The sequence below is a fragment of the Paraburkholderia bryophila genome, assembly GCF_003269035.1.
GTDB classification, from domain to species: domain Bacteria; phylum Pseudomonadota; class Gammaproteobacteria; order Burkholderiales; family Burkholderiaceae; genus Paraburkholderia; species Paraburkholderia bryophila.
Genome location: NZ_QLTK01000004.1, coordinates 339,736 through 387,477, shown reverse-complemented (window position 1 = coordinate 387,477; position 47,742 = coordinate 339,736). Strand labels below are relative to the sequence as shown.

Genomic DNA, 47,742 nt, shown 5'->3' with positions numbered 1-47,742 from the left:
CCTGATTCCCAAACACGAGCGTCGTTTCACGGGCTTCGATGAGCGCATCATCGCCATGTACGCACGCGGCATGAGCGTGCGCGAGATCCAGGCGTTTCTGGCCGAAAGCTATGGCACCGAGGTCTCACCCGACTTCATCAGCTCGGTCACTGACGAAGTGATGGCTGAAACGCTTGCCTGGCAAAGCCGCCCACTCGAGCCGATGTACCCGGTGGTGTTCTTCGACGCACTACGCGTAAAGATCCGTGGCGACGGCGTGGTGAGCAACAAGGCCGTCTATCTGGCGCTGGGTATCCAGGCCGACGGCCAGCGCGATGTGCTTGGCCTGTGGATTGAGCAGACCGAGGGCGCGAAGTTCTGGCTCAAGGTGTTCAATGACCTCAAGACCCGCGGCTGCCAGGACATCCTGATCGCCGTGGTCGACGGACTGAAAGGACTGGCCGAGGCGATTGGCGCGGCCTACCCCCGCACGACGGTGCAGACCTGCATCGTGCATCTGATCCGCAACAGTCTGGAGTACGCCAGCCACAAGGACCGCAAGAGCGTCGCCACCGCGCTGCGGCCGATCTATGCAGCCGCGAGCGAACAGGCGGCACAGCAGGCCCTGCAGGACTTCGCCGAAGGGCCATGGGGAACGAAGTATCCGACCATCGTGCAATCCTGGCAGCGTGCCTGGGAGCACGTCACGCCGTTCTTCGTGTTTCCTGCGGAGATACGCCGGGTCGTGTACACCACCAACGCCATTGAGAGTCTGAACATGCAACTGCGCAAGATCATCAAGACCCGAGGCCACTTCCCCAACGACGAGGCCGCCATCAAGCTGCTGTGGCTGGCGCTACGTAACGTGCTGGCCAAGTCTGTGAGAGCTGCATTCGACTGGAAAGCGGCGATGAACCAGTTTGCTATCCTGTTTGGCGAGCGCTTCACGCTCGCACGTGGCTAGAAATCTTTAAACCGCCTCGCACACAAAAATGCGGACAGGTTCCTGCTAAGTGGGGGCCTTGCGCAGTCGCGGTAGTGGCTCATCTGGAATCTGTGCTCTCGCACACTCCGCGTTCGTGACTCAGCCGTCATTCTTCCGGCGGCGCTGCGCGCGCCGCGGCGGTCGTTCACGCACTGCCCCTGCTAAGCGGGTTTCTTGCGCAGTCGCGGTAGTGGCTCATCTGGAATCCGGGTTCTCGCGCATTCCGCGTTCGTGACACAGCAGTCATTCCTCCGGCGGCGTTGCGCGCGCCGTGGCGGTCGTTCACGCACTGCCCCTGCTAAGCGGGTTTCGCGTGCAGTCGCGGTGGTGGCTCATCTGGAATCCGGGTTCTCGCGCATTCCGCGCTCGTGACACAGCAGTCATTCTTCCAGCGGCGCTTCGCGCGCCGTCGCGGTTGTGACACAGCAGTCATTCTTCCGGCAACGCTGCGCGCGCCGCAGCGCTTGTTCACATGCTGCAATCTCTGGAGCGGATGCCTGCCGCTGCGTTGGCGGAGCAACTGAAAACCGCGCTCTCGTTGGCACGACGTCGCCGATAGGCAATCAATTCGCCCCGTCTCGGACGTCCCGCAGTCATCGCCAAACTTGCTCAATCAAGTCCATTTAACGCTCGGGTTTGCTCCTCATCCCGCACGCCGTTTTCGTATGCCGATGTTCATTCAAATGCCTCGAAGTTCGCGGCACATGCCCTTTCCCGTGAACTAACGCCTGGGAAATTTCAGAACGTGGCGCCGCGGGATGCATTTAGCCCGGGCAGGCAATCACTGCCGGCGCGATACGTTTTAGACTTGGTTTCGCCGTCGATACATCGACGGACAGGCTTGGCGGCCTGCAAACAGAACATCACCCGTGCTTCTGCGCAAGCAGACGTGCGATAGCTTCTGCGCGTCTCAATTCGAGGGCGGGCCGTGGCAAGGAGACCTTCTGGGTCTGCCGGTGATGGTGTTCGACCGGGCTGCCAACCTTGTTACTGTGCCCGCTCACCACTTTTGCAAGCGCGTGTCGGGCGATCCAGGTCAGCAATTGGAGATCGCATATGAGCAAATCCCCCACGAATTCTCGAAGCGCGTCGCGGCCGCCTGTCGACGCCATCCAGTATGAAAAACTCGCGCTATCGGCTTTTGAACTCGTCGACCGGCAGATCGCAAACCTGGGAAAACTGGTCACGCTTGCGACATCGATATACAGAAGTCCGGCTATTACGCGAGACGAAATAGCACGCCAGCGAACGCTACTGGGCGTATTGATCGACACGACTGAGAACTACCAGCAGGAAGTCGAGACTGACCGCGAGTTGTATCAGATCATCGCGCTGGATGCACAGGGAATTCCCGAGCGCCGCATCACTGCCCGCCATGCTGCGAAGCTTCTGGCGAAGGCCGCGCAGAAAGCTGCGAAGAACGGCGCGGGCACTGGCGCGACCGAGCCGATGCCGATCCGGCGAGTGCGCTTCAAAGGTAATTTTCGACACCTGGTGATTACGCATTAACTCGCGTTGGGCGATCCATTATCCGCAGGCCTGGCGTAGGAGGCGACGAGCAAATCCCGGAGCCACGCAAGCGTTCCGCCGTGGCGAGCCCACCGGTTTCGAGTCGCCCCATCCCGGCGAGCGCATGGCGCGAACCGGGATAACTGCCCGCCGTTTGTCGACCACGAATGTGGACGAGACCACCTTGTGCAAACAACCGCCACGGCGCGCGAAGCGCCGCCGGAAGAATGACTGCTGTGTCACGAACGCGGAGAGTGCGAAAACACAGATTCCAGATGCACCACTACCGCAACTGCGCAAGGACCTCACTTAGCAGGGGGGTACGTGAACAACCGCCACGGCGCGCGAAGCGTCGCCGGAAGAATGACTGCTGAGTCACGAACGCGGAGTGTGCGAGAACCCAGATTCCAGATGCACCACTACCGCGACTGCGCGAGGAGCCCGCTTAGCAGGGGCAGTGCGTGAACAACCGCCACGGCGCGCGCAGCGTCGCCGGAAGAATGACTGCTGTGTCACAAGCGCGGAGTGTGCGAGGACACAGATTCCAGATGCACCACTACTGCAACTGCGCGAGGAACCCACTTAAGAATTAGCGGTGTGAGCGGCTTTCTCTTGCTGACTTCTCTTTGCCGCGGCAAAGAGAAGTTAGTGCCGCCCCGCACAGGGGCAACACTAATAGACCACTAACAAAGCAAGAAAAGGCCAACACCCAAAGCGAACAACCGACCCCGCCACGACGCCAGAAAGAGGAGCAGGGCAGCAGGCGCAACACCAGAACAAACGACCAAGCGCAGAAACCGCAGTACGGAAAACCTAAACCTGCCGAAGGCAATAAAGCACGACAGCATCAAGCACACCCTCATCCTCCCCAACAGCCCCAACACACTCAATCTGAACAGACGGATAAAGCCCGCGACAGCGCTCAATGACGAGAGGCAGATCCTTCCGCACATGCCCCCCTTGCCCAAAAAAAACCGGCACAACGGTAACGCGCTCACACCCGCCGGAGGCAAGCACCCCCACAGCCGAAGGCAAATCCGGCTCCATCAACTCGAGAAACGCCAACACAACCGGCCCAGCCAGGGCATCCCCAGCACGCGCCACGCGCAACTTCTCAACGAGCCTCTCGAACGGCTCCCGCCAGCGCGCATCCCGCGCACCGTGCCCAAACAGAACAAGCCCATGCGTAGCCATGGAGGCCCCCCCTAATGCCGATCAACCCACTTCAACCCAACCAACCCAAGCACGAGATAAACCAACCCAGGCGTAGCCGCGGTCAAAGGCGCCGGCCAGGTATTCAAAGTGCCGATATGCGAGAACAGCGTGTTGAAGAGTTGAAAACTCATCCCCAGCATGATCCCGCCAAACACCTTAACCCCCACCACCCCAGCCCGCGTATGCAGGTAAGCAAACGGCAGCGACAACACGAGCATCACGAACACCGCAAACGGATACAAAACCTTACGCCAAAGCGCGATCTCATACCGCTGCGTATCCTGATGATTCTCGGTCAGATGCTGGATGTACCGGAACAGATTGAACATCGACATCCGATCCGGCGACACCAGCAGCACGGACAGAATCTGCGGCGTCAATTCCGAGCGCAGCGAATACTCCGGCAAGCTAACCTGAGTCGCGCGATAAACCGGATTCAACGCGTCCGCAGGCGTCCCGGGAGGAGGCGGCACATCGATCAACTGCGTATCGGTCACATCGGTCAATTGCCAATGGCCCGGCGGCTGATACTTGCCGCTTTTAGCGATCCGCACATTCGACAGGCGGAACTTCGAATCGAACTCATAGATCCGCACATTGCTGATCGTCGCATCCGGCTTCAATTCGCCGACGTTCACGAAGCGGGTCACCTGCTCGCCATCGGCCCGCGCGGTGAGCGTGTCCTTCACCCACACACCCGACTGGAAGTTGCTCGACACCGACGACCCCAGCGCCTCCAGCCGCACCCGTTCCGACAATTGATCCGTGTAAGGCCCAACTACTTCGCCGATCAGATACGTCACGAACACCAGCGGAATGCCGATCTTCAACAGCGAGCGCAACGACTGGTTGGTCGCGAGCCCGGACACCCGAAAAATCGTGTACTCGGAATTCGCCGCCATCTGCGCGAACACGTAAATCGCACTGATCAACGCGGCAACCGGAATGATTTCGTAGAAGCGCGACGGCGTTTGCAACGCGACCCGTAGCACCGCGTACTGGAACTTGTAGTTGCCGTGCCCGACCGAATTCAGTTCATTGATCAGGTCGAAGAAGAAGAACAGACCCGAAAACGCAAACAGAATGAAGATGAACGTGAGGTAGATCTGACGCGCGAAATACCTTTCATAAATGCGCATCGGTCAGGTCCCCTGCGAACGGTTGAACATGGCCCGCGTGAACAGCGGACGGTTACGCACGCGCAGCCAGAAGATAAACGCGACGATCGCGAGGACGATCACATGCAGCCCCACCAGACCGACGCCGAACGACAACTTGCCTTGCTCGATCCACGACTGCACCACGTTCAACAGATTCGAATACGTCAGATAGATCAGCACCGCCATCACCAGATTGATGGTGCGGCTGCGCCGCGGATTCTGGTGCGCGAGAGGGATCGCCAGCAACATCAGGTTGAGCGCGATCAGCGGTAGCCCGGCGCGCCAGGCGAATTCGGCGAGGTTCTCGTTGGTCGGATTACGCAGCAGCGCAAGCGTGGACGTACCGGTGGTGGTCGATGCACTAACCACAGGCTGACTCTGGATCTTCACACCGTAGCGCTCGAATTCCATGATGCGGAAGTCGGGGTGGCCCGGTTCGCCGTCGTAGCGCCGGCCGTTTTCCAGCACGACGAAGCGGTCGCCGTTCTTATGCGTCTCGGTGTGCCCGTTCTTCGACACCACCACGTTGACCTTGCCGTTCTCGGTGCTGGTCACGAACACGTTTTCCACGTGCCCCTGGTCGGGCGACATCTTCTCGATGAAGAACACCCGGTGGCTGGTGGCCGATTCGCGGAATTGGCCGGGCGCCAGCAGCGAGACCTCGTCGCGTTGCTGGAAGCGTGCGCGGATCAGCTTGTTCTGCTGATTCGACCACGGCCAGCCGACGAACACGAAGAACATGATGAGGATGATGATCGGCGTGGCGAAAATACCGATCGGCTTGATGAACTGGGTCAGACTGACGCCCGAGGATAGCCACACGACCATCTCGGAGTCCCGGTACCAGCGCGTCAGGACGAACAGGATCGACACGAACAGGGTCGCGACGAGCATGATCGCCAGGTAGCCGATCACGGTCAGTCCGATCAGGACCAGCACGTCGCGTGGATCGATCTCGCCCGAGGCCGCGAAGCCGACGATGCGGATCATCATCGTCGTCAGCACGAGCGTGAGGAGAACCATGAACACGGCACCAGCCGTGTACGCGAGTTCGCGCTGGAGGGAGCGTTCGAAGATCATTATTGATGATGAGAGGGGGCGCTCTCAGCGGCGCGAGGGTTACTCCCCGTCACACCTCCGGTGCAGCCGCCGCAGGAAAAATAGCGGATAATTGCGGCTTTCATCCTAAGCCCAGATTTTATCCGAGGACAAGCGCGATGGACTTTAGCATAAAAGCCTGTGATTGGACCAAAGGCTCGTCAAACGGTTTCCTGACCGGTAAATCCGATTGCATCGTGATCGGCGTGTTCGAGTCGCAGACGCTTTCGGGCGCGGCGCTCGAGATCGACGCGGCCACCAAAGGGCTGCTGACCCGTGTCATCAAAGCCGGCGATATGGAAGGCAAAGCCGGCTCCACGCTGTTCCTGCACGAGGTGTCGGGTATCGGCGCTTCGCGTGTGCTGCTGGTCGGTCTCGGCAAGCAGGACGCTTTCAATCAGAAAGCCTACGGCGACGCTGCGCGTGCCGCCTGGCGCGCCTTGCTGGGCACCAAGATCGTCCAGGTCACCTTCACGCTGGCCCAACTGCCTATCCTCGAACGTTCGGCCGATTGGGGCGTGCGCGCCGCGATCCTCGCGCTGCGCGAGCTGACGTACAAGTTCACGCAGATGAAGAGCAAGCCGGACACCACGCCGCGCGCCCTGAAGCGCATCGTGTTCAGTGTCAACACCGGCGACGACAAGGCCGCCAAGCTGGCCGCCAAGCAAGGCGCGGCGCTGGCCAACGGCATGGACCTGACGCGCGACCTCGGCAACCTGCCGAGCAACGTCTGCACGCCGACCTACCTCGCCAACACCGCGAAGAAGCTCGCCAAAGACTGGAAGCTGAAGGTCGAAGTGCTCGGCGAGAAGCAATGCGAAGCGCTGAAGATGGGCTCGTTCCTGTCGGTCACGGCCGGCTCGGTCGAACCGGCGCAGTTCATCGTGCTGCAGTATCACGGCGGCGCCGCGAAGGCCGCACCGGTGGTGCTGGTCGGCAAGGGCGTCACGTTCGACACCGGCGGCATCTCGTTGAAGCCGGGCGAGGGCATGGACGAGATGAAGTACGACATGTGCGGCGCCGGCTCGGTGCTGGGCACGATCCGCGCCGTCGCCGAAATGGGCCTGAAAATCAACGTGGTGGCGATCATCGCGGCGGTCGAGAACATGCCGTCGGCCACCGCCACCAAGCCGGGCGACATCGTCACCAGCATGAAGGGTTTGACGATCGAAGTGCTGAACACGGACGCCGAAGGCCGGTTGATCCTGTGCGACGCACTCACCTATGCCGAGCGCTTCAAGCCGGCAGCCGTGATCGACGTCGCCACGCTGACGGGCGCCTGCGTTATCGCGCTGGGTCACCACAACAGCGGCCTGTTCTCGAAAGACGACGCGTTGGCGGGCGAGTTGCTCGACGCATCGCGTGAAGCTTCGGACCCGGCCTGGCGCATGCCGCTCGACGACGAGTATCAGGACCAGCTCAAGTCGAACTTCGCGGATCTGGCGAACATCGGCGGCCGTCCTGGCGGCAGCGTGACGGCGGCTTGCTTCCTGTCGCGCTTCACCGAAGCGTACCCGTGGGCGCATCTGGATATCGCGGGTACGGCGTGGAAGAGCGGCGCGGCGAAGGGCGCGACCGGTCGTCCGGTGCCGTTGCTCTCGCAGTTCCTGATCGACCGCGCTGCACAATGACGCAATGCAGTAAGGTGGCAAGCGCGGTCGCGGACCCGGCGTCGAGCCGGGTTCGGGCCGTGCAACGGCGTGCCAGCCCGGCTGTCGACGCAAGGCGGAGCCGCCGATGACGAGGATCGATTTTCACTCGAACGTCGGCGATTCGCTGCTGTACGCGTGCCGCCTGATCCGGAAGGCGTATCAGGCGGGCCAGCCGACCATCGTGCTGGCCGAGCCGGAGCGTCTGCGGGCTTTCGACGAACAGTTGTGGAGCTTCTCGCCGCTCGACTTCGTGCCGCATTGCATGGCGGGCACGCCGCTCGCCGCACAAACGCCGATCGTGCTGGCATCGAATCTCGACGACGTGCCGCATCACCAGGTGCTGCTCAATCTGGGCGCCACGGTGCCGGCGCAGTTCGCCCGCTTCGAAAGATTGCTGGAAGTGGTCGGTAACGCACACGACGAACTCGCTGCGGGCCGCGAACGCTATCGTTTCTATCGCGATCGCGGCTATGCTTTGAACAACTACAAGCAAGGCAGCTAGACCTTTTCCACCCGCGTCGCGTGGTTTTCCTGTCATAAGGACTCGGCGTGGGTGCGGCCTGCCTTGGCTTCGACTCCAACAGGGAGAGTGCACGTGTCCGATCCCCACGACAATTCGATTCCGGTGCTAAGCGAGATTCTCGTGCCGGGCAATCCTGTACAGGCGCGGCACCCGTCGAACGACACCGCCGTGCCGACGGAACACTCCGTCACTAACGACGGGGCGCCGCGCGAACCGGGTTTTCGCACCGAGCCGGTGTTTGAGCGGACGCACGAGCAGGCACACGAGCCCAGCCTCGCCGCAGACCCAGAACCCGAACTCGCGCCGCAGCCGCTGCTGACGCCGGAACACCTGGCTTCGCCCGAACCGGTGCTCGCGCCTGACACCCTGCATGCGCATGAGCTCGCGGCCGACCAGGAACCCGCGACCGAGCCGCCGCCCTTGCCGACGCTGGACGAGGTGCTCGAGCTAGGCCGTGTGCCCGCGACGGAACCCGTGCATGCGCCGGCGCATGCCGTGGATCATCATCCGAAGAAGCGTTCGCGCGCGCATCATCACGCGCATGACGATGTGCCCGAGCGTGATGCCGGCGTTTTCAACCGTGTCGAGCCGCTTGCGCCATTCGAAGCCGGTGCGAGCGTGCCGCCCGACATCGCTCATCAAACCACTGCGGCAGCGCAGCCGACTCTCGATGCGGATCTCATCGCCGAGCGTCTACGTGGACGCTTCGCGGGTTTCCTGACGGGCGAGGGACGCGGCGTCATCGAAGCACGCTGCCGCGATGCGTTGCAGGAGCACACGGGCTGGCTGGTCAGTCAGATCACGCGTGAAGTCGCGCTGACGCTGGAAACCGAAATGACCGCCTGGGTTCGGGAAGCCGTTGAGGAAGAGATCGCGCGGCGCTCAGGCCACGCGTGATTCGGCGGGAACGGAAGGCGGCTTGAAACGCGAGCACGCGTTTCAGCGCCTTTTCAACGGTGTGCGCTTACCCATGCGCACATGTCATCATTTCAGCGACAACACCCAGCCCGCCAACGTGGCCGCCTGATCGGGCGTGAGTTGCGTGTTCGCGGGCATGGGCACCATTCCCCACACGCCTGCGCTGCCGTCCAGAATCTTGTTCTTCAGATAAGTTGCGGCATCGGTGCGGCCGGCATATTTCGCTGCGACATCATGTAGCGCCGGTCCCATGAAAGGGCGCGCAACCGCGTGGCAACTCATACAGTTCTGCTGCTGGGCCAGCGCCAGACCGGCGGCGGCCTCCGCATGCGCGAACGGACTGCAGACACTCGAGATAACGCCCAGCAGGCCGGAAATTGCAAGCGCTGCATGCGACATGGATTTCATTCTGGTCTCCGTCGGTGCAGATGCCCGACTCGTGGTGCAGGCATTATAAAAGGAAAGGGGCGCACGGTTTTCCGTGCGCCCCTCTGCGCTTTTACGTAGCTTGTCGACCTGGCATACATTGCCGGCGTGGACTGGACCGCAGTCTCACACTCGACTTGCCAAAACCAGATGACCCAGGCGAGTTAGCTCGCGAGCAGCGTTGCCATTCCCATCGCGCGAAGCCTCACCCCGTAATCGCCCCTTTGTTAGCCGGCAATGCCAACGCCGAATATTTCGCCAGCACGCCACGCGTATAGCGTGGTTTCGGCTGCTGCCAGGCGGCGCGGCGGCGCTGCAACTCGGCGTCGTCGATATTCAATTGCAGCAGTAGCTTGTGTGCGTCGATCGTGATCGAATCGCCTTCCTGCACGAACGCGATCGTGCCGCCCACGAACGCTTCCGGCGCGACGTGGCCGACCACCATACCCCACGTGCCGCCCGAGAAGCGGCCGTCGGTGATCAGGCCGACGCTCTCGCCGAGCCCCTTGCCGATAATCGCCGAGGTCGGCGCGAGCATCTCCGGCATGCCGGGTCCGCCCTTCGGGCCGAGATAGCGCAGCACCACCACGTCGCCGGCGACAATCTTGTCGGCCAGAATCGCTTCGAGCGCGCTCTGTTCGTCGTCGAACACGCGGGCCGGGCCGGTGATCACCGGGTTCTTCAGGCCGGTGATCTTGGCGACCGCGCCGTCTTCGGCGAGATTGCCCTTCAGGATCGCGAGGTGGCCTTCGTCGTACAACGCCTGGTCGATCGGGAAAATCACCTGCTGATCGGCGCGCGGTTTGCCCGGAACATCCTTCAACTCTTCAGCCAGCGTCTTGCCGGTGATCGTGATGCAATCGCCGTGCAGCATGCCCGCGTCGAGCAGGATCTTCATGACTTGCGGAATGCCGCCGGCCTTATGCAGATCCGTCGCGACGTATTGACCGGACGGCTTCAGATTGCAGATCACCGGCACTTTCTTGCGCATGCGCTCGAAGTCTTCGATGGTCCATTCCACCTCGGCCGCGTGCGCGATCGCCAGGTAGTGCAGCACGGCATTGGTCGAGCCGCCGGTCGCCATGATCAGCGCAACGGCGTTCTCGATCGACTTCTTCGTGATGATGTCGCGCGGCTTCAGGTCTTTCTTGACGGCTTCGACCAGCACGCGCGCCGATTCGGCGGCCGAGTCGACTTTTTCGTCGTCCGGATTGGCCATCGTCGACGAATACAGCAGCGACATGCCGAGCGCCTCGAACGATGAGCTCATCGTGTTGGCGGTGTACATGCCGCCGCACGATCCCGACGACGGGCAGGCGTTCTTCTCGACCCCTTCGAAATCTTCTTCCGACATGCGGCCCGCGGTAAATTCGCCGACCGCTTCGAACGACGACACGATGGTCAGATCCACGCCCTTCCAGTTGCCCGGACGGATCGTGCCACCGTACACGTAGATGCCGGGCACGTTGGTGCGAGCAAGGCCGATCATGCCGCCCGGCATGTTCTTGTCGCAGCCGCCGATCACGACCACGCCGTCCATCCATTGGCCTTGCACGCAGGTCTCGATACAGTCGGCGATCACCTCGCGCGAGACGAGCGAATACTTCATGCCTTCGGTGCCCATCGACATACCGTCCGAGATGGTCGGCGTGCCGAAGATCTGCGGATTCGCGTCGGCGCCCTTGACCGCGGCGACGGCCGCGTCGGCCAGACGCTGCAGGCCGGAGTTGCACGGCGTGATGGTCGAATGGCCGTTGGCGATGCCGATCATCGGCTTGTCGAAGTCTTCCTTCTTGTAGCCGAGGGCGTAGTACATGGAGCGATTCGGTGAACGCGCCACGCCTTGCGTGATGTTCTTCGAACGACGGTTGTATGCCATGGGGGACTCCAGTCTGTTTTGTTCTGGTCTGTGCTGCGTGTCTGTATCGCCGAATTGCGTTCTGCTGCGTCCATCCAGTGTAGTTCCGACGCGCAATGCAAGGATGCGGTTTTGCAAACTACGTGTCTAATATATTATTGAGGGCCGATTAGGTCGTAAAATGTATTACGCATGCTGCCCGCCATCCCCGACCTGCGCCAGTTGCGCTATTTCTTGACCGTCGCCGAAGAAAAGCACTTCGGGCGCGCGGCCGCGCGTCTGTCCATGACGCAGCCGCCGTTGTCGCAAGCCATCCGCGCGCTGGAGGAGACGCTCGGTGTCGAGCTGTTCGCGCGCACCAAGCGCTCGGTCGAGCTCACGCCGGTGGGCGCGGATCTGCTGCCTGAGGTACAGCGGCTGCTGGCCGGTGCCGAAGGGCTGAGGCCGCTTGCGCAGAGTCTGGCGCGCGGCGAGGCGGGGGTGTTGTCGCTGGCGTTCGTCTCGACCGCGGACTACGGGCTCCTGCCGTTGCTACTGCGCGATTTCGGCGCGCGCCATCCGCGCGTGCGGCTTGAACTGACCGAGGCCACTAGCAACGTGCAGGTAGACGAACTGGTGGCCGGACGTATCGACGCGGGCCTTGTGATCGCGCCGCTGCCGTCGCGCCACGACACGCAGTTGTCGTGGCTGCCGATCGCGCGCGAGCCGCTGATCGTCGCGATGTCGACGGGTATGGCGGCGCGTGTGGCCGAGGCCGCTGCGCACAATGCCGGCCATGACGTAGACCCTGGCGTAGACCCCGAAGCCGAATGGCTCGACACGCCGATCAGCCTGCGCGAGCTCGCCGACGCGCCGCTCGTGATCTTCCCAAGACGTTTGGCGCCTGGCTTTTATGACATCATTATGGATTGCTACGGCGTGGCGGGCCTCGCGCCCCACATCGGCCAGGAGGCGATCCAGATGCAGACGATCGTGAGCCTCGTGTCGGCCGGCATGGGTGTCGCACTGGTGCCGCAATCGTTACGTAATCTGCGCCGCACCGGCGTGGTGTATCGTCCGCTCGTCGAGTCGGTGCCGGCGATCGAAACGGGGCTGGTCTGGCGCACGGCGGAGGTGAGCCCGGTGCTGGCGGGCTTCATCGAGATCGCGCGGGCGCATGCCGCTAACGTCGAAGCGCAGCATCCCGGCGCGCGGCATGTTTAACGGCGTGGCCGCGAACGCATTGCACGCGGCGCCGTCCAATGCATGCGCCGCGGTGTGCGCAGGCGACCAACGCAAGCCGTCACCCGTCCCAAAGAATCGATTAGAAAACCCGCTTCTGAACCTGAACTGCCCATAACAACACGATGCTCATTCACCCGAATTTCGACCCCGTTGCCATTCATCTGGGGCCGCTCGCAGTGCGCTGGTATGGACTGATGTACCTCGTCGCCTTTATCGCGGCGATCGTCGTCGGCCGGCTGCGGTTGCGTTTGCCGTACGTCGCCGCGCAAGGCTGGAGCGTGAAGGATATCGACGACATGCTGTTTTACGGCGTGCTGGGTACGATCCTCGGCGGCCGCCTTGGCTACGTGCTGTTCTATAAAGCGAGCTTCTATTTCGCGCATCCGCTCGACATCTTCAAGGTGTGGGAAGGCGGCATGTCGTTCCATGGCGGCTTCCTCGGCGTAACGTTGGCCATGGTGCTGTTCGCGTATCAACGCAAACGCTCGTGGCTGCAAGTCACCGATTTCGTCGCGCCGATGGTGCCGACCGGGCTCGCGGCAGGGCGCCTCGGCAACTTTATCAACGGCGAGTTGTGGGGCCGCGTGACCGATCCGGCGTCGCCGTGGGCGATGATGTTTCCCGGCGCCGCGCCTGACGACGCCGCATGGCTCAGCGCGCATCCGCAACTGGCCGCGCAGTGGCATCTGAACGAAGTGTTCGCGCAATATCACATGCTGCCGCGTCATCCGTCGGAGCTGTATGAGATCGCGCTGGAAGGCATCGCGCTGTTCTTCGTGCTGATCTTTTTCTCGCGCAAACCGAAGCCGTTGGGTGCGATTTCCGCGGTGTTCCTGATCGGCTACGGCCTCGCGCGTTTCACGGTGGAGTTTGCCCGCGAGCCGGACGACTTCCTCGGTTTGCTGGCGATGGGGCTTTCCATGGGCCAATGGCTGTCGCTGCCGATGATCCTCGTCGGCGTCGGCGTGCTGGTGTGGTCTTATCGACGTGCGCGTCGGGAACCGGCGCAGGCGGTCAGCGCGAACTGATTGCGGCTACGGGTTATCGTAGCCAGCGGTATCGAGCGTCATCAAACGATAGATCGATGATGGGCGCTCAACGAAAAAAGCCACGGCATGCCGTGGCTTTTTTTGCATCCGTTAGCGGTTCGGACAAGCACGAAGCAGCGCCCGAACCCATATGCATTACTTCATCTGCACCGAACCCGATACGTTGACCGTCACCGTCGACGTACCGCCTTCGATCGGCACCGGCGCCGACATCTTCGCGTCCGAGCTCATGGCACGCGCGCTCATCATCATCATGGGACGCGGCATCACGCCACCGTTCTGACCGACGTTGACTTCGCGAATCGCATAGCCGCTATAGCCGAATGCCTGCGCGGACGAAGCCGCTTGCTGGCGGAACGACTTGATCGCTTCGCCGGTGAGCTTCTGCTCGGCGGTGCGCTGGGCTTCCGGCGACAACGAGAACTGCACGTTGCCGACCTGCATGATCGATGCCATTTGACCTGCGAGCTTCGATGCGGCAGCGAAGTCGTGCGACTCGAGCACGATCTCCGTGCGGCCGCGCCATGCGGAAATGCGGCCGTCGCGATCGGTGGACGGATAGATCGAGAACGAACCCGTGCGGGCCGTCACGCCGCTCACGCCCTTGGCTTTTTGCAGCGCCGAATCGGCGCGCTGATTTAACGTGGCGGTCAGCGCCGACGGATCGCTCGCTTCCTGCTCGAAGAACAGCGTGATATCGACGACGTCTTGCGGGACTTCCGCGCTGGCCTGGGCATTGAGCGACAGCACGCCGGCGGGCTGATAGGGCGCGGCGTTCTGTGCGCGAGCCAGAGTCGGCGTGAGTGCGAGCGCAACCGGCGTAGCGCATACGAGCGCGAGAGCGAGTGCCCGTGCGGTGTTTTTCGTCATTGTTGGACTCCTTGCTTGGACAGGTTATGCACGATAAGAGCAAGCGCTGTGCGGTGGCACAACGTTTGCGCGACCGTTAGGCGCTTGTAACCTGAGCTTGGTTCCCCAATTTGACAATGCCTTCACGTTTGCTTGCAACTGCGTGCGCATGACGCATCATTGCGTCAGCCGTTTGACGATGAAGCGCCATTCGGCTTCGGTCACCGGCGTGATCGACAGACGGTTGCCGCGGGCCAGCACGCGCATGTCCTGCAACTCCTCGTGTTCGCGCAACGCGGCGAGGGGAATCAACGGGATCTTCTTCTTGAACACGACGTCGACGAGCAACCAGCGCGGCGTTTCCTGCGACGACTTCGGGTCGAAGTACGGGCTTTTCTTGTCGAACTGCGTGGGGTCCGGATAAGCGGTCGACGAGACTTCCGCGAGCCCCGCGATGCCCGGCTCGGGACAACTCGAGTGATAGAACAGCACACCGTCGCCGACCTGCATCATGTCGCGCATGAAGTTGCGCGCCTGATAGTTGCGCACGCCGGTCCACGGCAACGTGTGGTGCGGCGCGTGGGCGAGATGATCGATGCTTGCTTCGTCCGGTTCGGACTTCATTAGCCAGTAGCGCATGAATCGAATTGAACGTTAAGGGTTTGACAACATAGAGAAAAACCGTGACCCAAAGAAAAACGGCATCGAACCGAAGTCCGATGCCGTTCTAAATAAGGTCCCCGCCTTAGCCGCTAGGCCGGCATCCTGAACCGGGGGTTCAGAATTGGTCGCAGTTAGCAACACTTCGGGTACATCAGACAGAGTGACGCGCACACCCGTGCTACAAATTTCCGCAACCGTGCACATGGCATTGGTTCAAGGAATATATGACCTTGGCGAACTAGGCAGGGAAGCTAAACCGATGAAGCTTAAACGATGGAACTCAAACGTTGGGTGAGTCTAACTCGATCACTGCGTTTGAATTCTCAGCCGATCTCGGGACCGACTGCTTGGAACCTTGACACTGCTCGATACCGCTGGTGCTTACTGCATGCTGTACTGCTGAATCACAGTACCCAGTTGTTCGTTCATTTGATGCATTGTACGCCGGATTTCTTCTGCGGGAAATGCTTCTCCGTGTCGCACGCTCGATTGCAGCTTAAGCAGTTCCGATGCCAGCGACAGGCAAGCCATGACAGCAATACGATCCGTGCCGCGCACATTGCTGTTATTGCGGATCTTCGACATTTCGGCGTCGACACGTGCGACGGCCTCAAGCAGCGCGCCTTCCGTTTCCGGCGAGCAGGCGAGGCGATACGGCACGCCGAGAATCGATACTTCGATCTGCTTGGTGGTCATGCATTTTCTCCGTGGCGGGTCACGTCGGCCTGCGCTTCGACTTCGTGCTGCGCGGGTTCGAGCAGATCGAGCTGGTTATCCGGCTCGTTGTGCGCGCGCGCCCGCGGCAGCTTTTCGAGAATCGCATTCAGGCGCACCTGAGCGTCGTCGATTTTCGCGGACAGGGCGTCGCGTTCCGCTTGCAGCGCGTCGCGTTCCTCGCGCAGCAGCGCAAGTTCGGTGCGCGTGGCTTCCACCTCGGCACGCGATTGGGCGAGCTGCTCTTCGAGCGCGAGACGCGCTTCATTGTGGCGTTGGCTGATCGCGATCAGCTTGCCGATATTTTGTGAAAGTGATTCGAGTTCGGTGAGCATCTGCTGCGTCCTCTAAAGACATCGCATTTTAGCGCGGAATGTCGCAGGTTCCGACAATTGTCTCGTTTCGAGACGTAACAACATCGCTTTGTGCCGGCTTTTATCGACCTTATGATGAAAAAGTACTCATGCATCGGACAATAACCTGCGTTTAACAGAACAGATCGCGCGCGGATTCACCAGTCCGGATCGTGCGTTCAAAGTTCAACCCGCGAGTGTGCCACTGCGCGTCGCGCGTGGGAAGGCGGCGCGCAAGCGGCGCACCCGCTATTCCGATTCCGCAAGGTCGAACAGTTACTATCTCGCCTTCGGCGTCATGACGTCATGACGTCATGAATCCGGCCGCGCGTTCTAACGTCACGACGCACGGGGTGCGCGGCCGCGCTCATTAGAATCCGATGAACAGGGACCATGAAAAGGCTTATTCGTATCCAGCGCCGCGCGGCGTGGCGTCCTTCGCGTCCTTTGCGTCCGTCACGACCGGTCCAGATTCGCCGCGACGAACCGGCCTCGCCGGAGTCGCGCGAATGAACCGTCAGCCGGGCTCGATGCCCGCCACGCTGCGCATGATGAACGCGAAGCGCGCGGCCGCGATCTGGCTCATGCTCGCGCTGATCGCGCTGGCGGTGCTGATGGCGTCCCTCGCGTTCGGCAGCGTGTCGCTCGCGCCGATGCGCGTGCTCGCGGCGTTGCTGCCCTGGCATGGGTCGGCGGGAAGTGCGCGCGATTCGTCGGCGGCGCTGGCCGGCGAAATCGTCCGCAATCTGCGTCTGCCGCGCGCGTTGGCCGGCTTCGCGTGCGGCGCGCTGCTCGCGTTGGCCGGCGCGTTGCTGCAGGTGCTGTTGCGCAATCCGTTGGCCGAACCGTATGTGCTGGGTGTGTCTGGCGGCGCGGCGACCTTCGCCCTCGTCGCGATGATCGCCGGCTGCGCATGGTGGGTGGTCGACGCCAGCGCGTTCGCCGGCGCCTTCGTGTCGATCCTGCTGGTGCTCGGACTCGCGCGCCGCGAGTTGTGGCGTGGCGAGCCGCAGGACACGTCGCCACGTTTGCTGTTGACCGGCGCGGTGGTCGCCTCGGGCTGGGCCGCGTTGATTACCTTGTTGCTGAACCTCGCGCCCGACAACCGTTTGCGCGGCATGTTGTTCTGGCTGACCGGCGACCTCAACGGCGGCGCGATGCCCTGGGTCGCACTCGTCGCGCTCGTGATCGTGCTGGTCGCGATCGTGCCGGCGGCGTCCCGTCTGAATGTCTTGCTGCGCGGCGACGCGGCCGCGCAAGCATTGGGCGTCGCGGTCATGCCGCTGCGCTTGCGCGTGTATCTGGTGGCGTCGCTCGCGGCGGCCGCGGCCGTGACCACGGCAGGCACCGTCGGCTTTGTCGGGCTCGTCGTGCCGCACATGTTGCGGCTCGCGTTCGGCAACGACCAGCGCATGCTGTTGCCGGCGGCGGCGCTCGGCGGCGGCGTCGCGGTGATGGGCGCGGATCTGATCGCGCGCACGGTGATCGCGCCGGCGCAGTTGCCGGTCGGTGTGATTACGTCGATCGTCGGCGTGCCGGTGTTTCTGTGGATGCTGCTGCGCAAACGCCGATGACGCCATCCCACGACCCCGCTCGAGCTTCGCTCAGCGCGCAGCGTCTGACCTTGCGCGCCGGCGCGCGCACCTTGCTCGACGCCTTCACGCACACGTTCTACGCGGGCGAGATCTGGTGCGTCGCCGGGCCGAACGGCGCGGGCAAAACGACGCTGCTGTCCGCGCTCGCGGGTTTGCTGCAACCGTCGGCGGGACATGTCGAGCTCGACAACGTGCGGCTCGCCGACTGGCCGCCGTTGCCGCTTGCCCAGCGCCGCGCGCTGATGCCGCAAAGCGCCGCCGACGCATTCAGCGCGAGCGTGCTCGACATCGTGATGCTGAACCGCTTCCCGCATCTGAACGGCTGGGGGTGGGAAGGCGAGGCGGATCGCGACGCGGCGCACGCGGCGCTCGACCTGTTGGGTCTCACCGCATTCGCCGCGCGCGACGTGCTGTCGCTGTCGGGCGGCGAGCGCCAACGCGTGGCGCTGGCGGCGGTGTTGTGTCAGAACGCGCCCTTGCTGCTGCTCGACGAACCGTTATCGCATCTCGACCTGCATCATCAGATCGACTGTCTGGAAGCGCTGGCCGCGTGGACCCGAGAGCCGCGCCGTACCGTGCTGTTTTCGTGCCACGACCTGAACCTGGCGCGCCGCTTCGCCACGCATGCGTTATTGCTCGACGGCGAGGGCGGCGCGTATGCCGGCCCCGCGCACGACGTGCTGACGCCCACGCTGACGAGCCGCGCGTTTGGTTATCCCCTGATTCTGATTCGCGACGGCGAGCACGAGGCGCTGATTCCGGCGCCGCGCGCACGTCACGAATCGCTTGCGGTTCATGATAGACCGGCAAGCTGAGCGTTTTACCCAAACAAACATTCTCTTTCAGATAGACCTATGACTTCTTTGTCCCGCCAGGCCGGTTTGCCCGAAGTCGCACCGCTCGATCAATCGCTGCGGGCCGAGCTGCAACACGTCATCGATAACAAGACCAAACCGCCGGGCAGTCTTGGGCGACTCGAAACGCTCGCGCGACAGATGGGGCTGATCCAGCGCACCACGCATCCCACGGTGCAGCGTCCGGCCATGATCGTGTTCGCCGGCGATCACGGCATTGCCGACGAAGGCGTGAGCCCGTATCCGCAAGCGGTGACCGCGCAGATGGTCGCGAATTTTCTGGCCGGCGGCGCGGCGATCAATGCGTTGAGCCGCGTCGCGGGCATCGAACTCGAAGTGGTCAACGCGGGCATCGCGACGCCGTTGCCGTCGACGCAAGGACTCGTCGATATTCCCATCGCCGGCGGCACGCGCAACTTCGCGCGCGAAGCGGCGATGACGCCGCAGCAGGCACTCGCCGCGATGCAGGCGGGCGCCGCGCGCGTGCGGCATCACGCGGCGCTCGGCACCAACGTGATCGGCTTCGGCGAGATGGGGATCGCGAATACCTCGTCGGCCGCGTGTCTGATGAACCGCCTGTGCGGCGTACCGATCGACGAATGCGTTGGGCGCGGCACCGGTCTCGACAATGCCGGCCTCGCCAAAAAGCGCAACGTGCTGGCGTCGGCGCTCGCGCATCACGAGGTGTCCGGCGATCCGCTGACAGTGCTCGCCACTTTCGGCGGCTTTGAAATCGCGATGATGGCCGGCGCGTATCTCGCCGCCGCCGAGGCGCGCATGACGATTCTGGTGGACGGCTTCATCGCGACGTCGGCCCTGCTGATCGCCGATGCGCTCGCGCCGAACGTGCGCGAATACTGCGTGTTCGCGCATGCATCGAACGAGGCGGGGCACCGCCGCATGCTCGATCATTTCGGCGGACTGCCGTTGCTGTCGCTCGATCTGCGTCTCGGCGAAGGGACCGGCGCGGCGCTCGCGGTGCCGCTGCTGCGTGCGGCGAGCGCGTTCGTCAACGAGATGGCCAGCTTCGAATCGGCCGGCGTTGCGAATCGCGACGCGTGATCCGTCATACGGAAACGGCGCGGCGCGTGCCCCGGAGCCCTTCATGAATCCGCTCGCGGAACTGCGCTACTTCTTCACGGCGCTCGGCTATTTCACACGCGTGCCCGTGCCGCGTTGGGTCGGCTTCGAGCCGCATTATCTGAATGCGGCGGCGCGCTATTTTCCGCTGGTCGGCGCCCTGGTCGGGGGCTTGAGCGCGCTGGTCTATCTGGCCGCGCTGCAGGTATTTCCGGCCGGCGTTGCCGTATTGCTGTCGATGGCCGCGTCGTTGCTCGTTACCGGCGCGTTTCACGAAGACGGTCTCGCCGATTGCGCCGATGCGTTCGGTGGCGCCTATACACGCGACGACGTGCTGCGCATCATGCATGACTCGCGCATCGGCGCCTTTGGCGCCATCGCTCTCGTGATCGCCCTGGCATTGAAGTGGCAAACGCTTGTGGCATTGCCGCCGCTGCGCGCCGCAAGTCTGATGATTGCCGCGCACGCAGCGAGCCGCACGTACGCGATCAGCTATCTGGCGACGCTCGACTACGTGCGCGCCGAAGGCAAGGCCAAACCGGTCGCGCAGCGGCTCAGCGGCGTGGCGTTGATGTGTGCCGTGCTGTTCGGCTTGCCGTGGCTGTGGTGGCCGAATGGTCCCCAGTGGCCCGACGCTTCCGCCTGGCGCTTCGCTGCCTCGACGCTCGTGCTGCTGCTGGCGCTTCGCTTCGTCATGGGCCGCTATTTCGTCAGACGCATCGGCGGTTATACCGGCGACTGTCTCGGCTTCGCGCAGCAGATCTTTGAATTGAGCATCTATCTGGTGGGGCTTGCATGGATATCGTCCTGATTCGCCATCCCGCCGTCGCGCTCGAGGCGGGCGTGTGTTACGGCCATAGCGATGTGGCGCTGGCCGAAGACGCCGAAGTCTCGTCCGACGCGCTCGCGTTGAAACTCGCCACCTTGCAGGTGCCTGCGCCGCGCGTGCTGATGTCGAGTCCGCTCACGCGTTGCTCGGCGCTCGCGACAGAACTGGCGAACGCGTTCGGGTGCGTGATCAGTCACGACGATCGTCTGAAGGAAATGGATTTTGGCGCTTGGGAGACGCAACGCTGGGACGCGATCGATCGTGAATTGCTCGATGCCTGGGCCGCCAATTTCGAACACGCGCGGGCGCATGGCGGCGAAAGCGTCGCGCAATTCGTTGCGCGCGTGCGTGCCTGGCTCGATGCGTTCGCACAGACGCGCGAGCTGTCGCCCGCGTACGTGGTCACGCATGCGGGCGTGATGCGGGTGATCGCGTCATTGGTGCTGGACGTGCAGTTGGAGCGATGTCTGCGTTGGTCGCTGGATATGACCGGGGTCGTCTGGTTGAGGCGCGATGACGAAACGCAGCAGTGGTCGTTGGTGAGGTGGAATGCGTGAGGGCGGCTCGAGCAAAACCGCCGGTATGGCCTTGCGCTCATGCCCGCGGCTCGTCTCGCGAATGAACGGGCGTCGGCGCCAGGTGAGGCTGAACCGGGCGTGACGGATTTACGGCGCGCCGGGCTTGCGGTGCGAGCGCGCGGCGTCCAGGTCTTCGCAGAGTTGCTTTGCGCCCTGCGCGATGCGCGGCGCGGGGCGGTTGATCAGATCGCCGTCGATCGCGAACAGATTGTTGTTCGCCACCGCGCTCAGACTCGGCCACGCGCGCCATGTGGCGAGTTGCGGCAACTGCGTGTCGGGTTTGGTCGCGCCCGGCGCTGCTGTCACGATCGCCTCCGGATTCGCCGCGAGCACGGCCTCGGTCGAAACCGTCGGCACCAGCGGCTCGAGTTTCGCAAACACATTGCGGCCGCCGCACAGCGCGATCACGTCGCTGATCATATGGTCGCCGTTGAGCGTCATCAACGGTTGATCCCACACCTGATAGAACACGCTGACGGGCGGCCGGCTCGCGTACTGCGTGCGCAACGTCGCGATGTCGCGACGATACGCGGCGGCCGCGGCATCTGCGGTCGACGACGTGCCGAGCAATTGGCCGAGTCTGGTTAGCGACACGGCGACGTCGTCGAGACGATGCGGCTCGCTGAAGAACAACGGTACGTGCAATTCGCGCAGACGATCGAGTTGACGTTGCGCATTGCCATGCCGCCACACCACGATCAGATCCGGCTTCAACGCGACGATGCGTTCGAGGTCGAGCGCTTTGTTGTCGCCGACGCGCGGCAGTTGTCTGGCCTCCGGCGGGTAGTCGCTGTAGGACACCGCGCCGACCATTTTTGCAGCGCCGCCCGCGGCGTAGAGCAATTCGGTGACGTGCGGCGCGAGGCTGATCACGCGTTGCGCGGGTGCGGCCAGCGTGACGGTCGCGCCGGTGTCGTCGGTGACGGTGATCGCGGCGTGTGCGGACAGCGTCGTGGCGCACAGCGAGAGGGCTAGCAGGAAGCGGGTGAGTGGGGTCATCGGCGCTGCGCGTTGAAAAGGACGGATTGGATCAGCGTAATCATGCGGCGTCGATTTCCCGAATCGCTTCGCCCAGGCTTTGCTCGAAGCGTACCCATTCCGCCTCGCTGCCGGGCAAGCCGACACGCACGCTGCGCGATGACGTAAAGAGTCGGGTCCACACGCCGCGCCGTGCCAACGCTTCGTGTAAAGCGGGCGCGCGGGTGTCGTCGGTCCAGGCGAAAAGCGGCGTGCTGCGTGTGGCGAGTCGTTGCGCGTGCATCAGGTGGGTCAGGCGCTCGCTCTCGCCATCGAGCCGCGCGCGCATGTGCCGTTGCCAGGCTTCGTCCGCGAACGCGGCTTTGACTGCATGCCGGGCGGGACCGCTGACCGTCCACGCACCGAGCGTTTGTCGCAAGGCATCGAGTAACGTCGGCGAGCCGAGTACGAAACCCGCGCGTACGCCGGCGAGACCAAAGAACTTTCCCGGCGAGCGCAACACGATCAGGCCGTCGCGAGAGGTGTCGGCCGCAAGCGACGCCGACGGCATCGTATCGGCGAAAGCTTCGTCGACCAGCAGCGTGCCGCCCCGTGCGCGCAGTTGTGCGTGCCACTGCAACAGTCTCGCGGCGCTCAGATGCTGGGCCGTGGGATTGTTCGGGTTCACGATAACCGCATGCGTGAGTCTGTCGGGCAAGGTTTCGCAGGACACGTCCAGCGGCACGACGTCATGACCCGCACGTTCGAATGCGGGCGCGTACTCGCTGTAAGTGAGCGGCGCGATGCCGACCTGGGCGCGTGGCAGTAGCGCGGGCAGCGCGCGGATTGCGGCCTGGCTTCCCGCGACGGGGAGCACGTGGGCGGCGTCCGGCGCGCCGTAGTAGCGTGCGGCGCAGGCGGCGAAATCGTCGCCGTCGTCGGGTAGACGACGCCATGCCTCGGCGGGAACCGGCGGCACCGGATAGCCGTGCGGATTGATGCCCGTGGACAGATCGAGCCACTGCGCGTACGGCAGGCCATAACGCGCGGCGGCTTCGTGCAGATTGCCGCCGTGTACGGCGGGGGCCGTTGGTGCGGTAGGTGTGGGCGCGTTGCCTGCAGCGCCCGGGATACGCTTGCCGCCCGAAGTCATCTGCATGCCCGCGCTGTCCTCGGCGTCGGCTGCGTGCCCCTTCACCGGATCGATCTCGCCCTTACGCATGAAACGGCACGCTCAACAGCGCCAGCACGATCAGCACCGCCAGCCAGAGAATTACCGTGCGCTCCACCAGCATCAACGCGGCAGTCACATGCGCGGCCTTCGCGGGATGTCCGAAGCCGAGCGTGGGCCGATGCTCCAGCGCGCCGTGATACACCGCCGGTCCGCCGATCAGCACGTTCAGACTGCCTGCGCCGGCCGCCATCACCGGCCCGGCATTCGGGCTGTCCCAGCGCGGCGCCTGCTCACGCCAGCAGCGCCACGCCGTGCGCGTGTCGCCGAGCAAGGCGTAGCTCGCGGCGGTCAGGCGCGCGGGAATCCAGTTGAGCACGTCGTCGATGCGGGCCGCCGCCCAGCCGTAGCGCAAATAGCGTGGCGTGCGATAGCCCCACATCGCGTCCAGCGTGTTGGCGAGACGGAAGCCGAGCGCACCCGGGCCACCCGCGATCGCGAACCAGAACAGCGCGCCGAAGATTGCGTCGTTGCCGTTTTCGAGCGCCGATTCGACGGCGGCGCGCGACAACGCGCCTTCGTCGGCGTGGGTGGTTTCGCGCGAGACGATCCGCGCGGTCAGGAGCCGCGCCTGCGCGAGATCGCGTTGCGCGAGCGCCTGGGCGATCGGCGCGATGTGATCGTGCAGACTGCGCGCACCGAGTGCGAACCACAACAGCACGACATGCACCGCGCAGGCCGCGAAAAACGGCAACACCGAGACCAGCCACCACGCGACCAGCACCGGCGGCAGCACGGCCAGCGACCACGCGAGCAGGCCCTTGAGCCGCAAGCGGCGGCCGGTGTTGTAGTGCGCTTCGAGGCGCTTCGCCCAGTTGCCGAAGCCGACCAGCGGATGCGCGGTGCGCGGTTCGCCGAGCCAACGGTCGACCGCGACGCCCGCGGTTGCCAGCGTGACGATCAGAGGAAGCGACAGCATCACGCGTGGCCCGCCGCTTTCAACGCGAGCGGCAAGCCCGCGACCATCATGGTGGCCTGCGTGCTCAATGCGGCGATGCGCTGGTTGAGCCGGCCGAGTTCATCGACGTAAAGCCGCGTGGCCGCGCCGAGCGGGACGACGCCCAGGCCGATTTCGTTACTGACCACGATGATTTTGCCGTGCGCGGCGACGAGCGCCGTTTCAAGCGCGGCGACTTGCGCGTGATAGCGATCGAGCGACAGCGCTTCGCCTTCGGACGGGCACAGCAGGTTGGCCAGCCACAGCGTCAGACAATCGATCAGCACGCAGTGGCCGGGCGCGTCCGCTTGCGTGAGCGCAGCGGCGAGATCGACGCCCGCTTCGACCAGCCGCCAATGCGCCGGACGCCGCTCGCGATGATGCGCGACCCGCGCGGCGAATTCGGCGTCGTCGCTGACGCGCGCGGTAGCGATATAGGTGACGGGAAGGGCGCTGCGATCGGCCAGTTGTTCGGCGTGCAAGCTCTTGCCGGAACGGGCGCCGCCGAGGACGAAGGTGAGGTCGCGGGGAATCATCGCGTGATTGTACCGGCGCACGGATGGCGGCGGCGGGGTGGGATAATGCCGCGTTTCTCTTCACGGCCGACCCACTCCACCTCGTGACCACGACCTCGATTCCCCGACACGCCATCCCCGTCCCGCGCGGCACGCTGATGATTCAGGGCACCACGTCCGACGCCGGCAAGAGCACGCTGGTCGCCGGCCTATGCCGGCTCGCGCGGCGCGCGGGCGTACGGGTCGCACCGTTCAAGCCGCAGAACATGGCGCTCAACAGCGCGGTCACGGTCGACGGCGGCGAGATCGGCCGCGCTCAGGCGTTGCAGGCGGTGGCCGCGGGCATCGCCGCGCACACCGATCTGAATCCCGTGCTGCTCAAGCCGACCAGCGACCGGGGCGCGCAGGTGATCATCCACGGCAAGGCGCGCATGAATCTCGATGCCCGCGCTTACCACGACTACAAACCCATCGCGTTCGAAGCGGTGCTGCAATCGTATGCACGTCTGCAGGCCGGCTACGAGGCGATTTTCGTCGAAGGCGCGGGCAGCCCCGCCGAGATCAATCTGCGCGATCGCGACATCGCCAACATGGGTTTCGCGGAGGCCGTGGATTGCCCGGTCGTGCTGGTGGCCGACATCGATCGCGGCGGCGTGTTCGCGCATCTGACCGGCACGCTCGCGTGTCTGTCGGCGAGCGAGCAGGCGCGGGTGCGCGGCTTCGTCATCAACCGGTTTCGTGGCGACATCAGTCTGCTGCAACCCGGTCTCGACTGGCTCGAAGCGAAGACCGGCAAGCCGGTGCTCGGCGTGGTGCCGTACCTGCACGGCCTGACGCTCGACGCGGAAGACATGCTGCCGCCGGCGTTGCGGGCGGCCCATCGCGGCGACGCGCAGCGGATGCTGCGCGTGGTCGTGCCGGTGCTGCCGCATATCAGCAACCACACCGATTTCGATGCGCTGCGCGCGCATTCGCAGGTCGATTTCCATTACGTGCGAAGCGGCATGCCGATGCCGCCGGCCGACCTCATCATTCTGCCGGGCTCGAAGAACGTACCCGGCGACCTGGCGTTTCTGCGCGCACAAGGGTGGGACGCGGTGCTGCAGCGGCATCTGCGTTACGGCGGACGGGTGATCGGCATTTGCGGCGGCATGCAGATGCTCGGGCGCGAAGTGGCCGATCCGCATGGCGTGGAAGGCGCGCCGGGGACCTCGGCGGGACTCGGTTGGCTCGATTACTCGACCGTGCTCACGCGCGACAAGACGCTGAAGAACGTCACCGGACGTCTCGCGTTGCACGGTTCGCCCGAGGTGTCGGGCTACGAAATTCATATGGGCGAGACGCACGGTCCGGCGCTGGATTCGCCCGCGCTGCGCCTGGGCGATGCGGATGCCGCGCGTCCCGACGGCGCGCTGTCCGCGGATGGGCAGATTCTCGCCACCTACGTGCATGGCCTGTTCGACACGCCCGCCGCATGCGCCGCGTTGTTGTCGTGGGCAGGGTTGAGCGACGCCGAGGCGATCGACTATCCGGCTTTGCGCGAGGCGTCACTGGAGCGACTCGCCGACATGTTGGCCGAGCACCTCGATCTGGCGAAGGTTTTTGGCGCGATGGGCTGACCTGTCTGAAGCAATAGGATAATGTCGATTAAATCCTATTGGGAAACAATCTAAGCCTGTAGCGTGGTTTTTCACTCCGTATGGTTCGAATAGAGTCCTGACATCGACGGCTGGTTCTGGCCGTCTCTCTTTCAAAGGATTCGTCATGAACTCGAACCGCTCCGCCGATCTGGCTGCCTTGCTACTGCGCGTGGCCTTGGGCGTGCTGTATCTCGCGCACAGCCTGCAAAAAATCTTCGTTTTCACGCTGCCGGGCACGGCGCAATTTTTCGTTTCGCTGGGCTTGCCGGGCTGGCTCGGCTATGTGACGGCGTTCGTCGAATTGCTTGGCGGGATTGCGTTGCTGCTCGGCGTGCAGGTCCGCTGGGTTGCGCTGCTGCTGTTGCCGTTCATGCTCGGCGCGATGTCGGCGCATTGGCATAACGGCTGGGGTTTCGCGTCGCCGAACGGCGGCTGGGAATATCCGGCGTTCTGGGCCGTGACGTTGGCGGTGCAGTCGTTGCTGGGCGGCGGTGCGCTGGCGCTGGGTGGGGTGAAGACGGTGCGGGCGGTGGCGGCGTAGGGGTTCGCGGTTTCGCCGGCAGCAATGCCGGGCAACGAAAAACACACGCCACGAGGCGACTCGTATAACAAAGCCGTTGGTTCTTGAGGTAATTAGCGCTGAGACCTGCGTCCCAAAAGGGATTGCGGGTCTTTTTCTTTTCCGGAGATATTTCCTGGAGCTGGCGAGCGCGCAAGATATCTCGACGTTTGATCCGACCATGGCGGAATGTACAAAGGTGTTCTTGCTGCCTTGAAATGAAGCAATTCATTTGATAGTGCTTCACTAAGGCAACGCAAATTGTGTAAAATTGCTTCAATTTAGTGAAGCAAGACCTTAATGTGTGCTTCACCATAGGGTAGCATTAAATATATTTTTGATAGCCTATAGGCCAGCAAAATGGATTCCAGAATGAGGCAGCTCCGGCTTGACCAGGTTGAAGCGTCAGTCGCGGCATACTCGGATTTGATCAATCGTCGGCCCCCGCCGCGCGGATGGCTGAAGGCCATTCGCGAGTCGTTGGGGCTCACCGAGCGACTGCAAGCCGAGAGATTGGGTATGACCGGTTCGAGCCTGCACAAGTCGGAGTTGGCGGAAGCGGAGGAGCGAATCACGCTCGGACAACTGCGCAAGCTGGCTGACGGGCTGGACTGCGAGCTGGTCTATGCTTTGGTGCCGAGAAAGCCACTGACTCAAGTGGTCGAAGACCGGGCGCGCTCAATCGCTTTGCAAGAAGTGAGTGCAGTTGCGCACACCATGAGTCTGGAAGACCAACGTCCGGCAACCGACCGGCTTCGCAAACAGGTTGAGCAGAGAACGGCGGAGCTACTGCGGGGTCGCTGGTCCGACCTATGGCGATAGATTTAGACGAACAGGAAGGCCAGACACCGCTCGACCCTGACGAGCTTGCCGGACTGATACCGACGCACCTGACCACCAAAGGTGACCTGAATGAGTGGGAGCAGGAGAACATCCTGCAAGCCGTGCAATGGGCACGCCGTCAACGCAAGGTCGATGTCCTCAGTGAAGCATTCTGTCGCAACCTTCACAAGAAAATGTTCGACCAGACCTGGTCGTGGGCAGGCTCGTTCCGCAAGTCCGACAAGAATATTGGATGTGACTGGACGCAGGTCAGCGTCAAACTGAGAAACCTGTTCGATAACACGCGGTGGTGGGTCGACAACGGCACATTCCCGCCGGATGAGATTGCCGCGCGATTTCATCGCGAACTGGTGTGGATTCATCCCTTCCCAAACGGCAACGGTCGACACTCACGAATGATGGCTGATGCGCTCTTGCGCAGCATCAAGGAAGAGCCGTTTTCGTGGGGCGGCGGCGGGACCCTGGTTAAAGCGGATAACGCCCGGTCGGATTACTTAACCGCCTTGCGTGCGGCGGATAAAGGTGACTACGGTTTGCTGCTGGTTTTCGTGCGAAGCACTGCCTAGCCGTCGCACGCATAAGAAAGGCGCCAAGCCATTCGCGACAGGCCGGAGAGTTTTGTGCCGTTGCGTGTGCAGCCCTGCACGACCTTTCTTTCGTCGACGCCGCGCCCCGCCACCCTCAATACAACACGATCTGTGTGCAACGAAACAGCGCGATCGTCTTGCCGTTCGGATCGGTCACCGTCGCGTCCCACACCTGCGTGCTGCGCCCCAGATGCACGGCCTTGGCGACCGCGCGGATCGTGCCTTCGGTCGCCGTCCCGAGGAAATTGCTTTTCAGTTCCACGGTCGTGAAATTGCGCGCCGTTTCCGGCAGATGCGCGAGGCACGCGTAGCCGCACGCGGTGTCGGCGAGCCCGATCACGGTGGCGGCATGCAAAAAACCGTTCGGCGCGAGCAATTCTTCGCGCACGGTCAATTCCGCGGTTAAAACGCCTTCCTCCAGCGACAGCACATGGATGCCCAGCAAGCCGGGCAGCTTGCCCCGCTGGCGTTCGTGCAGGCGTTCGACGGTGTATTCCGGACGGAGTTTGCTCATGGATTGAAGGGTCCCAGGTGGAAAAATCGACGTTACCAGGCGGTCATTTGGCCGCCTGGGGGCTTCGGCCCCGGTGCATTTATCGATATTATCAACGGCTGGATCGGTGCGCGTGCCCGAAACCGGCAGGTTCAGCCGGTGCGGCGGCGGACCGGCGCGAAGTCAGAACAAGGTCAGAACGATACACGCGGCAAACCGGCTGGCGGCGACCAGCCTTCTTTCCGGGAGAATTCATGACGGTGATTGTGGTGGCGAATCCGAAGGGCGGCGTGGGCAAAAGCACGCTGTCCACCAATCTGGCCGGTTATTTCGCGGCAGCGGGCGAATGGGTCGCGCTGGCGGACCTGGACAAGCAGCAGTCCGCGCACGCGTGGCTGTCGCTGCGCCCCGGCACGCTGCCGGCCATCGAAACCTGGGAAGTCAATCAGGACACGCCGGCCAAGCCGCCCAAGGGGCTGGAGCACGCGGTCATCGACACCCCTGCCGGATTGCACGGCAACCGGATGAGCATCGCGCTGGATCTGGCCGACAAGGTGATCGTGCCGTTGCAGCCGTCGATTTTCGACATTCTCGCCACGCAGGAGTTTCTCGAGCGTCTGGCGAAGGAAAAAGCGGTCCGCAAGGGCGCGATCGAAATCGGCGTGGTCGGCATGCGAGTCGATGCACGCACGCGCTCGGCGGAACAACTGCATCGGTTTGTCGAAGGCCTGAATCTGCCGGTGCTGGGCTTTTTGCGCGACACGCAGAACTACGTGCAGCTCGCGGCACACGGCCTGACGCTGTGGGACGTCGCGAAAAGCCGCGTGGAGAAGGATCTGGAGCAGTGGCAGTCGATCGTCGAATGGGTCGACGGGACGGCGAAGAAGGGCTGAAGCGGCGCGCCGTACGACTGACGGCGCCAAACAACGGATAAAGCGCGCGGCAAGCGCGTTAAAGCTTCACGCCAACCGCGCCGACCCTCAGGTCCAGTTTTGCGTCGGCACGTGATCGCGGCTGCCCTTGATCTTGTTGTTATCGTCGACGAACACCAGGTCCGGCTTCCAGCCCGCCTTCAACTCGGCCTCGTCGACCACGGCGAACGCCGCAATGATCACCAGATCGCCCAGTTGCGCGCGCCGCGCGGCCGAGCCGTTCAGCGAGATCATTCCGCTGCCGCGCTCGCCCTTGATCGCGTAGGTCGAGAAACGCTCGCCGTTGTTGATATTCCAGATGTCGATCCGTTCGTTCTCGACGATGTTCGCCGCTTCCAGCAGGTCTTCGTCGATCGCGCACGAGCCTTCGTAGTGCAGCTCGCAGTGCGTGACCGCGACACGGTGGATCTTCGACTTCAGCATGTTGCGTTGCATGACCAATCAATCCCTTGTGACTTCTTTGTTTGTCTGCGCCGGCTGGGGCGAGGTCAGATTTCGAGGTTGTCGATGAGGCGCGTGGCGCCGAGTTTTGCGGCGGCCAGCACGACCAGTTCCGCGTTCGTGTCTTGCGGACCCGGCGGCAGCAGGTTCGAGCGCTTGCGCACCGCGATGTAGTCGGGCTGCCAGCCGCGCGCGGCGAGGGTGGCCATGGCCGCCTGTTCGATTTTCGCGAAGTCGCGGTCGCCGGACAGCACGGCTTCGCGCACGCGATTCAGTTCGGCGGCCAGCACCGGCGCTTCGGCGCGCTCGGCGGCCTGCAGGTAGCGATTGCGCGAGCTGAGCGCGAGGCCGTCGGTGTCGCGAACGGTTTCAGCGGCGATGATGTCGGTCGGCAGCGCGAACTGGTGGCACATGCGGCGCACGATCATCAACTGCTGGTAATCCTTCTTGCCGAACACCGCGACGCGCGGCTGCACGCACGACATCAGCTTCATCACCACCGTACACACGCCCTGAAAGAAGCCGGGCCGGAATTCGCCTTCGAGGATGTCGCCCAGATCGTGCGGCGGATGCACGCGATACTCCTGCGGCTCCGGATAGAGGTCGCGCTCGGTCGGCGCGAACAGAACGTAGACGTTTTCCTTCTGCAGCTTTTCGATGTCCGCTTCCATCGTGCGCGGATATTTGTCGAAATCTTCGTTCGGACCGAATTGCAGCCGGTTGACGAAAATGCTCGCCACCACCGGATCGCCGTGCTGGCGCGCGAGACGCATCAGCGACAGATGCCCTTCGTGCAGATTGCCCATGGTCGGCACGAAGGCCGTGCGATTCTGGCCGCGCAACTGGTCGCGCAATTCATGGATCGAGCTGATGACTTTCATGATCGGACAGGGGTTTCCTCGCGCGGCGCGAGACTCGGTCGATGCGAAACCTCAAGGCATCGCGCGGTCCGCCGCCTCACTGGTAATGACAGGTTCGGAGCGCGGGATTGTAGTGGATTTGCGCGCCGTACGCACCGAAACGAGGCGTGTCGGCCCGTACGGTGAGATCAGGCCGGCGAATACGCGAGCCGTACGTAGATCGGCGCGAACGGTTCGGCCTGGGTAATCTCGACCAGCGATTCGCGCGACAACTCCAGCATGGCGATGAAATTCACCACCACGACCGGCACGCCCTTGCTGGTGTCGAACAGGTCGGAGAATTCGACGAAGCGCGCGTTTTGCAACTGCCGCAGGATCGCACTCATATGCTCGCGCACCGACAGCTCTTCACGCGAAATCTTGTGATGCTGCACCAGCTTGGCGCGCTTGATCACGTCGGCCCACGCGGCGCGCAGGTCTTCGCTGTCGACGTCGGGAAACCGCGGCGTGAAGCTTTGCTCGATGTAGACCTCGGCGCGCAGGAAGTCGCGCCCGAGCTGCGGCAACTGGTCGATACGCTGCGCGGCCAGTTTCATCTGCTCGTATTCGAGCAGGCGGCGCACCAGTTCCGCGCGCGGATCTTCGGCTTCCTCGCCGCTGTCGGCCTTCTTCACCGGCAGCAACATGCGCGACTTGATCTCGATCAGCATCGCGGCCATCAGCAGATATTCGGACGCGAGTTCGAGATTGGTCTGGCGCAACTGGTCGACGTAGCCGAGGTACTGCACCGTGACATCCGCCATGGGAATGTCCAGCACGTTGAAGTTCTGCTTGCGGATCAGGTACAGCAACAGATCCAGCGGTCCTTCGAACGTTTCGAGGAACACCTCGAGGGCGTCCGGCGGAATGTACAGGTCGGTGGGCAGCTTGAAGAGCGGCTCACCGTACAGGCGTGCGAAAGCGATGCCGTCGACGGTGTCGGGCGTCGAATCGGTGGCGGGCGCGGCTAGCGCTGCGTCGGCGGATGCCGGCGTGGCGCCGTGAGCCTCGTCGGCGTGACTCACGCTCACCCGTTCAGAAGTTTTGATAGTACGAGTAAGGCGTCTGCTCCACGCGCGAGGCTTTCTGCTCGGCGCGTTCTTCGAGATCGATCGGCTGTTTGTCCCACAGCAGCGCGCGGCCGCGGCGTTGCTCGGCCTCCAGGTTGGGCTTCTGCTGCTTGAGCTGGTTCAGGAACTGGGTGATGTCCGATTGATACATGGCTCGACGTCCGTGGTGGGTGAGGGGCGGCTGCTCGCCCGGCTTCCGCTGGTGCAGCGGGAGGGTGCCGGGTGGCCGCGCCGTTATTCCATAATTTTACCCGATGCGCCGCGCGTGGTCGAAAAACGTCGGCAGGCGATCGGTGGGAGGGGCGGACGGTGAGGCGGCACGCGCGCTCGGCGCGCATCGCCCAAGAAAAAATCCGGAACCCGGCTTGTGTGCGGTGCGTCAAAGGCGGGCGCGTCGCACGGCCGGCAGTGCTGAAATCGAGCTCGTACGAAGACGCCTGCGCGTTAAACGTGGCCGGCGTCGGTTGGGAACGCGGCAAAGCGTGTTCGGCGGGAGCGCTGGCGTCGAGCCGTCGCCGCGCGCTGCGCGCCCTGCTTTGCGCCCTTTAAGAGATCGGCGGCCTTGCGCCGATGTGGTCAAATAGCGTGCTTTGGCCGCCGCAGCGCGCCTGAGCGACAACTTCATCAACCCGGCCGGAGGTCCTGTTTGGCGGTATGTGCGATCGAAAAGCCGCGTCGGCGGCGCGGCAAGACCGGCACCGGGCGCGGAGCTGCCTCGCCCGTATTGCGCTGGCTGCGCGCCTTGCTGGCGTTCGGCATCGTCATGCTGACGCTGTCGGCCGGCGCCGCGCATGCCGCGCGTCCCGCCGCCAGCTACAAGGTCGACATCGACGCCTCTCCGCGCTCGCTGCGCAAGCTGCTCGAGGCGCATCTGGATATCGCGCGCTTCGCCAAACGGCCCGACATCAGCGACGACCAGTTCGAGTTTCTGATCACCGCCACGCCCCAGCAGGTGCGCGATCTGGCGGCCACGCAAGGCTACTTCTCGCCGGTCGTGCGTACCGACGTGCGCACTGTCGACGACGCAAAACGCGTCACGGTGAGCGTCGATCCGGGTCCGCAAACCCGCATTTCGTCCGTCTCGCTGTCGTTTCGCGGGCCGGTGCTGACTGAAGACCCCGCACAGGAAAATGCCGCGCGTTTCGCGTTTTCGATGCACGAAGGCGATGCGTTCTCGCAGGGCGACTGGGAGGACGCGAAGAACGCGTCGCTGAAGGCGCTGCAGGCGCGGCGGTATCTGGGCGCGAAAATCTATCGTTCCGAGGCGCGCGTCGATCCACGCACGCACGAGGCCAAACTATCGGTCACATACGACAGCGGGCCGACCTTCACGATGGGCAAGCTCGACGTCTCGGGCACGCGGCGTTATCCGGAGCAGATCGTCGACAACGTCAACCCGATTTCGGTCGGCGATATTTACGACGTGCAGCGCGTCGCCGAATTGCAGCGGCAGTTGCAAAACACGCCCTACTACGCGAGCGTCGCGATCGACGTGGACAGCGACCCGGCCAAACCGGCCGACACGCCGGTGCACGTGAAAGTGTCGGAGTATCCGTACAACAGCTTCCGCGGCGGCCTCGGCTACTCGACCGACAACGGCCCGTTGATCCAGGGCGCGTATTCGTATCTGGATACCTTCGGCAAGGCGTGGCCGTTCACCGTCGAAGGCCGCGCCGACCAGATTCAGCAGTACGGGCAAATCCAGCTGGCCATGCCGCCGGGCCCACGCGCATGGACCAATAGCGTGCTGGCGTCCTACACCACGACCGACGTGTCCGACACGCGTATCTACAGTATTCGCGGCGGGGTGCAACGGGCCCGCACGTCGCAGTTCATCGACTACAACTACTCGATCCTGTACTACCAGGACCGGCTCGACCAGAACGCGATCGCGCCGACCACCAGCCGCGCGCTGGTGCCGTCGTGGTCGTGGACCCGGCGCGACACCGACGACCCGCTGTTCCCGCGCAAGGGCAACCTGATTCACGCCGAGGCGGGCTTCGCGGTGAAGGGTGCGCTGACGGATCAGACCTTCGTGCGTGGCTATGCGCGCGGCCAGCAGTACCTGCCGATCGGCAAGGAAGACCTCGTGGTGCTGCGCGCCGAACTCGGCGGCGTGTTTACCAGCGGCAGTTCGAGCGGCATACCGGCGTCGCTGCTGTTCCGCGCCGGCGGGTCGAATTCGGTGCGCGGCTATGGCTATCAAAGCATCGGTAACGAGGTAGACGGTTCGGTGCTGCCTACCAAATATCTCGTCACGGGCGCGGCCGAGTATCAGCACTGGTTTTCACACGATTGGGGCGCCGCCGCGTTCTTCGACATCGGCACCGCCACCGACACCTGGGGCGAAAAAGTCTTTTATCCCGGCGTCGGGGTGGGCGCGCGCTGGCGCAGTCCGGTCGGCCCGGTCAATGTCGACGTCGCGTATGGCATCCGCAATAAAGACGTGCGGCCGTATCTGACGCTGGGCATCGCCTTCTGATGGACACCTGCTTCGACATGATTCCCGTATGACAACGGACGTTTCCGCTCAACCGCCCGCACAGCCGCCCGGTGTTCATCCGCCGCAGCCGCCGTCGTCCGATGCGCCGCCGCCCAGGCGCAGGCCCGGCCGTCTGTTGCTGAAAACGCTCGCGTGGACGGTCGGCGTGCTCGTGCTGCTGGCCGCGCTGGCGGTCGGCCTGGTGTATGGCGCGCTGACCACCGAACGCGGTACCGCCTATGCCTGGCAGGCGGCGGTCAAACTGCTGGGCGGCAAGCTGAGCGGCACGCTCGAAAGCGGCACGCTCGCGAACGGCTTGCAATTGCGCCAGGTGCGTTGGCGGAGCCTCGACGGCAGCGGCACCGACATCCAGATCGATCGTGTGGCGGCCCGCTGGGGGCTGACGCCTAAGCCGTGGCGGTTGACAATCGACTATCTGCATGTCGGCACGGTGGACGCGCGGATCAGCGCTTCGTCGTCGAGTAGCAACGAGCCGCTGAAGCTGCCGCAAGATTTGCGTTTGCCGATGCAACTCGAGGTCCGCGACATTCAGCTCGACAAACTGCTGCTGCGCGAGGGTGGCTCGACCACCGAGTTCTCGCGCTTCATGTTTCATGGGCGCAGCGACGGGCGTCATCACGAAGCCGCGATCGAGCGGCTCGATACGCCGTTCGGCGCGGTGACGGCGTCGGCGAGACTGGACGGCGCGCGGCCGTTTCCGCTGAGCGGCGACATCGGCTATTCGGGTAAGGTCAATAACGAGGCGGTGCAGGTGGGTGGCCATCTGAGCGGCTCGCTGGAGAATCTGGTCGCCGAGCTCGACGCCAGCGGCATGAAGCTCGCCGGTCACGCGCGTGTCGAGGCCACTCCGTTCGGCGCCGTGCCGTTGCGACGCGCCACGCTCACTTTCGATCATGTGAATCCGCAGGCGTTTGCGCCGGGTGCGCCGCTGGCGGATCTGGCCGTGCGGGCGGAGTTGCAGCCGGTGTCGCAGGACGGGGCGGGGACAGTTGTGTTGGGGGCGAGCGCGACTGGCGTGGCAACCTCCGCTAGCGCCGCGATGTCCGGCGCATCCAGCGCAGCGGTAGCGCCACTTGCCGGCGCCAAAGACGCGAGCAGCGCCAGCAGCGCCAGTACCGCCAGCACCGCCAGCACCGCCAGCACCGCCAAAGGCGGCGGCAACAACACCGCCAAATCCGCCACCACGAACTTCGCGGTCGCCGGGCACGTCTCGATCGTCAACGCCAGGCCCGGCGCGATCGACCAGAACCTGCTGCCGATCATCGACGCCAACGCGGACGTGCGTCTCGACGCCGAATCGCAGCGTATCTCGAACCTGGCCGTGCGGCTCGTCAAAAGCGCCACGCTCAGCGGCGGCGGCACGCTGAGTGGCAAACGCGGGCGGTTCGATCTGCAGGTCGCCGGACTCGACCTGAACGCGCTCGAAGCCACCGTGCGGCCCACGCAACTTTCCGGGCCCATCGGCATTCGTTTGAACGACGACATACAGAGCGTCACGCTCGATCTCGCCGACCCGAAAGCGGCACTGCGTGCGCAAGGCAAGATCACGTTCGACCCCGCGCGAACCGGCTTCAACGATGTGCGCATCACATCGGGCAAGGGCCGTATCGACCTGTCCGGCGCGCTCAAGCACGACGCGAATTCCACCTACAACCTGAAAGCGCAGCTCACCGATTTCGATCCGCTGACGCTCACATCGCAGATGCCGTCGCGCAAGCCGGTGAGCGGCGCGGCGTCGGCTTCCCCATCCACTTCCGCCGCCGCTGGCGGGAGTGCCAAAGGCAAGAAAGGCACGCAGGCAGTTAAAGCCGGCAAGGCCCAAGCCGAAGCCCAAGCCGCAGCCGCCGCCGAAGTCGGCAGCACGGCCGGCGCTAAAAGCGCCGCGCCGGCCGACCAGGCCGCCGCCGTCGTGAAAAACACCGTCAAGGCGGCGGTGAAAACCGAACTCGTTCAGCGCAAGACGGCGCCGCCCAGACACGCCGCACCGGCAACCCGCAAAAGCACGATCGAAGCGCGCGTGAACGGCACGCTTAGCGCGGCCGGCATGCTTGGCCCGGTTTTCACGACCAAGGCCGAATTCAAGCTGGGCCCCAGCGTCTACGACAACCTGCCGCTGACCGGCGGCGGCACCGTCCAGTTGGCCGGCTCGCGGATTCTGCCGAGCCGCGCCAACCTCTCGGTGGCGGGCAACCAGGTGGATTTGCAAGGCAGTTTCGGCACGCCGGGCGACCGCTTACGGTTTCGCCTCGACGCGCCGCAACTCGAACGTCTCGGCTTCGGTCTCGCGGGCCTCATCGCGGCCGACGGCGACGTGACCGGCTCGTTCGCCCATCCGAACGTCATGCTGAACTACAAGGCCGACAGCGTGGTGTTCGGCAGCAACCGCGTCGGTCACGCGGAAGGCCACGCCGAGTTCCGCGACGGCGCGAACGGTGCGCTCGTCTTCACGACCGACGCGCGCGATCTGAGCGCGGGCGGCGTCGACCTGACCACGCTCACCGCGCGGCTGTCCGGCACGCGCGCGAATCACACGCTGGAAGCCGCGGCCACCGGCAAGTTGCAGGATCGTCCGCTCGATCTGACGCTCGCCGCCAACGGCAAGCTGACCGACGCGCGCGACGGCACCCACTGGGACGGCACCGTCACCCGTTTCCAGAATCGCGGCACACCGGCGTTGAATCTCGAGTCGCCGCTCGCCGTGAGCGCCGGTCCGCAGCGCCTCACGCTCGGCGCCACGCGCCTGACGCTCGAAGGCGCCGTGCTGAGCCTGAAAACCTTCGCCTTCGACCACGGCAAGATTCAGTCGGCCGGCACCCTGACCGATATTTCGCTCGCGCGTTTGCAGGACTTGCGGCGTGAGATCACTGGCGAGCCGCCGGCCGTCAAAACCGATCTGGTCTTCGACGGCGATTGGGACTTTGCGCTCGGCAGCACGGCGAGCGGCCACATTCAGTTGAAGCGCCGCGGCGGCGACGTCACCGTCGAAATTGGCCGCGGACTCGCATCGCTCGGTATCACGGACATCACCGCGCGTGCCGAATTTAGCGGCGGCAACCGGCTCAATGCCACCGTGCATGCGCAGGCAAGCCGGATCGGCGTGATCGACGCCGACGCGCATACCACGCTGGTGCCGCGCGACGGCTTCCTGACCGTCAACGAAGAAGCCGCGTTGAGCGGTAACGTGAACGCGAATGTGCCGTCGCTGAAAACGACCGGCGGCCTGTTCGGCCCGAGCTATCTGCTGGACGGTCACCTCGCGCTCAAGCTCGCGCTCGGTGGGACGGTCGCCAAGCCGAATCTGACCGGTTCGCTGCTTGGCGACGGGCTTTCCGCGACGATGGTCGATCAGGGTGTGCAGTTGAAGGACGGGGTGGTGCGGATTGCGTTGTCGCAGAATCTGGTCGACTTCCAGCAGGTCGAGTTTCACGGCGCGAGCGGTACGCTGCGCGCCACCGGCCGGGTGCGTCTGGATGGCGCGGAACCGGATCTGACGGCGAGCATCGTCGCCGACAAGCTGGAACTGTTCGCGGCGCCGGACCGCAATCTGTCGCTGTCGGGCAGTGCGAGCGTCGCGAACGCGGGCGCGCAAGGTGGCCTCGCGATCAACGGCAAGTTCGCCGTCGACCACGCGTTGTTCGACTTGCCGGAGCAGGCCGCGCCGAAGCTCGGCGACGACGTGGTGATCGTGCGCCCGGATGGCACCGTGGCCGGCGAGCGGCAGCCGCAGGTGGCGGGTACCAACAAACCGGTCGGTCCATTCGCGCCGCGCGCCGATATCGACATCAGCCTCGGCAACAACTTCCGTTTCCGCGGACAAGGCGCCGACCTCGGCCTGACCGGCACGATCACGGCGTTGAGCGCGCCGAATCTGCCACTGCGCGCGGTCGGCAATGTGCGGGTCACGCAGGGTTCGACCTACACCGCGTTTGGCCGCAAGCTCAATATCGAGAACGGTTTTTTCACGTTTAACGGTCCGGTGGCCAATCCCGGCATCAATATTCTGGCCATGCGCCGCAATCAACAGGTCGAGGCGGGCGTGCAGGTGACGGGCACCGTGCAGTTCCCGGTAGCGAAGCTGGTGTCCGAGCCGAACGTGGCGGACAACGAAAAGCTCTCGTGGCTGCTGTTCGGGCACGGCACCGATCAGGGCAATAACCTCGGTCAGCAAAGCACCATGACCACGGCGCTCGCGTTGCTCGGCAGCGCGAGCGGCAAGCGGATCGCGCAGACCTTCGGGCTCGACGAGTTTTCGATCGGACAGAGCGAGGTCGGGCTGACCGATCCGCAGGTCGTGATGGTGTCGAAAGCGATTAACGAATGGCTCGTGCTGGGCTATGAGCAGGGTCTGCAGTCGGCGAGCAACGCGATCAAGGCGACCGTCAACCTGACGCGGTATTGGTCGGTCGCGGCGTATGGCGGCACGTTCTATGGCGCGACGCTGCTTTATACGCGGCGCTTCGACCGGATCCAGTGGTGATGCGCTGACGCACAGCGCTTAAGCAATACCATCGCACAGGCAAAAAAACGGCACGCTTTTTTAAAGCGTGCCGTTTTCGCTCGTGCCTGAAATTCGGTGCGGTGCAGTGAAGTACAGCGCAGTGTGCCGCGCCGCCCTGCAGCGATCGCCGAGCGCCGCCGTGAAGCAGCGCCACGCGTTTTACTTCACGCGCATGCCCGGCTTTGCGCCGCTGTGCGGTTCGAGAATGTAAAGACCCGGTTCGGCCTTTTCATCCGTAGCCGATGCGGCCAGCACCATGCCTTCCGACAGGCCGAACTTCATCTTGCGCGGCGCGAGGTTGGCAACCATCACCGTCAGCTTGCCGATCAGTTGCTCCGGCTGATACGCCGACTTGATGCCGGAGAACACGTTGCGGGTCTTCTCTTCGCCGACATCCAGCGTGAGTTGCAGCAGCTTGTCCGAGCCGTCCACCGCCTTGCAGTCGACGATCTTCGCGATGCGCAGGTCGATCTTCGCGAAGTCGTCGATCGAGATGATGCCGGACGTTTCGTCCTGGTCTGTCGCGGCGGCTTTCGCTGCCTTTGCCTTGGTCTTCGCGTCGGCCGGTGCCGCCGCGTCCGGCGTGGCTTGCAGCGAATCGCGATTGGCGGCCAGCAGTGCCTCGATCTGCTTCGGATCGACACGCGTCATCAGATGCTTGTAGGCGTTGATCGGGCGCGCCGAGCTGAGCGGCACGTTCGCGTCGGCCCATACCAGCGGCTCGATGCCGAGGAAGGCTTCGACTGCTTCGGCCAGCTTCGGCAGCACTGGTTTCAGCGCCAGCGACAACAGACGGAACGCCTCGATGCTCACGCTACAGGTTTCGTGCAGCGCGACCCCGTTCGCCGGGTCTTTCGCCTGATCCCACGGCTTTGCGGTGTCGACATACGCGTTCACCGTGTCCGCCAGATCCATGGTCTGACGCAGTGCGCGGTTGTACTCGCGGGCTTCGTAGTTCGCGGCGATCTGCGGCACGGCGGCGCGCAGCGTGGCCAGCAGCGGATGTTGCATCGCGCTGTCCTGCACGCGGCCGTCGAAACGTTTGATCAGGAAACCGGCGGCGCGGCTCGCGATGTTCACGTACTTGCCGACCAGGTCGCTGTTCACGCGTGCCTGGAAGTCGTCGAGATTCAGGTCGAGGTCTTCCATTGTGCTGTTCAGTTTGGCCGCGAAGTAATAGCGCAGCCATTCCGGATTCAGGCCCGTGTCGATCACGCTTTGCGCGGTGATGAAGGTGCCGCGCGACTTCGACATCTTCGCGCCGTCCACGGTCAGGAAGCCGTGCGCGAACACGTTGGTCGGCGTGCGATGACCCGAAAATTCGAGCATGGCCGGCCAGAACAGCGTGTGGAAATACAGAATGTCTTTGCCGATGAAGTGGTACTGCTCGGCCTTCGCCCCCTTGTTGACCCACGCCTCGAAATCGAGGCCGCGCTTTTCCGCGAGGTTCTTGAAGCTCGCGTAGTAGCCGACCGGCGCATCCAGCCACACGTAGAAATACTTGCCCGGCGCGCCCGGAATTTCGAAGCCGAAATACGGCGCGTCGCGCGAAATGTCCCAGTCGGCGAGTTTGGCTTCGCCGGCGTCGCCGAGCCATTCGCGCATCTTGTTGGTCGCTTCGGGTTGCGCCAGGCCGCCCACCCATGCGCGCAGGAAATTCTCGCAGCGCGGGTCGGACAGACGGAAGAAATAGTGCGTCGAGGTCTTGCGGATCGGCGTGGCGCCGGAGACGACCGAGAACGGGTTGATCAGCTCGGTCGGCTGGTACGTGGAGCCGCAGACCTCGCAGCTATCGCCGTATTGATCTTTCGCGCCGCACTTCGGGCACTCGCCCTTGATGAAGCGATCCGGCAGGAACATTTCCTTGACCGGGTCGTACGCCTGTTCGATATCGCGCGCTTCGATCAGGCCCGCTTCCTTGAGCGCCAGGTAGACGTTTTCGCTGAGGACGCGGTTCTCTTCGGAATCCGTCGAATAGTAATTGTCGAACGAAATCCCGAAGCTGTCGAAGTCGCGTTTGTGTTCCTGCCAGACGCGGTCGATCAGCTGCCTGGGCGTGAGACCTTCCTTTTCCGCCCGCAGCATGACCGGCGTGCCGTGCGTGTCGTCGGCGCCCACGTAATAGACCTCGTGCCCGTGCATTCGCAACGCCCGGACCCAGATGTCCGTCTGGATATATTCAACCAGATGGCCGATATGGATTTGCCCATTCGCATACGGAAGGGCCGACGTGACGAGAACCTGGCGACGGCCTGACGGCGCGCCTGCGGAGAGATCGGTTACGGGTGCTGACATAGGAATGGTGGGAGCCTGCGGTGGGACGAAAGGTTGATTCTAGCAGGGCAGGCGTTCGACGCGGAGCGGCCCGGGTGCCCGGACGGGCCGCGTGAAGCGGCGCCGGAGCGCGAAGGTGCGTAAACCGAGCGCCCAAAAAAAACCGGGGTTATTAACCCCGGAGCAACAACGACAAGAGGAGAATGGTGACGCGGCGGCGATCGCCAACCGCGTACCGTAAAGACAGACAGCGGATTTTCGGCAGAGTTCGAAATTTTTTCGGTCCGCGCGAGATTTTGATTCTTCCGCTTTTTACGGTTTGTCACGAGCCGGCGCCTGGATCGCGCCGGCACGCTCCCACTTCCCTCTCAAGTCAGATGCTTATTGCGTAGCGTGCTGAGCCGTGGCGCGCAGATAGATTTCCACGCGACGGTTCGCGGCACGGCCGGCTTCGGTGTTGTTGTCTGCGATCGGCTGGTTCTGGCCCATGCCTTGTGCCGACAGACGCTGCGGCGCGACGCCGCGTTGGCCCAGATAGCCCGTCACGCTTTCCGCACGATTGACCGACAGCGTCTGGTTATAAGCGGGCTGACCCGTGCTGTCCGTATAGCCGACCACCTGCGCGATCAGTTCCGGGTTCTGCTGCAGGGTCTGCGTCAGTTGATCCAGCACCGGCGCGAACGACGGCTTGATCGCATAGCTGTTGGTGTCGAACGTGACCGAGCTCGGAATGTTCAGCTTGAGCGAGCCGTCCGGCTGTTCGGTGATCTGCGTGCCGGTGCCCTTGGTGGCGCCCGACAGCTTGTTGTGAATGGCTTGCCAGTTGTAGCCGGTGATGCCGCCTACTGCCGCGCCGACGCCCGCGCCGATCGCCGCGCCCTTGCCGCCGCCGAAGATCGCGCCGAGTGCCGCGCCGGTACCGGCGCCGACGCCCGTACCGACCGCGGTGTTAGTGCCTTGTTGGGTGGCGCAGCCTGCCAGCAGCGAGCCGGCAACGGCGAAAACAGCCAGGCGAGTCATGATTTTTGCATTCATTTTCGAATCCTCTTGAGTGAAGCGGGTGAAGCAGCGAGTGGCGGTCAATCTAGGCGCTGACCGTTTCAATAATCCAGTAAAGCAGACGAATCGAAAGACGGGAAACTTTGGGTCTTTCACCGCCCCGGTCCGACAGTGAAGCAGGGTCTTCCGGCAAGGCCCGGCGCGAGCCACTACAATAATGGCAGAGGTAGGTGGTGATGCGGCCCCATGGCGTTCCGCCTGCCCGAAGCGTGCCCGGCGCGTCTGGTTTTCGCAATGCCGTCTAACAATTTCTTTCAAATTCCGGCGCGTGGCCGAGACTTCGATCCCGCCGCGCCGCAGGTGTTCCCCACGGAGTGTCAATGAGTATCGATCGGGCTATGGTCGACGCTGCCCTCGCAGCCGTCACTGACCCCAACACCGGCCGGCCGTACGCGGCGGCCAAGAACATCAAAAACGTCGCCGTGCAGGATGACACGGTTAGCCTCCAGGTGGTACTCGGCTATCCGGCCAGGCGTCAGTTCGAGGCGATCCGCGCACAGTTCGGCGCGGCGCTGCAAGCCGTGCCGGGTGTGGCGAACGCGCGCGTCGAGGTAAGCCAGGAAGTCGCCGCGCATACGGTGCAGCGCGGCGTGAAACTCTTGCCGAACGTTAAAAATATCGTCGCCGTGGCCTCGGGCAAGGGTGGGGTCGGCAAGAGCACGACCGCGGTGAATCTGGCGTTGGCACTGGCCAGCGAAGGCGCCTCGGTCGGCATACTCGACGCGGACATCTACGGCCCCTCGTTGCCCATGATGCTGGGCATCGAAGGCCGCCCCGAATCGCCCGACGAGAAGTCGATGAATCCCATGACCGGTCACGGCCTGCAAGCCAATTCGATCGGCTTTCTGATCGAGCAGGATAACCCGATGGTGTGGCGCGGCCCGATGGCCACCTCGGCGCTCGAACAATTGCTGCGGCAGACCAACTGGCACGACCTCGACTACCTGATCGTCGACATGCCGCCAGGCACCGGCGATATTCAACTGACGCTGTCGCAACGCGTGCCCGTGACCGGCGCGGTGATCGTCACGACGCCGCAGGACATCGCGCTGCTCGACGCGAAGAAGGGCCTCAAGATGTTCGAGAAGGTCGGCATTCCGATTCTCGGTATCGTCGAGAACATGGGCATGCATATCTGTTCGAATTGCGGGCACGAAGAGCATATCTTTGGCGCCGGCGGCGGCGAGCGGATGGGCAAGGAATATGGTGTCGAGGTGCTCGGCAGCTTGCCGCTCGACATCGCGATCCGCGAGCAGGCCGACTCGGGTAAGCCGACCGTCGTGGCTGATCCGGATGGGCGCATCGCGGAGATCTACCGGTCGATTGCGCGCAAGGTCGCGGTCCATATCGCCGAGCGTGCGCGCGACATGACCTCGAAGTTCCCCAGCATCGTCGTGCAGAACACCTGAGCGGCCCCTGGCCAAAGGGCTTATGCAGGGCGCAAGGGGGCAATTTGCGGCGGGTCTCGCGGTATCATGTCGGCTTCACAAGTTCGGCCAGGCGGGCGCAGGGGCGGCCGTCTGGCCGGCAAGAGGATCGCATGGGAAAACGAATCGACGGGCACGCGGTGCATGCGTTCATCGTCCTGGCTGCCGGCAGCGTGCTGCTGGGCGGCTGCGGCACGTTCCTGAGACCACAGGAGAAGCGCGCCGACGCGCAGTTGCTGCCCACCGTGAGCAACCAGGCGCGCGGCCTCGTCACGTTCATCGAGCGCTCGGACGGCGTGCAGGTGACCTACAACCTCGCGGGCTTGCCGCCCAATAGCGACCACGCCTTGCAGGTCCACGAACGCGGCGACTGCAATGCCGCCGACGGCTCCAGCGCGGGCGAGGTGTTTTCGCCGGCCGCGGAGCGTCTGAAAGCGGGCGCGCGGGTCGAAGGCGACCTCGGCAATATTCATGCGGATGCGAACGGTGTGGCCACCGGTTTCATCGTCGCGCCGGATGTGTCGCTGGACGGCATCCGCTCGGTGTTGCAGCGCGCGGTCGTGTTGCATCGCGACCCGAGCGATTCGTACGCGTATCCGCCGCATGGCGCGGGCCCCGCACTCGCCTGCGGTCTGATTCGCCAGTAGTGGGCGGGCGTCGCCAGAGGCGCTCCACGGCGTGATGCCGAACGAGCCCGGCGCGAGGGCCGGTCGCCTGGAGGCGCGCATCGGGTCGATCTCGCGCCCACTCACGGCAGCATTCTCCCGATCGCGTAAAATAAGCGCCTTTCGTCCGGGGCAGGTCGCCGGACACCGCGCGCAACGCCGCCGGATCGAGCGATCCCGCCCGTTGAAACTGCCGCTGCGGGGCGCAATTTAGCGGTTTAGCGCTCTGGCCCGGCCTCGCGAAGTTCGCCGAAAGTTGCCCGGTCCCAACCGGGTTGTTATCCGTCACACCTCTGTCATTCACGTCGAGCAGCGTTCATCTATGACCATCAAATCCGACAAGTGGATCCGCCGCATGGCCGCGTCGCACAACATGATCGAGCCGTTCGCGCCCGATCAGGTGCGCGTCTCCGAAGACGGCCGGAAGATCGTCAGCTACGGCACGTCGAGCTACGGCTACGACATTCGCTGCGCCGACGAATTCAAGATCTTCACCAATATCAACTCGACCATCGTCGATCCGAAGAATTTCGACGAGAAGTCGTTTGTCGATTTCAAGGGCGACGTCTGCATCATCCCGCCGAATTCGTTCGCGCTGGCCCGCACGGTCGAGTATTTCCGCATTCCGCGCAGCGTCCTGACCGTGTGTCTGGGCAAGTCCACGTATGCGCGTTGCGGGATCATCGTCAACGTGACGCCGTTCGAACCGGAATGGGAAGGGCACGTCACGCTGGAATTCTCGAATACGACACCTTTGCCTGCGAAAATCTACGCGAACGAAGGCGTCGCCCAGGTGCTGTTTTTTGAAAGCGACGAGATTTGTGAAACGTCGTACGCGGATCGCGGCGGCAAATATCAAGGTCAGCACGGCGTCACGTTGCCCAAGACCTGACGCCGGCAGCGTATTGACTCACCAGCTATACCGGGTGACCGCTGCTATTTACAGAATGCAGCGGTCGTTCTTTTTGGAGAATCGCCCATGAAGTTTCGTTTTCCCGTCGTCATCATCGACGAAGATTTTCGCTCCGAGAATATCTCGGGTTCCGGCATCCGGGCTTTGGCCGAAGCCATCGAAAAAGAAGGCGCGGAAGTCCTCGGGTTGACGAGCTACGGCGATCTGACTTCGTTCGCGCAGCAGTCGAGCCGCGCGTCGTGCTTCATCCTATCGATCGACGACGACGAACTGCTGCCCTACGTCGATAACGTGGTGGTGGAAGGCGAGACGCCCGAACTGGCCGCCGCGATCGTCGCCTTGCGCGCGTTCGTGACCGAAGTGCGCCGCCGCAACGCGGACATTCCGATCTTCCTGTACGGCGAAACGCGCACGTCGCGCCACTTGCCGAACGATATCCTGCGCGAACTGCATGGTTTCATCCACATGTTCGAGGACACGCCGGAATTCGTCGCACGCCATATCATCCGCGAAACCAAGGTGTATCTGGACTCGCTCGCGCCGCCGTTTTTCAAGGAACTGGTGCAGTACGCGGACGAAGGTTCGTATTCGTGGCACTGCCCGGGGCACTCGGGCGGCGTGGCGTTTTTGAAGAGCCCGCTCGGCCAGATGTTCCACCAGTTCTTCGGCGAGAACATGCTGCGCGCCGACGTGTGTAACGCCGTCGACGAACTCGGTCAGCTGCTCGATCACACCGGTCCGGTGGCGGCCTCCGAGCGCAATGCCGCGCGCATTTTCAGCGCCGACCACGTGTTCTTCGTGACCAACGGCACGTCCACCTCGAACAAGATCGTCTGGCACGGCACGGTCGCGCCCGGCGACATCGTGCTGGTGGACCGCAACTGCCACAAGTCGATCCTGCACGCGATCACCATGACCGGCGCGATTCCGGTGTTTCTGACGCCGACGCGCAACAACTTCGGCATCATCGGCCCGATTCCGCGCAGCGAGTTCGAGCCGGAAAACATCCGCAAGAAGATCGAGGCGAATCCGTTCGCGCGCGAAGCGCTGGCAAAGAACCCGGGTCTCAAGCCGCGCATTCTGACGATCACGCAGAGCACTTACGACGGCGTGATCTACAACGTCGAGATGATCAAGGAGATGCTCGGCGACTGGCTCGACACGCTGCACTTCGACGAAGCCTGGCTGCCGCACGCCGAATTCCACGAGTTCTATCAGGACATGCACGCGATCGGCGCGGGGCGTCCGCGGATCGGCGCGCTGGTGTTCGCGACGCACTCCACGCACAAGCTGCTGGCCGGTATTTCGCAGGCGTCGCAGATCGTTGTGCAGGATTCGAAGAACAGCCGCTTCGACAAGCATCGCTTCAACGAAGCGTACCTGATGCACACGTCGACCAGCCCGCAGTACGCGATCATCGCCTCGTGCGACGTGGCCGCGGCCATGATGGAAGCGCCGGGCGGTCCCGCGCTGGTGGAAGAATCGATCGCCGAAGCGCTCGATTTCCGCCGCGCGATGATCAAGGTCGACGCCGAATACGGCGACGACTGGTTCTTCAAGGTGTGGGGCCCGGAACAGTTCGCCGAGGAAGGCATCGGCTCGCGCGAAGACTGGGTGCTGCGTCCGAACGACGCGTGGCACGGTTTCGGCCCGTTGGCCGAAGGCTTCAACATGCTCGACCCGATCAAGGCGACCATCGTCACGCCGGGCCTGGACATGGACGGCGGCTTCGGCGAGTCCGGCATTCCGGCCGCGATCGTCACGAAGTATCTGGCCGAGCACGGCATCATCGTCGAGAAGACCGGGCTGTATTCGTTCTTCATCATGTTCACGATCGGCATTACCAAGGGCCGCTGGAACTCGATGGTCACCGAACTGCAGCAGTTCAAGGACGACTACGACAACAACCAGCCACTGTGGCGCGTGTTGCCCGAGTTCGTCGCGCATCACCCCATGTACGAGCGCGTCGGTCTGCGCGATCTGTGCCAGCAGATCCACGGTGTCTACCGTGCCAACGACATTGCGCGCCTGACGACCGAGATGTACCTGTCGAGCATGGAACCGGCAATGAAGCCGTCCGACGCGTTCGCCAAGCTCGCGCACCGCGAGATCGACCGGGTACCGATCGACGAACTCGAGGGTCGCGTCACGTCGATCCTGTTGACGCCGTATCCGCCGGGCATTCCGC

General features: G+C 63.7%; 43 protein-coding genes and 1 other RNA gene (1 of these 44 only partly in view). 23 read left to right on the top strand and 21 right to left on the bottom strand.

The annotated features are described in order from the left end of the window. Together BX591_RS10470 and BX591_RS10465 are read left to right on the top strand one after the other, a co-directional pair. Positions 1–943, top strand: a 943-nt coding sequence (locus BX591_RS10470; RefSeq protein ID WP_111930873.1) for an IS256 family transposase, incomplete at its 5' end; no start/stop codon positions are given. A gap of 1,077 nt (positions 944–2,020) precedes the next feature. Continuing rightward, entirely contained in the window at positions 2,021–2,473 is a 453-nt protein-coding gene (locus BX591_RS10465; RefSeq protein ID WP_111930871.1) for a hypothetical protein, read from the top strand. Positions 2,474–3,286: 813 nt separating this feature from the next. Here the strand turns inward: BX591_RS10465 and BX591_RS10460 are convergent. From BX591_RS10460 to lptF, 3 genes are read right to left on the bottom strand one after another with little or no spacing between them, the layout of a single operon-like run. After that, positions 3,287–3,667: a sirohydrochlorin chelatase gene (locus BX591_RS10460; protein WP_111930869.1), complete on the bottom strand. Its 381-nt coding sequence runs from the start codon at positions 3,665–3,667 to the stop codon at positions 3,287–3,289. A gap of 11 nt (positions 3,668–3,678) precedes the next feature. Further along, complete coding sequence (lptG, locus tag BX591_RS10455) at positions 3,679–4,827, bottom strand: LPS export ABC transporter permease LptG (protein ID WP_105507494.1); 1,149 nt, start codon at positions 4,825–4,827, stop codon at positions 3,679–3,681. A 3-nt stretch (positions 4,828–4,830) separates the two neighbouring features. Then, positions 4,831–5,928, bottom strand: a complete 1,098-nt coding sequence (lptF, locus tag BX591_RS10450; protein WP_111930867.1) for an LPS export ABC transporter permease LptF — start codon at positions 5,926–5,928, stop codon at positions 4,831–4,833. Between the two features lie 137 nt (positions 5,929–6,065). Between lptF and BX591_RS10445 the strand changes: the two genes are divergently transcribed. From BX591_RS10445 to BX591_RS10435, 3 genes are all read left to right on the top strand, one after another. Beyond that, the gene (locus BX591_RS10445; RefSeq protein WP_035552530.1) at positions 6,066–7,577 is read left to right on the top strand and encodes a leucyl aminopeptidase; all 1,512 of its coding nucleotides are present in this window, start codon (positions 6,066–6,068) and stop codon (positions 7,575–7,577) included. A 106-nt stretch (positions 7,578–7,683) separates the two neighbouring features. Beyond that, positions 7,684–8,100 carry a DNA polymerase III subunit chi gene (locus tag BX591_RS10440; RefSeq protein WP_111930865.1) on the top strand — a complete coding sequence of 139 codons (417 nt, stop codon included), beginning with the start codon at positions 7,684–7,686 and terminating at the stop codon, positions 8,098–8,100. 93 nt (positions 8,101–8,193) lie between these two features. Then, positions 8,194–9,018 (top strand): DUF2486 family protein, encoded by an 825-nt coding sequence (locus tag BX591_RS10435; protein WP_111930863.1) that lies wholly within the window; start codon positions 8,194–8,196, stop codon positions 9,016–9,018. An 87-nt stretch (positions 9,019–9,105) separates the two neighbouring features. On the opposite strand, the gene BX591_RS10430 is transcribed toward BX591_RS10435, so the two are convergent. Beyond that, positions 9,106–9,447: a c-type cytochrome gene (locus BX591_RS10430; RefSeq protein ID WP_111930861.1), complete on the bottom strand. Its 342-nt coding sequence runs from the start codon at positions 9,445–9,447 to the stop codon at positions 9,106–9,108. A 223-nt stretch (positions 9,448–9,670) separates the two neighbouring features. Continuing rightward, complete coding sequence (ilvD, locus tag BX591_RS10425; RefSeq protein WP_111930859.1) at positions 9,671–11,344, bottom strand: dihydroxy-acid dehydratase; 1,674 nt, start codon at positions 11,342–11,344, stop codon at positions 9,671–9,673. A gap of 171 nt (positions 11,345–11,515) precedes the next feature. Here ilvD and BX591_RS10420 point away from each other — a divergent pair, with 171 nt between their 5' ends. Together BX591_RS10420 and lgt are read left to right on the top strand one after the other, a co-directional pair. Then, positions 11,516–12,526 (top strand): LysR family transcriptional regulator, encoded by a 1,011-nt coding sequence (locus BX591_RS10420; protein WP_111930857.1) that lies wholly within the window; start codon positions 11,516–11,518, stop codon positions 12,524–12,526. Between the two features lie 143 nt (positions 12,527–12,669). Further along, on the top strand, positions 12,670–13,575 hold the full coding sequence (gene lgt, locus BX591_RS10415) for a prolipoprotein diacylglyceryl transferase (RefSeq protein ID WP_111930855.1): 906 nt from the start codon (positions 12,670–12,672) through the stop codon (positions 13,573–13,575). A gap of 156 nt (positions 13,576–13,731) precedes the next feature. On the opposite strand, the gene BX591_RS10410 is transcribed toward lgt, so the two are convergent. The 5 genes from BX591_RS10410 to BX591_RS10390 form a co-directional block, all read right to left on the bottom strand. Further along, positions 13,732–14,466, bottom strand: coding sequence for an SIMPL domain-containing protein (locus tag BX591_RS10410; RefSeq protein WP_111930853.1), 735 nt, complete (start codon positions 14,464–14,466; stop codon positions 13,732–13,734). A gap of 156 nt (positions 14,467–14,622) precedes the next feature. Then, entirely contained in the window at positions 14,623–15,084 is a 462-nt protein-coding gene (locus tag BX591_RS10405) for an EVE domain-containing protein (protein ID WP_111930851.1), read from the bottom strand. A 94-nt stretch (positions 15,085–15,178) separates the two neighbouring features. After that, positions 15,179–15,360: non-coding RNA, 6S RNA (ssrS, locus tag BX591_RS10400), on the bottom strand. 129 nt (positions 15,361–15,489) lie between these two features. Continuing rightward, complete coding sequence (locus BX591_RS10395; RefSeq protein ID WP_035552510.1) at positions 15,490–15,804, bottom strand: cell division protein ZapA; 315 nt, start codon at positions 15,802–15,804, stop codon at positions 15,490–15,492. Then, complete coding sequence (locus BX591_RS10390) at positions 15,801–16,157, bottom strand: ATPase (RefSeq protein ID WP_111930849.1); 357 nt, start codon at positions 16,155–16,157, stop codon at positions 15,801–15,803. The genes BX591_RS10395 and BX591_RS10390 overlap by 4 nt, the downstream gene beginning before the upstream one ends. Before the next feature lie 527 nt (positions 16,158–16,684). Here BX591_RS10390 and BX591_RS10385 point away from each other — a divergent pair. Genes BX591_RS10385 through cobC form a run of 5 tightly spaced genes read left to right on the top strand, consistent with a single transcriptional unit; the run spans position 16,685 to position 21,090 of the window. After that, positions 16,685–17,749 (top strand): FecCD family ABC transporter permease, encoded by a 1,065-nt coding sequence (locus BX591_RS10385; RefSeq protein ID WP_111930847.1) that lies wholly within the window; start codon positions 16,685–16,687, stop codon positions 17,747–17,749. Then, positions 17,746–18,585 (top strand): ABC transporter ATP-binding protein, encoded by an 840-nt coding sequence (locus BX591_RS36905; protein ID WP_111930845.1) that lies wholly within the window; start codon positions 17,746–17,748, stop codon positions 18,583–18,585. Before BX591_RS10385 ends, BX591_RS36905 begins: the two co-directional genes overlap by 4 nt. 39 nt (positions 18,586–18,624) lie before the next feature. Beyond that, positions 18,625–19,686: a nicotinate-nucleotide--dimethylbenzimidazole phosphoribosyltransferase gene (cobT, locus tag BX591_RS36900; RefSeq protein ID WP_111930843.1), complete on the top strand. Its 1,062-nt coding sequence runs from the start codon at positions 18,625–18,627 to the stop codon at positions 19,684–19,686. Between the two features lie 43 nt (positions 19,687–19,729). Next, the gene (locus BX591_RS10370; protein ID WP_111930841.1) at positions 19,730–20,515 is read left to right on the top strand and encodes an adenosylcobinamide-GDP ribazoletransferase; all 786 of its coding nucleotides are present in this window, start codon (positions 19,730–19,732) and stop codon (positions 20,513–20,515) included. Continuing rightward, positions 20,500–21,090 (top strand): alpha-ribazole phosphatase, encoded by a 591-nt coding sequence (gene cobC / locus BX591_RS10365; RefSeq protein WP_111930839.1) that lies wholly within the window; start codon positions 20,500–20,502, stop codon positions 21,088–21,090. The genes BX591_RS10370 and cobC overlap by 16 nt, the downstream gene beginning before the upstream one ends. Before the next feature lie 108 nt (positions 21,091–21,198). On the opposite strand, the gene BX591_RS10360 is transcribed toward cobC, so the two are convergent. The 4 genes from BX591_RS10360 to cobU form a co-directional block, all read right to left on the bottom strand. Continuing rightward, positions 21,199–22,110, bottom strand: a complete 912-nt coding sequence (locus tag BX591_RS10360; RefSeq protein WP_111930837.1) for a cobalamin-binding protein — start codon at positions 22,108–22,110, stop codon at positions 21,199–21,201. A 40-nt stretch (positions 22,111–22,150) separates the two neighbouring features. Then, positions 22,151–23,221, bottom strand: a complete 1,071-nt coding sequence (gene cobD, locus BX591_RS10355) for a threonine-phosphate decarboxylase CobD (RefSeq protein WP_111930934.1) — start codon at positions 23,219–23,221, stop codon at positions 22,151–22,153. Between the two features lie 61 nt (positions 23,222–23,282). Then, positions 23,283–24,218: an adenosylcobinamide-phosphate synthase CbiB gene (cbiB, locus tag BX591_RS10350; RefSeq protein WP_111930835.1), complete on the bottom strand. Its 936-nt coding sequence runs from the start codon at positions 24,216–24,218 to the stop codon at positions 23,283–23,285. After that, complete coding sequence (gene cobU / locus BX591_RS10345; protein ID WP_111930933.1) at positions 24,218–24,772, bottom strand: bifunctional adenosylcobinamide kinase/adenosylcobinamide-phosphate guanylyltransferase; 555 nt, start codon at positions 24,770–24,772, stop codon at positions 24,218–24,220. The genes cbiB and cobU overlap by 1 nt, the downstream gene beginning before the upstream one ends. A gap of 137 nt (positions 24,773–24,909) precedes the next feature. Here cobU and BX591_RS10340 point away from each other — a divergent pair, with 137 nt between their 5' ends. The 4 genes from BX591_RS10340 (at position 24,910) to BX591_RS10325 (ending at position 28,359) form a co-directional block, all read left to right on the top strand. Next, positions 24,910–26,370 carry a cobyric acid synthase gene (locus BX591_RS10340; protein ID WP_111930931.1) on the top strand — a complete coding sequence of 487 codons (1,461 nt, stop codon included), beginning with the start codon at positions 24,910–24,912 and terminating at the stop codon, positions 26,368–26,370. A 145-nt stretch (positions 26,371–26,515) separates the two neighbouring features. After that, on the top strand, positions 26,516–26,932 hold the full coding sequence (locus tag BX591_RS10335; protein ID WP_111930833.1) for a DoxX family protein: 417 nt from the start codon (positions 26,516–26,518) through the stop codon (positions 26,930–26,932). A gap of 378 nt (positions 26,933–27,310) precedes the next feature. Beyond that, on the top strand, positions 27,311–27,772 hold the full coding sequence (locus tag BX591_RS10330) for a mobile mystery protein A (protein WP_111930831.1): 462 nt from the start codon (positions 27,311–27,313) through the stop codon (positions 27,770–27,772). Further along, entirely contained in the window at positions 27,763–28,359 is a 597-nt protein-coding gene (locus BX591_RS10325) for a mobile mystery protein B (protein ID WP_111930829.1), read from the top strand. Before BX591_RS10330 ends, BX591_RS10325 begins: the two co-directional genes overlap by 10 nt. Before the next feature lie 115 nt (positions 28,360–28,474). On the opposite strand, the gene BX591_RS10320 is transcribed toward BX591_RS10325, so the two are convergent. Further along, the gene (locus tag BX591_RS10320) at positions 28,475–28,894 is read right to left on the bottom strand and encodes a PaaI family thioesterase (protein ID WP_111930828.1); all 420 of its coding nucleotides are present in this window, start codon (positions 28,892–28,894) and stop codon (positions 28,475–28,477) included. Between the two features lie 233 nt (positions 28,895–29,127). Here BX591_RS10320 and BX591_RS10315 point away from each other — a divergent pair, with 233 nt between their 5' ends. After that, entirely contained in the window at positions 29,128–29,766 is a 639-nt protein-coding gene (locus BX591_RS10315) for a ParA family protein (protein WP_111930826.1), read from the top strand. An 87-nt stretch (positions 29,767–29,853) separates the two neighbouring features. Here BX591_RS10315 and panD read toward each other — a convergent pair whose 3' ends face one another. From panD to BX591_RS10295, 4 genes are all read right to left on the bottom strand, one after another. Further along, positions 29,854–30,240 carry an aspartate 1-decarboxylase gene (gene panD, locus BX591_RS10310; RefSeq protein WP_012432059.1) on the bottom strand — a complete coding sequence of 129 codons (387 nt, stop codon included), beginning with the start codon at positions 30,238–30,240 and terminating at the stop codon, positions 29,854–29,856. Between the two features lie 53 nt (positions 30,241–30,293). After that, the gene (panC, locus tag BX591_RS10305; RefSeq protein ID WP_111930824.1) at positions 30,294–31,127 is read right to left on the bottom strand and encodes a pantoate--beta-alanine ligase; all 834 of its coding nucleotides are present in this window, start codon (positions 31,125–31,127) and stop codon (positions 30,294–30,296) included. A gap of 167 nt (positions 31,128–31,294) precedes the next feature. Beyond that, positions 31,295–32,170, bottom strand: a complete 876-nt coding sequence (locus tag BX591_RS10300; RefSeq protein ID WP_111930929.1) for a segregation and condensation protein A — start codon at positions 32,168–32,170, stop codon at positions 31,295–31,297. Between the two features lie 10 nt (positions 32,171–32,180). Beyond that, a complete protein-coding gene (locus BX591_RS10295) occupies positions 32,181–32,366 on the bottom strand; it encodes a DUF3460 family protein (RefSeq protein ID WP_007175923.1) in 186 nt (61 codons plus the stop codon). Between the two features lie 495 nt (positions 32,367–32,861). Between BX591_RS10295 and BX591_RS10285 the strand changes: the two genes are divergently transcribed. Beyond that, on the top strand, positions 32,862–34,697 hold the full coding sequence (locus BX591_RS10285; RefSeq protein WP_111930820.1) for an autotransporter assembly complex protein TamA: 1,836 nt from the start codon (positions 32,862–32,864) through the stop codon (positions 34,695–34,697). 28 nt (positions 34,698–34,725) lie between these two features. Next, positions 34,726–39,195, top strand: coding sequence for a translocation/assembly module TamB domain-containing protein (locus BX591_RS10280; protein WP_111930818.1), 4,470 nt, complete (start codon positions 34,726–34,728; stop codon positions 39,193–39,195). Positions 39,196–39,375: 180 nt separating this feature from the next. Here BX591_RS10280 and metG read toward each other — a convergent pair whose 3' ends face one another. Both metG and BX591_RS10270 read right to left on the bottom strand, forming a co-directional pair. Continuing rightward, a complete protein-coding gene (metG, locus tag BX591_RS10275; protein WP_111930816.1) occupies positions 39,376–41,511 on the bottom strand; it encodes a methionine--tRNA ligase in 2,136 nt (711 codons plus the stop codon). A gap of 360 nt (positions 41,512–41,871) precedes the next feature. After that, positions 41,872–42,525, bottom strand: a complete 654-nt coding sequence (locus tag BX591_RS10270; RefSeq protein WP_111930814.1) for a YiaD family glycine zipper/OmpA-like lipoprotein — start codon at positions 42,523–42,525, stop codon at positions 41,872–41,874. 344 nt (positions 42,526–42,869) lie between these two features. Between BX591_RS10270 and apbC the strand changes: the two genes are divergently transcribed. The 4 genes from apbC to BX591_RS10250 form a co-directional block, all read left to right on the top strand. Next, positions 42,870–43,958: an iron-sulfur cluster carrier protein ApbC gene (gene apbC, locus BX591_RS10265; RefSeq protein WP_105507524.1), complete on the top strand. Its 1,089-nt coding sequence runs from the start codon at positions 42,870–42,872 to the stop codon at positions 43,956–43,958. A gap of 131 nt (positions 43,959–44,089) precedes the next feature. Then, the gene (locus BX591_RS10260; RefSeq protein WP_111930812.1) at positions 44,090–44,623 is read left to right on the top strand and encodes a superoxide dismutase family protein; all 534 of its coding nucleotides are present in this window, start codon (positions 44,090–44,092) and stop codon (positions 44,621–44,623) included. A 340-nt stretch (positions 44,624–44,963) separates the two neighbouring features. Further along, the gene (gene dcd, locus BX591_RS10255) at positions 44,964–45,533 is read left to right on the top strand and encodes a dCTP deaminase (RefSeq protein WP_012432068.1); all 570 of its coding nucleotides are present in this window, start codon (positions 44,964–44,966) and stop codon (positions 45,531–45,533) included. 87 nt (positions 45,534–45,620) lie between these two features. Then, positions 45,621–47,742, top strand: partial view of an arginine/lysine/ornithine decarboxylase gene (locus tag BX591_RS10250; protein WP_111930810.1) — the 5' portion only. 164 nt of this gene lie beyond the right edge of the window; 2,122 of the gene's 2,286 nt are visible here — the first part of the coding sequence; it begins with the start codon at positions 45,621–45,623; the stop codon falls past the right edge of the window.

Excerpts from the sequence above, each read along its gene's own strand:
- BX591_RS10465 (WP_111930871.1), top strand. The coding sequence starts at position 2,021 with ATGAGCAAATCCCCCACGAATTCTCGAAGCGCGTCGCGGCCGCCTGTC.
- BX591_RS10460 (WP_111930869.1), bottom strand. The coding sequence starts at position 3,667 with ATGGCTACGCATGGGCTTGTTCTGTTTGGGCACGGTGCGCGGGATGCG.
- lptG (WP_105507494.1), bottom strand. The coding sequence starts at position 4,827 with ATGCGCATTTATGAAAGGTATTTCGCGCGTCAGATCTACCTCACGTTC.
- lptF (WP_111930867.1), bottom strand. The coding sequence starts at position 5,928 with ATGATCTTCGAACGCTCCCTCCAGCGCGAACTCGCGTACACGGCTGGT.
- BX591_RS10445 (WP_035552530.1), top strand. The coding sequence starts at position 6,066 with ATGGACTTTAGCATAAAAGCCTGTGATTGGACCAAAGGCTCGTCAAAC.
- BX591_RS10440 (WP_111930865.1), top strand. The coding sequence starts at position 7,684 with ATGACGAGGATCGATTTTCACTCGAACGTCGGCGATTCGCTGCTGTAC.
- BX591_RS10430 (WP_111930861.1), bottom strand. The coding sequence starts at position 9,447 with ATGAAATCCATGTCGCATGCAGCGCTTGCAATTTCCGGCCTGCTGGGC.
- ilvD (WP_111930859.1), bottom strand. The coding sequence starts at position 11,344 with ATGGCATACAACCGTCGTTCGAAGAACATCACGCAAGGCGTGGCGCGT.
- BX591_RS10420 (WP_111930857.1), top strand. The coding sequence starts at position 11,516 with ATGCTGCCCGCCATCCCCGACCTGCGCCAGTTGCGCTATTTCTTGACC.
- lgt (WP_111930855.1), top strand. The coding sequence starts at position 12,670 with ATGCTCATTCACCCGAATTTCGACCCCGTTGCCATTCATCTGGGGCCG.
- BX591_RS10410 (WP_111930853.1), bottom strand. The coding sequence starts at position 14,466 with ATGACGAAAAACACCGCACGGGCACTCGCTCTCGCGCTCGTATGCGCT.
- BX591_RS10405 (WP_111930851.1), bottom strand. The coding sequence starts at position 15,084 with ATGCGCTACTGGCTAATGAAGTCCGAACCGGACGAAGCAAGCATCGAT.
- BX591_RS10395 (WP_035552510.1), bottom strand. The coding sequence starts at position 15,804 with ATGACCACCAAGCAGATCGAAGTATCGATTCTCGGCGTGCCGTATCGC.
- BX591_RS10390 (WP_111930849.1), bottom strand. The coding sequence starts at position 16,157 with ATGCTCACCGAACTCGAATCACTTTCACAAAATATCGGCAAGCTGATC.
- BX591_RS10385 (WP_111930847.1), top strand. The coding sequence starts at position 16,685 with ATGAACCGTCAGCCGGGCTCGATGCCCGCCACGCTGCGCATGATGAAC.
- BX591_RS36905 (WP_111930845.1), top strand. The coding sequence starts at position 17,746 with ATGACGCCATCCCACGACCCCGCTCGAGCTTCGCTCAGCGCGCAGCGT.
- cobT (WP_111930843.1), top strand. The coding sequence starts at position 18,625 with ATGACTTCTTTGTCCCGCCAGGCCGGTTTGCCCGAAGTCGCACCGCTC.
- BX591_RS10370 (WP_111930841.1), top strand. The coding sequence starts at position 19,730 with ATGAATCCGCTCGCGGAACTGCGCTACTTCTTCACGGCGCTCGGCTAT.
- cobC (WP_111930839.1), top strand. The coding sequence starts at position 20,500 with ATGGATATCGTCCTGATTCGCCATCCCGCCGTCGCGCTCGAGGCGGGC.
- BX591_RS10360 (WP_111930837.1), bottom strand. The coding sequence starts at position 22,110 with ATGACCCCACTCACCCGCTTCCTGCTAGCCCTCTCGCTGTGCGCCACG.
- cobD (WP_111930934.1), bottom strand. The coding sequence starts at position 23,221 with ATGACTTCGGGCGGCAAGCGTATCCCGGGCGCTGCAGGCAACGCGCCC.
- cbiB (WP_111930835.1), bottom strand. The coding sequence starts at position 24,218 with ATGCTGTCGCTTCCTCTGATCGTCACGCTGGCAACCGCGGGCGTCGCG.
- cobU (WP_111930933.1), bottom strand. The coding sequence starts at position 24,772 with ATGATTCCCCGCGACCTCACCTTCGTCCTCGGCGGCGCCCGTTCCGGC.
- BX591_RS10340 (WP_111930931.1), top strand. The coding sequence starts at position 24,910 with ATGATTCAGGGCACCACGTCCGACGCCGGCAAGAGCACGCTGGTCGCC.
- BX591_RS10335 (WP_111930833.1), top strand. The coding sequence starts at position 26,516 with ATGAACTCGAACCGCTCCGCCGATCTGGCTGCCTTGCTACTGCGCGTG.
- BX591_RS10330 (WP_111930831.1), top strand. The coding sequence starts at position 27,311 with ATGGATTCCAGAATGAGGCAGCTCCGGCTTGACCAGGTTGAAGCGTCA.
- BX591_RS10325 (WP_111930829.1), top strand. The coding sequence starts at position 27,763 with ATGGCGATAGATTTAGACGAACAGGAAGGCCAGACACCGCTCGACCCT.
- BX591_RS10320 (WP_111930828.1), bottom strand. The coding sequence starts at position 28,894 with ATGAGCAAACTCCGTCCGGAATACACCGTCGAACGCCTGCACGAACGC.
- BX591_RS10315 (WP_111930826.1), top strand. The coding sequence starts at position 29,128 with ATGACGGTGATTGTGGTGGCGAATCCGAAGGGCGGCGTGGGCAAAAGC.
- panD (WP_012432059.1), bottom strand. The coding sequence starts at position 30,240 with ATGCAACGCAACATGCTGAAGTCGAAGATCCACCGTGTCGCGGTCACG.
- panC (WP_111930824.1), bottom strand. The coding sequence starts at position 31,127 with ATGAAAGTCATCAGCTCGATCCATGAATTGCGCGACCAGTTGCGCGGC.
- BX591_RS10295 (WP_007175923.1), bottom strand. The coding sequence starts at position 32,366 with ATGTATCAATCGGACATCACCCAGTTCCTGAACCAGCTCAAGCAGCAG.
- BX591_RS10280 (WP_111930818.1), top strand. The coding sequence starts at position 34,726 with ATGACAACGGACGTTTCCGCTCAACCGCCCGCACAGCCGCCCGGTGTT.
- metG (WP_111930816.1), bottom strand. The coding sequence starts at position 41,511 with ATGTCAGCACCCGTAACCGATCTCTCCGCAGGCGCGCCGTCAGGCCGT.
- BX591_RS10270 (WP_111930814.1), bottom strand. The coding sequence starts at position 42,525 with ATGAATGCAAAAATCATGACTCGCCTGGCTGTTTTCGCCGTTGCCGGC.
- apbC (WP_105507524.1), top strand. The coding sequence starts at position 42,870 with ATGAGTATCGATCGGGCTATGGTCGACGCTGCCCTCGCAGCCGTCACT.
- BX591_RS10260 (WP_111930812.1), top strand. The coding sequence starts at position 44,090 with ATGGGAAAACGAATCGACGGGCACGCGGTGCATGCGTTCATCGTCCTG.
- dcd (WP_012432068.1), top strand. The coding sequence starts at position 44,964 with ATGACCATCAAATCCGACAAGTGGATCCGCCGCATGGCCGCGTCGCAC.